A 45,967-nucleotide genomic window follows, 5' to 3' on the forward strand; every position below is an offset into this window, starting at 1 on the left:
GTCCGGCGTTTGAGGACGAGGCCCCTTCAGGGCCGAAGCGGGGGTCTGGGGGCGGCAGCCCCCAGGGACCGGGGTCGAAGGGGCAGCGCCCCTGGGGACGGGACGGGTAGGGGCGGCGGGGGCGAGAAAAGCCCCCCATCCCCCCGGCGGCTCGCCACGCCCGGTCCCGAAGGGCCCCCGCCGCCGCTCACGCCGCGCCGGGGGCATAACGTGAGGAGTCGTACGCCTGAGCCGGGAGGAGATTACGGATGGGCAGCCGCACCGCACTGGTCGAGGATCTGATGGAGCGATTCCCGCACGTACCGCGGGAAGCCGTCTTCAAAGAGGATCTGCTCCGGGGCGGAGTGGCCTTCGACGCCTCCGCCCTCAGTGACAACGAGGGCGGTGAGGTCAAGCCGAAGTCGTACTTCATCTTCTCCTTCGACCACGGCACCCTGCCCGAGCTCGGCGAGGCCGCGCTGCGCCGCCCGCCGGAGGAGATCATCCTCACCGGCGGCCCGTACGACCTGCGTCGCACCGTCGTCTCGGTGCGGGTGAACCCGTCGTCGCCGTACCGCGTGGCCGCCGACGAGGAGGGGCTGCTCGGGCTCTACCTCGACGGGAAGCGGATCGCCGACGTCGGTGTCCCGCCCATGCCCGAGTATTACCGGCACAAGCTCTCCAACGGGAAGTCCGTCATGGAGGTGGCCCCCACCATCCAGTGGGGCTACCTCATCTACCTCACCGTCTTCCGGGTCTGCCAGTACTTCGGCGCCAAGGAGGAGTGCCAGTACTGCGACATCAACCACAACTGGCGCCAGCACAAGGCGGCAGGGCGCCCGTACACGGGTGTGAAGGATGTCGAGGAGGTGCTGGAGGCCCTCGAGATCATCGACCGGTACGACACCGCCAAGGCGTCCACCGCCTACACCCTCACTGGCGGCGCGATCACCAAGACGGTCGCCGGCCGGGACGAGGCCGACTTCTACGGGCACTACGCCAAGGCCATCGAGGAGCGCTTCCCGGGGCGCTGGATCGGCAAGGTGGTGGCGCAGGCGCTGCCGCGCGACGACGTCCAGCGGTTCAAGGACTACGGCGTGCAGATCTACCACCCCAACTACGAGGTGTGGGACGAGTACCTGTTCAAGATGTACTGCCCGGGCAAGGAGCGATACGTCGGCCGCGACGAATGGCACAAGCGGATCCTCGACTCCGCGGAGATCTTCGGCGCGCGCAACGTCATCCCCAACTTCGTGGCGGGCGTGGAGATGGCCGAGCCCTTCGGGTTCAAGACGGTCGACGAGGCGATCGACTCGACCATCGAGGGCCTGCGCTTCTTCATGTCGCACGGCATCACGCCCCGCTTCACCACCTGGTGCCCCGAGCCCACCACCCCGCTCGGCAAGGCCAACCCGCAGGGCGCGCCGCTGGAGTACCACATCCGCCTGCTGCAGGCCTATCGCCAGACGATGGACGACTTCGGGCTGTCCTCGCCCCCCGGCTACGGCCCGCCCGGCCCCGGCCGCGCGGTGTTCTCGGTGAGCTCCTTCATGGACAGCCTTCCGGCGGGGGAGTCAGCGAAGGTGTAGCTGTAGCGGGGGAGTCCGCGACGGTGTATTTGAGACGGACGGGGCCTGCGTCCGTACCAGTGGCTGGAGTTGCGGGGCGCCTCGGTCCGACATGACATCTGAACACGGCGCTTGTCAGTTGTGCAGGAACCGTGAAAAGCTCATGCCCTGCCGCGAGGTTCCCCCCAACTCCATTGCCAATATGGCGAGTTGACCTCGCATGTGGATGCAGGAGACTCATGCCCGACCTGCCGACTCCCCAGGACGCCACCGAGGCCGCGCTGTTCTCCGAGTGCTGGGACGCCGTGCTGTCGTACGCCGATCTGTGCACGGCCGGCTCCACCGCGGCCGGCCAGCTGGCCGCGGAGGCGTTTTCGACCGGCATACGCGAGGCCCGCGAGGCCGAGGCCGGATCCTTCCGAGGCGCGGGCCGCCGCTCGGCCCGGCTGCCGCGGATCCCCCTGCTGCTGACCGCCGTACGCACCACGGCGGCCACCTGGGAGGAGACCGGGCAGGGCCACAAGCTCGACCCCGACCTGCGCCTGTGGCTCAACTCCGACAAGGCCGCCCGCTACACCGGGCCCCCACTGCAGCGCCCGCTCGCGCTGCGTGGACTGCGTGACATGCAGGAACCGGACGCGGCGCTGCTGTGGCTGACCGAGGTGGAGGCGCTGCCGCCGGCCGTCGTGGCCCGTCGGCTCGGCCTCGACCCGGACACCGTCGCCGAGGAACTCGCCCAGGTCCGGGGCCTGTTCAGGGACCGCTGCCAGCGCAACCACCTCGACACGCCGATGGACCCGCAGTGCCGCAGCTACGCACGCCTCCTCGACGCCGTGACCCGCTCGACGGCGGCCGACACCCCGGAAGACCTCTCCCGCCACCTCGCCACCTGCGTGGAGTGCGCCGAGGCCGCCGCCTGTCTGCGGCTGCACGGCGGCGGGCTGCCCGGGGCGCTCGCCGGCGGGGTGATCGGCTGGGGCGGCCTCGCCTACCTGGAGCGCCGCCGCCGGGCCGCCGAGGTGCGCCTCGGCGCCGGACGCCCCGACCGGCCGGACGCGGACGCCCCGCCCAGCACCGGGGCGCACAAGGCACGCGTCGTGCGCAGCGGCCTCCTCGTCGCCGCCGTCCTCGTCTCCGCGCTCGCCCTCGCGGTGTCGATGATGCCCGGCGGCTCCACCGGCGACGGCACCGTGGCGGGCGGCGACCCGTCCGACCGCCAGCCGGTCTCCGGCCCCGACTTCTCCGCACCGGTCACGGGCGCCACCCAGTCGGCGTCGGCCTCGTCGGCCGCGCACTCCCCGGAGCCGTCGGAGACCGGCACCCGGCGCGACTCACCCGCGCCGAAGAACCCCGACCCGGAGCCCCAGGGCACCCAGTCCTCCCCGGCCGGTGAGGACGATCCGAAGCCGTCCGCGAGCGAACCGGCCTCCTGCAGCGTCCAGTACGACCTCGTCAACGAATGGCCCGACGGCTTCCAGGCCACCGTCACCGTCACCACCGAACGGGCCCTCGACGGCTGGCGCGTCGCCTGGTCCTTCCGGGACGGCCAGCAGGTCGGCCAGATGTGGGACGCGAGCGTCGCCCAGAACGGCTCCCGGGTGACGGCCACGGCCGCGGACTACAACAAGACCGTCGCCGAGAACGGCACCCTCTCCTTCGGCTTCATCGCCTCGTGGGAGGGCGAGAACTCACCGGCGTACGACTTCGCGTTGAACGGGCACGACTGTGCCTAAAACCGGTTGACGGGCCTTCATGGGGCCGGGCTAGAGTGACGGCGGTTCGGGGCGGTGGCCGGTGGCTGCCGCCGTCGAAGCAGACGTGTGTGAAGCAGATGTGTGTGAGGAGGTGTCGACCGATGGCTGTCATGGCGATGAGCGCTGCTCGCATCCAGATCCAGTTCATCAAGTCCACCTCCGTGGCCGTCGGCTGATCCCACCTCATCTCCCCGCGTCATGCGTACGCGGCTGCCGGGGCCACCCTTGTGAAGGGTCACCCTTGACTTCCTCCTCTGTTTTCTCCGCGTTGGCTCCCTACGGCTGGGACTCGGCCTGGGCCGACGCGTTCACCCCGTACGACGCCGAGGGGCTGCTGCCCGGGCGCGTGGTGCGGGTCGACCGCGGGCAGTGCGACGTCGTCACCGCCGAGGGCGTCGTACGCGCCGACACGGCCTTCGTCACCCCGCACGATCCGATGCGGGTCGTGTGCACCGGTGACTGGGTCGCCGTCGAACCCGCGGGCACCAATCCCCGATACGTACGCACGTATCTGCCACGCCGTACCGCCTTCGTGCGCTCCACCTCCTCCAAGCGGTCCGAGGGGCAGATCCTCGCCGCCAACGTCGACCACGCGATCGTCGCCGTGTCGCTGGCCGTCGAGCTCGACCTCGGCCGGATCGAGCGGTTCCTCGCGCTGGCCTGGGAGTCGGGCGCGCAGCCGGTGGTCGTCCTCACCAAGGCCGACCTCGTGCCGGACGCGGTGACGCTGGCGCATCTCGTCCAGGACGTGGAACTCACGGCGCCGGGGGTGCCCGTGCTGCCGGTCAGCGCCATGGACGGGGACGGGCTCGACGTGCTCGTCGCGGTCGTCTCCGGAGGCACGTCCGTGCTGCTCGGGCAGTCCGGTGCGGGCAAGTCGACGCTCGCGAACGCGCTGCTCGGCGAGGACGTCATGGAGGTCCAGGCCACCCGTGACATGGACGGCAAGGGCCGCCATACGACCACCACGCGCAACCTTCTCGCCCTGCCCGGCGGCGGGGTCCTGATCGACACCCCGGGGCTGCGGGGCGTCGGGCTCTGGGACGCCGGTACCGGGGTCGGGCAGGTCTTCTCGGAGATCGAGGAGCTGGCCGAGGGGTGCCGTTTCCAGGACTGTGCGCATGATGCCGAGCCGGGGTGCGCGGTGCGCTCCGCCATTGACGCCGGTGAGCTGCCGGTGCGGCGGCTGGAGAGTTACCGGAAACTGATGCGGGAGAACCAGTGGATCGTGGCCAAGACGGACGCGAGGGTCCGTGCGGAGCTGCGGCGGGACTGGAAGCGGAAGGGGGCTGAGGGCCGGGCGGCGATGGAGGCGAAGCGGGGGCGGTGGCGGTAGCGCCTAGTGGGGTGCTTCGTCTGGCGGTCGGCGGCTGCGGACTCGTTGTGGCTGGTCGCGCAGTTCCCCGCGCCCCTGAGGGGCGCGGCCAGCGCCGTGTCCGATTTCCGCCAGCGGCATTCTCGTACCTCGCCCACACTGGACCGTGTGATGGACGAAGACACCAGGTACGAGGCGGTGCGCAGCCGTGACGGTCGGTTCGACGGCGAGTTCTTCTTCGGTGTCGAGACGACCGGCATCTACTGCCGCCCCAGCTGCCCGGCGGTCACGCCGAAGCGGTGCAACGTGCGGTTCTTCGCGACGGCCGCCGCCGCGCAGGGCTCGGGTTTCCGGGCCTGCCGGCGGTGTCGGCCGGACGCCGTGCCGGGGTCCGCGGAGTGGAATGTGCGGGCCGACGTGGTGGGGCGGGCGATGCGGCTGATCGGCGACGGGGTCGTCGACCGGGAAGGTGTCGCCGGGCTCGCCGCGCGGCTCGGCTACAGCGCACGGCAGGTGCAGCGGCAGCTCACCGCCGAGCTCGGCGCCGGGCCCGTGGCGCTCGCCAGGGCCCAGCGGGCGCACACCGCGCGTGTGCTGCTGCAGACCACCGAGCTGCCGATCACCGAGATCGCGTTCGCCGCCGGTTTCGCCAGCGTGCGGCAGTTCAACGACACCGTCCGGGAGGTGTACGCGTCGACGCCGAGCGAGCTGCGGGCGGCCGCCGCACGCAGGGCCTCCCGGCGGGGGGCCACCCCGTCCGCCGGGATCCCGCTGCGGCTCGCCTACCGGGGGCCGTACCAGACACGTGCGGTCTTCGACCGGCTGGAACGCGAGGCCGTGCCCGGTGTCGAGGACGTCGGTGGGCCGTACGGGCGCCGGACGTACCGGCGCACCCTCCGGCTGCCGCACGGCACCGGGATCGTCGCCGTCGACGAGCGTCCCGGCCTGCCGAGGACGCCGTCCGCCACCCACCCCGGCGGCTGGCTCGACGCCCGCCTGCACCTCACCGACCCGCGCGACCTGACGACTGCCGTGCAGCGTCTGAGGCGTCTCTTCGACCTCGACGCCGACCCGTACGCCGTCGACGAGCGGCTCGGAGCCGATCCGCAGCTCGCCGCACTCGTGGCCGCAAGGCCAGGCCTGCGGTCACCCGGTGCCGCGGACGCGGAGGAGATGGCGGTGCGGGCACTGGTCGGGCCGGCGGAGGCCGAGCAGCTGGTGCGGCGGTACGGCAAGGCGCTCGACTCGCCCTGCGGCAGCCTCACCCATCTGTTCCCCGAAGCGGCCGTCCTCGCCGAGGCCGAGTCCGACTCCGGTGGTCCTCTGGGCGCGCTCGCCGCCGCCCTCGCCGACGGTGCCGTACGGCTGGACCCGGGCGCAGACCGGGACGAGGCGCGGCGTGCGCTGCTCGCCCTGCCCGGTCTGGACGCCCGTGCCGTCGCCGTCATCCGCAGCCGTGCCCTCGGCGATCCGGACGTCGCGCCGCCCGGCGTGGCCGTCCCCGACAGCTGGCGCCCCTGGCGCTCCTACGCCTGGCAACACCTGCTCGCAGCAGGGGAGTTGGAGCAAGCATGACCACCCAGACCTCGACCCACTGGACCGAGCTCGACAGCCCGCTCGGCCGTCTCCTCCTCACCGCCGATCCCTCGACCGGCGTCCTGACCTCCCTCTCCGTGCCCGGCCAGAAAGGCGGCCGTGCCGTCCAGGAGGGCTGGCGGCACGACCCCGCGCTCTTCCGCGCGGCCGAGGAACAGCTCGCCGCCTACTTCGCCGGTGAACTCAAGGAGTTCCGGCTGGAGTTGCGCAGTGACGGCAGTGAGTTCCGGGAGCGGGTCTGGGCTGCCCTCGACGCCGTTCCGTACGGGGCGACCACCACGTACGGCGAGATCGCCGCACGGATCGGCGCCTCGCGTGCCGCCGTTCGGGCCGTCGGCGGAGCGATCGGCGCCAACCCGCTGCTGATCCTGCGGCCGTGCCACCGTGTGATCGGCGCCGACGGGTCACTGACCGGGTACGCGGGCGGCCTGGAGCGCAAGGTGCGGCTGCTCACGCTGGAGGGCGCCGTCCAGGCCCCCGCCTGAGATCAGGCCTCCTCCAGCCCCCAGCTGCGGACCCACCGCGGATGGATGCGGATGACCTCCTCGCTGAAGTACGGGCCCAACTCGTGCGGGCCCGTGAGGAGTTCCGCGTCCCCGCGGATCTCGATCCCGCGCACCCGCCACGGCCGTACGCTGACGAGGTCGTCGACGACGAGCGCGGCCTTCGGGTTCTTCTGCAGGTTGCGCCACTTCTTGGTGGTGCCCATCGCGCTGCCGCCGATCAGGATCGTCCCGTCCTCCTGGGGGAAGAAGCCGACGGGGTTCGCCTGCGGCTGCCCCGCCGGGTCCACGGTGGCCAGCCGCCCCAGCCGCTGCGATCTCAGGTACGCGCGTTCCGCCTCGCTCAATTCGGTCATGCGGCCAGCGAAACACGTCCGTACCCGCGGCGCATCGGCCCCTTGACCTAGGTCTGTCGCGGACGTGGCTCGGCCCGCAAGCTCCCGGACCGGGTCGGTGACCGGTTCAGGCCCACACCGCCTTGACCACTGCGTGGCCGGCTGCAGCCGCCCGCCCGTAGAACTCTTGGAGGTCCGTGTGATGGTTGAGGAACTCCTGCCTGGCCTGCTCCTCGTCCCAGCCGTAGCCGGCGAGCTTGGCACTGGCGACGTCCCACAGGTCGTCGAAGGAGACGCTCGCGAGGAAGTCTGCGGCCTGTGACACACATGGCGGCTCCAGAATCATCAGGGGTGGGTTGGAGGGGTCGGCGTCGGCGCTGTGTGCTACGGGGCGGCCGCCGTAGATCGGCAGCGTCCAGGAGTCGTCGGCGTCCGCCTCGAGGACATCGGCTGCTGTGTAGAGGTCATTGACGGAGTTCCAGATCTTGTTCATCGAGTCGGCGATACCCGCCGCGTACTCGGCGGCGTGGTTGTCCCAGGCGTCGGCCATGAACGCCGCAAGCCAGGTGTGGTCGTCCCGGATCTCGGACTCCGCGACGGCGCGAAGGTGCAGGTGGATGCTCACGGCGACGAGTCCTCCAGTTCAGCGGCCCCGTTGTCGGGCCGAACGGACAGAACTTATGCGACGGCACTGACAGCGAGACGTGCCGTCTCGTGGTGCGGAACCCCGGGCTCCGGACGGGCTGGGCATGGCGCCTCCTCGCGGCTTGTGCAGTCGTGCGATCGATGGGCTCGCGAATATGGCATGACGGACCCGAGGTATCAGCCCCAGAGCACGGCCCCCACCCACGCCCCCGCGATCAGCTGGCACGTGAACAGCTCCGCCAGCACACTCGACCCGCCCGACCGCATCGCCGTCCGCAGCGCCGCCATCGCCTCACCGTGGCGACCGAGACGGAACCGTTCCTCGAGGTAGATGCCGGCCATGAAGCCGGGGATCGAGCCGAGCACGGGAAGCAGCAGGAAGCCCAGGAACGACCCCGCTCCCGCGTACACCGCCATGTGACGGTCGGCCCAGCCCGGACGCAGCCGGCGCGGCGGCAGCGCCCAGCGCACCACCTGGGAGAGGAACAGGGCCACGGTGGCCCCCACGAGCACCCACCACGCGACCGGCTGGGGATCCTGCAGGGCCCACCACATGACCGCGGCCCACACCAGCCACGACCCCGGCACCCCGGGCACCAGCACGCCGCACAGGCCGAGCAGGAGGACCAGGCCGACCAGCACGAGGTCCCACACTCCCATCTGACCAGAGTGCCGGAGCTCGCGAGCACGCGCAGATCAGCCGTATCGCCGCAGGTCCGCCGTCACCCCTGCCGCCACAGGGACACGCCGGTCACCCCTGCCGCTCCCGGGCCACCCACCCCCGCTCATACGCGTGCCACCCCAGTTGCAGCCGCGTCGTCACCCCGGTCAGCTCCATCAGCCGCTTCACCCGGCGCTGCACGGTCCTCAGGCCCAGGTCCAGCTGCTTGGCCACGCTCGCGTCGGTCAGGCCGGCCAGCAGCAGGGACAGCACCTCCAGGTCGGTGTCGTCGGGCCCGTCCGGCTGCTGCTCGGTGACGCCGGACGCGCCGAGCCGTACCGGCAGCGCCTCCCGCCACACCGACTCGAACAGCCCGGAGAGCAGCTCCAGGAGCCCGCCTGCGCGGACGACCAGCGCGGCCGGCTCCGAGGCGTGCGAGGTGAGCGGCACCAGGGCGAGCGTCCGGTCGGCGATCACCAGCCTGGTCGGGACCTCGTCCACGACCCGCACCTGCTCCTCGCGGCCGAGGGCGGCGGACAGCTCGGTGACACCGTGCGGCTGGTCGAGGACCGAGCGTTCCAGCACCACCCGGTGGCGGACGCCGCGGCCGGCGACCTGCTCCTCCGCGTGGCTCTCCACGCCGGTGACGGCGGCCGGGGCGCCGGTGACCAGCGCGCACACCTCCTTGCTCGCGCCCAGCCGGAGCTGCAGGAAGCGCTGCGCCACCGCGGCCGCCCCGGTCACCACCTCGACCAGGTCGTGCACGGCGGGCTCGGCGGCCGCCGCCCGGTACTCCTCGGCGAGCATCGCGGCCGCCAGCTCCGCCTTCTCCAGCTCGTGCCGCCGCTGGGTGAGCAGCGCGCCCAGAGCCACCGCGGGCGGCGCGGCGACCCAGCGGCCGGGCCGCGCCGAGGACTGCGCCGCGAGCCCGTGCCGCTCCAGCCGGCGCAGGGCGCGTTCGGTGTCGTACTCGCCGAGCGTCAGCCGTCGCGCGAGATCCGGTACGTCGGCGGCGCCCACGGACACCAGGGTCCGGTACGCCGACTCGTGCGTCTCGTCGAGACCGATCGCTCCCAGCATTCGGGCCGCGCCCCTCCCCAGTCGAACACCGCTGTCCGGTCCGTCCCGGAAGACAGCCAGGGCGTAAAACCGCCTCAGCACATCATCGCCGCAGAGGGCGATCTTGTTTCGCAAGGCTGTTCAACACCTCACTCGACCCGCCGTTTTCCACGCCGCGTACCGGGGCGGATTTTCCGGATGCCCCGTTTTCATCCTGGCCGTGCGGTGGACAATTGGGGGCATGAGCCAGCAGGGGGGAAGGCCCACGGGTCACGAGGACGACTGGTGGGGGCAACTGTACGGCGACACCGCCGAGGACACGGGCCCGACTACGGCACCCGATTCACTGGACGACCGGTTCGCTTCGGCGGCGGGGGCGGTGAACCAGGGGACGGGTGCCACGGTTCCGGCGCCGAGGGCCGACACGGATGCCATAGGGCGGCCGTCGGCGTTTCCGCCCGGTCTGCCGAAGCCGCCCGGATTCACGGTGGAGGAGCCCCAGGAGCGTCCGACGCCGACGAGTGACGACGAGCCCCGCCCCGCAACCCGCCTCGACTACGTGGGCAACGGCCCTCCCACCTACGCCCCCGAACCCACCGCCCTCCCACCCGCGGACCCCGACGACCTCGACGACCTGGTCGCCGACACCGTCCTGGACGGCGCGCACTACGGCGCCTGCACCCTGCGCGCCGTCTCCCTGCGCGGAGACTCCGCCCGCTACCGGGGCGAGCCCCGCCGCGACTCCCTCCTCACCGCCCGCTTCGGCACCGGCGAACTCGCCCTGGTCCTCGTGGCGATGGCGACCGGCGCCCGAGCCACCCCGAACGCGCATCGCGCCGCAGCCGAGGCCTGTCACTGGATCGGCCGGGCCGTCGGCCGCAGCCAGCCGAGGCTCGCGGAGGACATCAGGGCCGCACGGCGCGGCGACCTCAAGTCCGGCCTGCACCGCCTCACCGACCGCAGTCTCGGCAAACTCCGCGCCAGCGCGGCAGAACAGGGCATCGAACCGGAGGAGTACGGCGCGACGCTGCGCTGCCTCCTGCTCCCGGCCGACCCCGAGTGCCGTACACGTGTCTTCTTCGGCGTCGGGGCAGGAGGGCTGTTCCGACTGCGGGACGGCGAATGGCAGGACATCGAGCCCCGCGCCACCGACGCCACCGGCGATCCCGTCGTCGGCTTCGGCTCGCTCCCCGCAGAGACCCCCGAGGGCGACCGCCTCACCATGGACCTCGGCATCACCACACCCCCGAGCCCCTACGACCCCGACCCGGAACCGCCCCGCGAACCCTTCCGCTTCCGTGCCTCGGTGGCCCGCCCGGGCGACACCCTCCTGATGTGCACCGGTGGCCTGGCCGACCCGCTGCGCGGCGAACCCGAACTCGCCGCCTATCTGACCGGACGGTGGTCCGCCCCCGAACCGCCCGGCCTCGCCGCGTTCCTCGCCGACACCCAGGTCCGGGTCAAGGGGTACGCCGACGACCGCACGGCCGCCGCCGTGTGGGAGACCTAGCCCGGCCCGGGTCGTACGGCTCAGGAGTACGGCACCCACTTGCGCGCCGAGGTGTCGTACCCGTAACTCGGCAGCCCCTCGATGCTCGTCGTACGGAACGGGCGGCCGTGGTCGTCGATGCGGACCGTGCCGGTGCGGCCCTGGGAGGACCAGTCCAGTTCGAGGTACCAGCTGCAGTCGCAGCCCTTCGTCTGCGCGTCGACCAGCAGCACCTCCGGATCCTCGGCGGACACGCGGTACGGCAGCCGCATCGCCGGGATCGGGGTGCCCGTGTCGTTGCCGTCGACCGGGCGGGCGATGGGCCGGTCCTTGTCCAGGTCGACGTCGAAGTAGCGGGGCGTCAGCGCTCCGCCGCAGCCGTTGTCCATGGCGTACGAGTTGCCCTCGACGGGCGTCGAGCGGCCGACGACGCGCACCCGGAGCGCCTCCAGGACGACGGCCGTGGACGTCCGCCCCTGCACCGAGATCTCCACCATCGTCTGCCGCCCGTGCACCGCGCTCTGCGTCGCCGCCCAGGTCCGGGCGTCCTGCGGGGCCGGGGGCGGGGGGACCTGCTGCGGGGACTTGGAGATGACGTAGTCGTGGCCGCAGCCGGCCTGCCAGGCATGGGAGTTGGCGCTCCAGGTGAGCGGGACGCCTGTCGAGGGCTGCTTCTGGGCGGCCTCCTTCGACGGGCTGCCGGCGGTGGCCGTGGGCTTCGACGAGGACTTCTTCTCTGCCGAGGTGCCGGGTGAGGGCGACTGCGTGGTGCTGGAGGAGGGCTTCGGCGACGCGGTCGAGGTCGGGCGGGGCGTGCCCGCCGTGGTCGTACGGGTCGGATCGGCGCCCTGCACGGTGTCGCTCGCCCGGGGACGGTCGTCGTCCGGCAGGGCGGAGAGGCTGCCCAGCGTGGCGAGAAGCGCCGTGGCCACGGCTGCGGTGACCAGGAGGCGCCGGCGGCGGTACCAGGGGCGGCGGGGAGGCTCGGTCGGTGCCGGTGGTCCGGGTAACGGTTGCCGGATTTCCTGAGCGTCGGGGCCCGGCTCCTCCGGCTCCGGTTCGGCGGACTCCGGCTCTACGGCCGTCTCCGAAGCGGCCGTCTCCGAGAGGGAACCGCCCTTCGAGGAGGCGGCGCTGTCCTCCGCAGGGGCGCCTGCCGTCCGCGCCCGCTGTCGCGCCGCCACCGCCAGGATCCACAGCCGGTGCAGCTCCAGCCGCTCCTCCGGCGTCGCCCGGCACAGCGCGGCGAAGCGTTCCACGGGCGCGAAGTCGACGGGGACCGCGTCACCGGCGCAGTAGCGGTGCAGCGTGGAGGTGTTCATGTTCAGGCGGCGGGCCAGCTGACCGTAGCTGCGGTCGGTGCGCTCCTTCAGCCGTGTGAGCAGTGCCGCGAACTCCTGGACGTCGTCCTGCACTTCGGACACCGTTCCCCCGCTCCTCCCCGTCCCGGGACAGGCATCCCAGGCACCCCATATACCTGCACGTCACAAGGGCTGGGATGGTTCCACCGTCGCGGATCGGGCGCCGGAGGTTGCGTCCGCCGACTGTGACGGCTGATGCTCTTGGTGTCGCACCGGCCGGGCCGACAGGGCCCAGGGACCGGACGGACCATCCGGCGCCGGTGACGACCCACTACCGATCGTTCACGCACTCATCTCACTCACGGGGGACACCCATGCCCAAGCGCACCCGAGCCGGCGCGCTCGCCGCACTCGCCGTCGCCGGCCTCGCCGCAGGCGCCGCACTCACCGCCGCACCGGCCGGCGCCGCGACGAAGGCGCCCGCGCCGAAGTTCCTGTCGGCGTCCGAACTCCCGCCGCACCCTTCCTCCGCCTGGACCGCCGGCAAGGTCACCGACGGCGTCCCGGAGGAGATGCAGGGCTGCCTGGGCGACGCGCTGCTCGGCTACGACTCCCGCTACCGCACCTTCCGCACCGACCTCGAGACCGGCGCCGAGCAACTCAACGTCGTCGTCGGAGACAACGCCAAGGCCAAGGCCCTCGCCACCCGTCTCAACAAGGAGATCCGGTCCTGCGCCCTGCGCAGCGACGCCGACCCGGAGATCGAGGCCGAGTACCGCAGCTACGGCAGCCTGCCGGTCGAGGAGGGCGCCCGCGTCCACGGCGTCCACACCCGTACCTCCTGGGGCGCCATGGACATCCACCTCCTCTCCGTCGGGCGGGACGGCGGCACCGTCACCGTCGTGCAGTGGGGGCAGATGGGCGACTTCACGGACGCGCCGGTGAAGGCGTTCAAGAAGACGACCACCACCGCGGTGAACAAGCTCTACTGACCGGCCCACCACCGGACCACCACCCAGTGGGGCCGCCCTCCCGGACGGGGGTCGGGCGGGCGGCCCCGCACTCACGGCACGGCCGAATTCCGGCCAGTTTCCGCGACCGCGCGCATCGGCTCGGACAGCGCCTCGATGTCGAGCCCCACCTGCCCCACCTCCGCATCGAGTACGGCGGCGTCGGCAGGCCGTAGTCGACGGATGGGCCGGTCCTCCACCGCCAGGACGTCCCCAGGGCCGTCGGCTCCAAGCCGTGCGGGACCCCCCTGGTCGGCCGCCTCTTCCCGAGGCAGACGAACCGCCCCGCCTCCGCTCGCCGGATACCTGCCCGCGGCCTTGACGCGGGGCCCGTGGCCGGTGACCGACCGGGTCCGGTCGTCGTGTACGGCGACGACGGGGCGGCCGGTGGGTGGCGTTCCCGGTTCCATCCACCCCGCGCCGCCCGCCCCAACCATGGCCGAACACCTGGTCGTTGACGATTCGACATGACTGTCGGGGGTCCGACTGGGAAATGGTTCCCGTGAACGTGTTCGAGCCAGGAGGGGAACCGACATCGGCACGCGGGCGGGGGTCATGAAAAGGCAGGCACGGGGAGGCGGTCCCATCGCATACGGGGCCTCCTCGGTGGAGGCAGTGGAGGACAGGGCCGCGAGCGCCGGGGACCACACGCAGACGCCACAACTCAAGCGCAGACTGGGGCGGGCGGACCTGCGGGCCGTACCAGAGGCCCGCAAGGCCCTGCGCGAACTGCTACGGCACTGGGGGAGGCCGGGACGATCGGACATAGCCGAACTGCTCACCAGCGAACTCGTCACCAACGCGATCGTCCACACCGACCGTGAAGCAGTCCTGACGGCCACCGTCGGACCATGCGGACTCCGCGTGGAGGTGCGGGACTTCGTGGCCCGCCGGCCCAGACTGCGCGTACCGAACGCCGACGACGGTACGAACGGCAGAGGCCTGGTCCTGGTGCAGTCCCTCGCGGACGACTGGGGCGTACGGGCGCACGGGGTGGGGAAGGCGGTGTGGTTCGAACTCGACGCGGATGCCGCCTGACGACGGACGCGGACGCCGTATGGCCATGGCAACGGGAGCCGTATGGCCATGGCAACGGGAAGGGGCGCGACCCGGGTCCCGGATCGCGCCCCTTCCCGTCGATGAGAGGCGTTCTCAGCCGAACTGCTGCTCAAGATCCTTGAGCTTGCGCTCCAGGGAGTCGAGTCGCGGCAGCGCCATTGTGTCGTCCTCCGCGGTGAGGTCGACGGTCACCGGGTCAGAACCGGTGCGTACGGGCTGCAGTGAGGGACGCGAGCGCACGGGCAGTTGCTCCGGCGTGGATATGGCAGGCTCCGCGGTGACCCGGTCGGCCCGCTCCAGGGCCGCCTGCGGTTCGGCGTGCCGTCCGCCGCCACGGCCGACGAAGCCGCGGTGGCCCCGGCTGATGGCCTTCAGCTGGGCACGCTCCATGCGCTGCTGCTCGCGCCGGCGCAGTCGGGCCTCGTCCTTGGCCCGCTTGTCGTCACGGACCTCGTCGACCGCCTCGTCCAGACTGCGCACGCCCTCCAGCAGCATCAGCGACCAGGCCTTGTAGGTCTCGCGGGGCGCCCGCAGCCAGCGGACGATGCGGATCTGCGGGAGGGGTCTCGGCACCAGGCCCTGCTCGCGCAGGGCTGCCCGGCGGGTCTGCTTCAGCGCCCGGTCGAACAGCACCGCCGCGGACAGGGACATGCCCGCGAAGAAGTGCGGGGCGCCGTCGTGGCCCACGCCCCTGGGTGCGTGCACCCAGTTGAACCAGGCCGCGGCGGCCGCGAACGTCCACACGAGTATGCGGGAGCCGAGGGCCGCGTCACCGTGGCTCGCCTCGCGCACCGCGAGCACCGAGCAGAACATCGCGGCGCCGTCCAGGCCGAACGGCACCAGGTACTGCCAGCCGTTGTGCAGGCCGAGGTTCTGCTCACCGAAGCCGACCAGGCCGTGGAAGGAGAGGGCGGCAGCCACGGCCGCGCAGCAGAACAGCAGCACATAGGAGGCGGTGCCGTATATGGCCTCCTTGCGCCTGCGGCGCTCCTCACTGCGCTCCCACGAGTCGTCCGCGCTCGCGTCCTTCCCCGAGGCCTTCCCGCGCCGGAGCACCGCTATCGCCGCCAGCAGGCCCAGGAGCAGGACGGCGCCCGGAAGCAGCCAGTTCAGCGATATGTCGGTCAATCTCATCTGGGGTCCCTTGCATTGGGATAGGGCGTAACGCCCGCCATAGTGGCCCAATCCCACCGGCCCTCAGGGGGTTTCGGGGCAAGAGGCCGCCAAGGAAGTGCAAGGGGATGCCCAGGGCGGCGTTCTGCTCGAACTGCCGCGTGAGGGGCGGGAGTTGAGTTCGAATAAGACTACCCGGACGGGTGGTTCCACGGAAAGTTCCTGTGCTGAGTGAGGAAATTGTGAAACGCCTGTAACCGCAACGGATGTCCCGCTCGCGGGTGATCTTACGGCACCTCGTCCCAGGGCTGGCCTGAGGGGGCATCAACTCGCGGTTGCCAGAAGCCTGGTGACCCGGTCCGCATCGCAGGTGCGGGGGCAGGTGACGCAGGTGTCCTCGGGGCGCAGCGTGTAGAACATGCAGCAGCTCGCCCGGTCCCGGGTGGGCAGGGACTCGCCGTCGGGGCCGGTCAGCTCACGGAAGGCGGCCGAGCCGACGTACGGCTTCGTCGCGCCCGGCAGCAGCAGCTCCAGCTCGCGCCGGGCCCGGTCCTGCTCGCCGTCGCCGAACAGGTGGGCGACGTACCACAGGCCCTCCACGACCTCGTCGGTCGCCATGCCCCACAGTGCGCGTCCGCGTCGCCGCATGCGGGGCCCGAAGCCGGCGAGGACGGGTTCGAGGTGCTCGGCGACGGCGGCCCGTACCTCCTCTCGCAGCGCCTCCTCGTCGGGTACGACCCTGGCGCCGGGCAGTGTCGCCGCCGGGTCGCCGGGGAGGCAGGCGAACGTGGTCGGGCGGGCGGCGAGGCGGCCCATGGAGAGGCCGGGGGCGGTGCGGTCGTACGAGACATGTGTCACGGGGAAACGGGGGACGCGGCGCAGGAGGAACCAGGGCACGGTGATCAGCAGGCAGGCGGGCCAGGCGTAGCGGTGCAGGCCGAAGCTCGCGACGACGTCCGGGCGTGCGGGCTGTCCGTAGTCGCGCAGTATCTGTGCGTCGTCCCAGGCCAGGAATGCGTCGAGGCCGGTACCGCCTGCTGCGAGCGCCGTGGCGGGGATCCAGCCGCCGTGCCGGGGGAGCGGCTCGTCGGTGGCCGGCTGGGTGATGTCGAGCCCCGGGAAGGCCTCGGTGAGACGGGTGTACGCGTCCGCGAGGGCCGAGGGGGGCACAGGCATACTGGACCGCCGATCCGCGAGGCATTGAAGGTAAGGCTTACCTTACCCAAGATCGCTGCGATTTGAACTGTCGCGTTCTGCGCCTAAGGTGCTTGACGGGTGAGTAACAACCCGCCGTAATGACCCCAAGTACCGACACGTCCGGAGGAGGACCCGTGAAGCAGGGCGCGCAGGGCTCCGCGGGGACGGGGATTCCGCGGGTTTCCGGGGGTGCGGAGGCCTCGGACACGTCGGGAGCCTCAGGAGTCTCGAGAGTCTCGAGGGCGAATGGTCCGGGCGTCTCGGGAGTCTCGGATGTCTCGGCGGTCTCAGCGGCATCGGCGGGCTCGGGACCGTCGAGCGTCCGGAATGTCCGCTCGAGTGCGGCGGAGGCTCGGTCGGATGTTCCGGGAGCCGACCGGCCGGACGTGCCGCGGGTGCCTCGGGTGCCGCCCCAGGGCGGAGCTGCGGGCGGGGACCGGGGCCGGGTTCCGGGGGCCTCGGCGGCGCCGACGGCCCGTGGTGAGCACACGCACAGTGAGCTGCCGATCCCGCGGCCGCGGCCGGTCGTCCAGCGGGCCTCGGTGCGGGGGCAGATCCTCGACGCCCTGCGCACTGCGCTGGTCACCGGCGAGCTGACTCCCGGAGTGGTCTACTCGGCCCCCGCGCTCGGCGAACGCTTCGGCGTCTCCGCGACGCCGGTTCGGGAGGCCATGCAGCAGCTCGCGCTGGAGGGGGCCGTTGAGGTCGTCCCCAACCGGGGGTTCCGGGTGGTCGAACGCGGCGCCCGCGAACTGGCCGAACTGGCCGAGGTCCGCGCGCTGATCGAGGTCCCGGTGATGCTGCGGCTCGCCCGTACGGTCCCCGTCGAACGCTGGGCGGAACTGCGGCCGTTGGCCGAGGCGACGGTACGCGCGGCGTCGACCGGCTGCCGGGCGACCTACGCGGAGTCGGACCGCACCTTCCACCGCGCTGTGCTCTCGCTCTGCGGCAACGACCAACTCGTCCAGATCGCCGACGACCTCCACCGCCGCGCCCAGTGGCCGTTGGTGAGCGCCACCCGCCCACCCGCCCGCGGCCACGCCGACCTCATCGCCGATGCCGCGGAGCACACGGCGCTGCTGGATGCGTTGATCGCCGGGGAGTTGGAGGTCGTGCGGTCGCTGGTGGGGGAGCACTTCGCGGGTTCCTCCGGCGGTTGAGCCGGGATGCCTGCGGCTGGGTGGGGGTGCGCGTGGCCGATGCCTGCGGCGCCTGTGCGGCCTCGGTGGGGGTGCGCGTAGCGCCTGCGGGCCGGTGGGTGGGTCGGGGCCGTGCCGGGGGGGGTGTCCGTCCTCGGACCGGCGGCCGGGGCCGGACAGGGAGGTGCCGCTTCTTGACGCCGGCCACTGCGGGCGGACACCCCCCGGCACGTCCCCTGCCCGCCGTAGGCGACTGCGGCCCCAGGGCTCCGTCCGTCTCCCTCCCACTCGGAGGGGACAAGTGGCCGTCACCTCTCCGTGCCGGCCTTCATCTCTCAGCCCGTCCGGCGTTCGAGGGCGAGGGTGCGCCGTCCCTGACCTCCACCCACCCGCGGGGGGCACCTCTCCGTGCCGGCCTTCATCTCTCAGCGCGTCCGGCATTTGAGGACGAGGGCACACCGTCCCTGACCCCCACCCACCCGCGGGGGGGGGGGGCCACCTCTCGTGCCGGTCTTCATCTCTCGGCCGGCGTTCGAGGGCGAGGGTGCGCCGTCCCTGACCCCCACCCACCCGCAGGGGGCGGCCACCCCTCCGCGCCGGCCTTCATCACTCAGCCCGTCCGGCGTGCGAGGACGAGGGCACACCGTCCCTGACCCCCACCCACCCGCAGGGGGCGGCCGCCTCTCCGCGCCGGTCCGCATCTCTCAGCCCGTCCGGCGTTTGAGGACGAGGCCCCTTCAGGGCCGGAGCGGGGGTCTGGGGGCGGCAGCCCCCAGGGGGCGGGGTCGAAGGGGCAGCGCCCCTGGGGGCTGGGACGGGTAGGGGCGGCGGGGGCGAGGGAAAGGGCAGTTGGGTCAGGCCGTGGCTGCCGGTGGGGTGGCGGCCAGTTGGCGGGACAGCCACGTGGGGACGCCGCCCAGGAGGCGGAACAGGCGGCGGGCCTCCTCGCGGAGGCGCGAGGCCTCCGGTTCGGTTTCCGTGTCGGCCAGGGAGGCGAGGGCGGGGGCCGTACCCACCAGATACCCCAGCTCCTCACGGATGCGCAGGGACTCGGCGAACCCGTGCCGCGCCTCCGCCAACTCACCGTCCCGCAGCGCGAGTCCGGCCAGATGGCGCCAGGTGAAGGAGAGGAGGAGGGGATCGGCGTGAGCCGTCGCGCCCGCGTGTGCGCGGCGGTATGCGGCGCGGGCCGCCTGGGGGGAGCGGGCAAGGTTCTCCGCCAGCAGTCCCCGGCGGAAGTCGAGCAACGCCCTCCCCGCCGCCCCCGGAGGGATCAGCGCCGCAGCCCGCCCCAGCGCGGCCCGCGCCTCGTCGGCCCGGTCGCGCACTGAGTGCAGCGTCGCCGCATAAGCAAGTTGCCCGCGTTCACAAGCGGCCGCGCCCCGCTCGTCGTCGCTGTGGGCGAGCGCCTCGGCCGTGCGCAGCGCGTCCTCGGCCTCCTCCCAGCCCTGCTCGGTGTACAGGCACCGCTCCACCAGCAGCGCGGCCCGCTGCAGCGCGGCCTGCGCGGTGACCGGCTGGAGCAGGGCCGCCGCGTCCGCCCAGCAGGCGCGTGAACGCAGCCGCCATACCGCGGTCTGGAGTGGATCGTCACCGGCTGTCGTTCCGTTACCAGACATGGCGGTATCCGCCACCTTGCCCTCCCCGAGCACGCCATCGAGCTGTTGAGTGGTGGCCGCATCTCAGCATGAATCGCCGGGCCCGGCCAAGAGGGTGGGTGAAGGATTTCACAAAGTCGTGGGACGGCGACGGCACTTGGTGCCATCCCGGACCACCGCCCGCGAGGCCCGGCGCACGCTCAACTCATCCGCAATGCCAGGAAGAAATCCAGCTTGTCCTCCAGACGGGACAGGTCCCGGCTCGTCAACTGCTCGATCCTGCCCACTCGGTAGCGCAGCGTGTTGACGTGCAGGTGGAGGCGGGTCGCGCAGCGCGTCCAGGAGCCGTCGCACTCCAGGAAGGCTTCCAGGGTGGGGATCAGCTCGGCGCGGTGGCGGCGGTCGTAGTCCCGGAGCGGGTCGAGCAGCCTCGCCGTGAAGGCTCGGCGTACGTCGTCCGGGACGAAGGGGAGCAGCAGGACGTGCGAGGCCAGTTCCTGGTGGCCCGCCGCGCAGACCCGGCCGGGGCGGGCCGCCGCCACCCGGCGGGCGTGCCGGGACTCCTCCAGGGCGCCGCGCAGGCCCTCCGCCGAGTGCACGGCCGCGCTCACGCCGAGCGTGACCCGGCCGTCGTCGTCCAGGCCCGCCGCCAGCGGGTCCCGGATCGCGTCGAGGAGCGCGTCGGCGTGGATCCCCGCCTCGGAGCCGTCGTGCTCCGAGGCGACGGCGGGCAGCGGGACCAGGGCGATGGCCTCGTCGCCCGTGTGGGCCACGGCGATGCGGTCGGAGGGTTCCGGGCCGGTCGCGAGCGGGTCCACCAGGACCTCCTCCAGCAGGGACTGGGCGACCGGGCCGGCCTCGATGTCCCCGCCCTCCCACTCGACCCGGGCGACGACGACCTGCCAGTGCGGGGCCGCGCCGAGACCGGGGAGGAGGACCGGGGCCGCGACCCGCAGGCGCGCGGCGATCTCGGCGGGTGCCGCGCCCGTCTGGACCAGTTCGAGGACCTCCTGCGCGAGGCGGCGGCGCACCGTGCGGGCCGCGTCCCTGCGGTCCCGCTCCACCGCGATCAGCTGCGTGACGCCCTGGAGGAGGTCCAGCCGCTCCTCGGGCCAGTCGCTCGCGTCCGCCTCCACGGCCAGCAGCCAGTCCGACAGCACCGTCTCGCGCACGTCCCGCGCGGCCCGCGGGGAACGGCCGCTGCTGCGGATCGGGAAGAGCGAGTACGGCGTGCTGCCGAGGGTCACCCTGTGCGGGCCGCGGCGGCCCGTGCGGGCGGCCGACAGATGCTCCGCCGCCAGCCTCGCACACAGGTCGGTGGGCAGCGCCGGGCCACCCACCTTCGAACCGGCGATGAGCCGCCCCGTCGGCGACAGCACCCACGCCCGCAGGTCCAGGTCCGAGCCGAGGAGGTCGAGGACCACGTCCGGGCCGCCGCCCGCCGGGCCCGACGTCATCATCCGGCGGTGCCGGTCGACGACGGCCGCGAGGTCCCCGGCCCGCTCGCCGCTGACCTGCCGTACGACATGCTCGGTGATCGTCGCGAAGGCCACCGACTCGTGCACGGCGAACAGCGGCAGACGGTGGCGGGCGCAGGCCTGGACCAGGTCCTCGGGTACGTCGCCCAGCTCGGCCTCGCCGGCCGCCAGCGCGACCACCCCGGACTGCACCAGGAGGCGCACGAACGGCTCGGAGTCCGCGGGGCCCCGCCGCCAGGCCAGCCCCGTGAGCACCAGCTCTCCGCCCGAGAGATAGCGGCTGGGGTCCCTGAGGTCGGTGGTCATCACACCGCGCACGGTGCGGTCCAGCTCGTCCTCGCCGCCGAGCAGCTTGAGGCCCAGCGCGTCGGTGTCCAGCAGTGCGCGCAGCCGCATTCTCGTCGCCGCCGTTCTTTGTCTAGAAATCTACGATGGATCTAGGAGGTCGTGTGGTGAGCGGCCCGCCCGGCGGGCCGGTGAGTGGTGACCGTCCTCCGCCGGGCTGTGTGCCGGCTGTGTCCCTGGTCACAAGGGCTGTGTCTCACGTTTCCACGGAAAAACGGGGAGGTTACTGGTGACCTCCGTTCATACGAATCTACAAGATGACCTCCGTGGCCAGCCAACTCCTTCATGTTTTCCGTGACTGACCCCGGTGGAGGACGGCGCTGTGTACTGACGTCAATGCGCGTTAACAGCACATGAACGAGCCGGGCCCGCCGCACCAGATCTGGCTCAAACCGTACGACCCACGAGACCAAGAAGAGAGCCGGTCATGGACTTCCTTCGCCCCGCCAGCTGGGAGGAGGCGCTCGCCGCGAAGGCCGAGCACCCCACCGCTGTGCCGATTGCGGGTGGCACCGATGTGATGGTCGAGATCAACTTCGACCACCGCCGGCCCGAGTACCTCCTCGACCTGAACCGCATCGGCGACCTCTACGAGTGGGAGGTCGGCGAGGAGAGCGTGCGGCTCGGGGCTTCGGTGCCGTACAGCAAGATCATGGAGAACCTGCGCGCCGAGCTGCCGGGCCTGGCCCTCGCCTCGCACACGGTCGCCTCCCCGCAGATCCGCAACCGCGGCGGCGTCGGCGGCAACCTCGGCACCGCCTCCCCGGCCGGTGACGCCCACCCCGCCCTGCTGGCGGCCGGCGCCGAGGTCGAGGTCGAGTCGGTGCGCGGCAGCCGCCGTATCCCGATCGACGAGTTCTACACCGGCGTGAAGCGCAACGCGCTGGCCGCGGACGAGCTGATCCGCGCCGTGCACATCAAGAAGGCCGACGGGCCGCAGCAGTACTCGAAGGTCGGCACCCGCAACGCCATGGTCATCGCCGTGTGCGCCTTCGGGCTCGCGCTGCACCCCGAGACGCGGACCGTGCGGACCGGGATCGGCTCGGCCGCCCCCACGCCCGTGCGGGCCAAGGCCGCCGAGGAGTTCCTGAACGCGGCGCTCGAAGAGGGCGGCTTCTGGGACAACGGAAAGATCATCACCCCGTCGGTCGCCAAGCAGTTCGCGGACCTGTGCTCCGCCGCCTGCAACCCGATCGACGACGTCCGGGGCACGGCGAGCTACCGCCGGCACGCGGTCGGCATCATGGCCCGCCGCACGCTGACCTGGACCTGGGAGTCGTACCGCGGCACCGCCGCCACCTCGGAGGGAGTCGCCTGATGCGCGTCAACTTCACTGTCAACGGACGTCCGCAGGAAGCTGACGACGTCTGGGAGGGCGAGAGCCTTCTGTACGTGCTGCGTGAGCGGCTCGGTCTACCGGGCTCCAAGAACGCCTGTGAGCAGGGCGAGTGCGGTTCCTGCACGGTCCGGCTGGACGGTGTGCCGGTGTGTTCGTGCCTGGTCGCCGCCGGGCAGGTCGAGGGCCGCGAGGTCGTCACCGTCGAGGGGCTCGCCGACTACGCCAAGCAGCGTGCCGAGGGCGGCGGTTGCGCCTCCGGCGCCTGTGGCACCTCCCTGCAGGACGCCCAGCAGTGGGCCGCCAAGGGCCAGGACTCCCAGACCGGCGAGGGCACCGAACTCTCCCCGATCCAGCAGGCGTTCATCGACGCCGGCGCCGTCCAGTGCGGCTTCTGCACGCCGGGTCTGCTGGTCGCCGCCGACGAGATGCTGGAGAAGAACCCCAACCCGACCGACGCGGACATCCGCGAGGCCCTGTCGGGCAACCTGTGCCGCTGCACGGGTTACGAGAAGATCATGGACGCGGTCCGCCTGGCGGCCGCCCGGCAGGGAGAGGCGGTCTGAGCATGCCCACCAACGGCGCTCCTACGAAGATCACGCAGGGCTCCCAGACCAAGGGCGGCATCGGCGAGTCCACGCTCCGCCCGGACGGCACCCTCAAGGTCACCGGCGAGTTCGCGTACTCGTCCGACATGTGGCACGAGGACATGCTCTGGGGCCAGATCCTGCGCTCCACGGTCGCCCACGCCGAGATCGTGTCCATCGACACGAGCGAGGCCCTCGCCATGGCGGGCGTGTACGCCGTCATGACGTACGACGACCTGCCGACCGACGTGAAGAACTACGGCCTGGAGATCCAGGACACCCCGGTTCTCGCGCACGGCAAGGTACGCCACCACGGTGAGCCGGTCGCCATCGTCGCCGCCGACCACCCGGAGACGGCCCGCCGCGCAGCCGCCAAGATCAAGGTCGAGTACCGCGAGCTGCCCGTCATCACCGACGAGGCCTCCGCGACCGCCCCGGACGCGATCCTCATCCACGAGAACCGCGACGACCACCACTCCGGCCACGTCCCGCACCCGAACATCGTCCACCGCCAGCCGATCATCCGCGGCGACGCGGCGGAGGCCGCCAAGAAGGCGGACGTGATCGTCAAGGGCGAGTACACCTTCGGCATGCAGGACCAGGCCTTCCTCGGCCCGGAGTCCGGCCTCGCCGTGCCGGACGAGGACGGCGGCGTCCACCTCTACATCGCCACCCAGTGGCTGCACTCCGACCTGCGCCAGATCGCGCCCGTCCTCGGCCTGCCCGAGAAGAAGGTGCGGATGACGCTGTCCGGCGTCGGCGGCGCCTTCGGCGGTCGCGAGGACCTGTCGATGCAGATCCACGCCTGCCTGCTGGCACTGCGCACGGGCAAGCCCGTCAAGATCGTCTACAACCGCTTCGAGTCCTTCTTCGGGCACGTCCACCGTCACCCCGCCAAGCTCTACTACGAGCACGGCGCCACGAAGGACGGCAAGCTCACCCACGTGAAGTGCCGCATCGTGCTGGACGGCGGCGCGTACGCCTCCGCCTCCCCGGCGGTCGTCGGCAACGCCTCCTCGCTGTCGATCGGCCCGTACGTGGTCGACGACGTCGACATCGAGGCCATCGCCCTCTACACCAACAACCCGCCCTGCGGCGCCATGCGCGGCTTCGGCGCGGTCCAGGCGTGCTTCGCCTACGAGGCGCAGATGGACAAGCTGGCGGCGAAGCTGGGCATGGACCCGGTGGAGCTGCGGCAGCGCAACGCCATGGAGCAGGGGACCATCATGCCGACGGGGCAGCCCGTCGACTCCCCGGCCCCGGTCGCCGAACTCCTGCGCCGCGTCAAGGCGATGCCCATGCCGCCGGAGCGCCAGTGGGAGTCCAGCGAGGGCGCGGACGTACGGCAGCTGCCCGGCGGTCTGTCCAACACCACGCACGGTGAAGGCGTCGTACGCGGTGTCGGCTACGCGGTCGGCATCAAGAACGTCGGCTTCTCCGAGGGCTTCGACGACTACTCCACCGCCAAGGTGCGCATGGAGGTCGTCGGCGGCGAGCCGGTGGCCACCGTGCACACGGCCATGGCGGAGGTCGGCCAGGGCGGCGTCACCGTCCACGCGCAGATCGCCCGCACCGAGCTGGGCGTCACGCAGGTGACGATCCACCCGGCGGACACGCAGGTGGGCAGCGCCGGTTCGACGTCGGCCTCGCGCCAGACGTACGTCACCGGCGGCGCCGTGAAGAACTCCTGCGAGCTGGTCCGCGAGAAGGTGCTGGAGATCGGGCGCCGCAAGTTCGGCTCCTACCACCCCGCTTGGGCGACCGCCGAGCTGCTCCTGGAGGGCGGCAAGGTCGTCACCGACGGCGGCGAGGTCCTCGCCGATCTGGTCGACGTACTCGAAGGCGAGAGCGTCGAGGTCGAGGCCGAGTGGCGACACCGCCCGACCGAGGCCTTCGACCTGCGCACCGGCCAGGGCTTCGGCCACGTCCAGTACTCCTTCGCCGCGCACCGCGCCGTCGTCGAGGTCGACACCGAGCTCGGCCTGGTCAAGGTCATCGAGCTGGCCTGCGCCCAGGACGTCGGCAAGGCGCTCAACCCGCTGTCCGTCATCGGCCAGATCCAGGGCGGTACGACCCAGGGTCTCGGCGTGGCGGTCATGGAGGAGATCGTCGTCGACCCCAAGACGGCGAAGGTGAAGAACCCCTCCTTCACGGACTACCTCATCCCCACGATCCTCGACACGCCGACCATCCCCGTCGATGTGCTCGAACTCGCCGACGACCACGCCCCGTACGGGCTGCGTGGCATCGGCGAGGCCCCCACCCTGTCGTCCACCCCTGCCGTCCTCGCGGCGATCCGGAACGCGACCGGGCTGGAGCTCAACCGCACGCCGGTCCGTCCGGAACACCTCACCGGTACGGCGTAAGGAAACCCGCAAGTCCCTCCGGGCGGCGCACGGAACGTCACACACTCCGCGCCGCCCGGAGTACCTCAGATCGTTCGTCTCGGGCCGTCCCCCGGGTCGTGCGGCCGCAGCACCTTCCCAAATCCCGCAGCCGCCGTCGGCGGTGAGCAACCGTCAGGGTGGTTCTTATGCGGGTGTCCCTATGAACCTTGGGAGTAGGCCCACATGACCCAGCAGTCACTGGAGCCCACGACCACTGCCGAAGACGCGGGAGAAGGCACTCGCGTCCCCGCCGGCAAGTCGTGGCTCGACCGGTACTTTCACATATCCAAGCGGGGATCCACGGTCGCGCGTGAGGTGCGCGGCGGCGTCACCACCTTCATGGCGATGGCGTACATCCTCCTCCTCAACCCCCTGATCCTGTCCGGCAAGGACGCGGCAGGGGACACCCTCGCGCAGAAGGCCCTCATCACCGCGACCGCGTTCGCGGCGGCCTTCACCACGCTGCTGATGGGCTTCTTCGGCAAGGTGCCGCTCGCCCTCGCCGCCGGCCTCTCCGTCTCCGGCGTGCTCGCCTCGCAGGTCGCCCCGCAGATGACCTGGCCGCAGGCCATGGGCATGTGTGTGATGTACGGCGTCGTCATCATGCTGCTGGTCGTCACCGGCCTGCGCGAGATGATCATGAATGCGATCCCGCTCGCGCTGAAGCACGCGATCACCATGGGTATCGGCCTGTTCGTCGCCCTGATCGGCTTCTACAAGGCCGGCTTCGTGCACCAGGGTGAGGCCACCCCGGTCACCCTCGGCCCGGCCGGCGAACTGGCCGGCTGGCCCGTCCTGCTCTTCGCGGCCACCCTGCTCGCGATCTTCATGCTCCAGGCGCGCGGCATCCCCGGCGCGATCCTGATCGGCATCGTCGGCGGCACCGTCCTCGCCGTCGCCCTCAACGCGTTCGACGTCATCGACCCCAAGCAGTGGGCCAGCGGCGCTCCCGAACTGCACGGCAGCGCGGTGTCCATGCCCGACTTCTCCATCTTCGGCAACGTCGAGTTCGGCGGCTGGGGCGAGGTCGGCGCGATGACGGTCGGCATGATCGTCTTCACCCTCGTGCTCGCCGGGTTCTTCGACGCGATGGCGACGATCATCGGCGTCGGCACCGAGGCCAAGCTGGCCGACGACAAGGGCCGGATGCCGGGACTGTCCAAGGCGCTGTTCATCGACGGCGCGGGCGGTGCGATCGGCGGTGTGTCCGGCGCGTCCGGCCAGACGGTGTTCGTCGAGTCGGCGACCGGCGTCGGCGAGGGTGCCCGCACCGGGCTCTCCTCGGTGGTCACCGGCCTGTTCTTCGCGGCCTGCCTCTTCTTCACCCCGCTGACGGCGATCGTGCCGGGCGAGGTCGCGGCGGCGGCGCTGGTGGTGATCGGCGCCATGATGATGATGAACGCGCGGCACGTGGACTGGTCCGACCGGGCCACCGCGATTCCGGTGTTCCTCACGGTCGTGATCATGCCGTTCACGTACTCGATCACCGCGGGCGTCGCGGCCGGCGTCATCTCGTACGTCGCCATCAAGGCAGCTCAGGGCAAGGCCCGGGAGATCGGGGCGTTCATGTGGGCGCTGACAGGCATCTTCCTGGTGTACTTCGCCCTCAATCCCATTGAGAGCTGGCTGGGCGTGCACTAGCCGGTGCACGCACCGCCCTTCACACAACCGCTGTTCAAGGAGACCGACAGATGTTGGACATCGCCGAGGAGCTGAACCGGTGGGTCGAGCAGGGACGTGACTTCGCCGTGGCCACCGTGGTGGCGGTCGGCGGCAGCGCACCCCGCCAGCCCGGCGCCGCGCTCGCGGTGGACGCCGACGGCACGGCGATCGGCTCGGTCTCCGGCGGTTGTGTGGAGGGCGCGGTCTACGACCTGTGCCAACAGGCGCTGCAGGACGGCGAGACGGTCCTGGAACGCTTCGGCTACAGCGACGAGGACGCCTTCGCCGTCGGCCTCACCTGCGGCGGCATCATCGACATCCTCGTCACCCCGGTCCGGGCGGGCGACCCGGCCCGCCCGGTGCTGGAATCCGCGCTCGCCGCGGCCTCCCAGGGGGAAGCGGCGGCGGTGGCACGGATCGTGCGGGGGCCCGCGGAGCTGATGGGCCTGGCCCTGCTGATCCGCCCCGACGGCTCCTGCGACGGCGGCTTCGGCGCCCACCCCGAGCTGGACCGCACGGTCGCGGCGGAGGCGGGCGCGTTCCTGGACGCGGGCCGCACCGGCACCCTGGAGATCGGCGAACAGGGCTCACGCTGCGGAGCCCCGCTCACGGTGCTCGTCGAGTCCTCGGTCCCGCCGCCCCGGATGATCGTCTTCGGCGCGATCGACTTCGCGTCGGCGCTCGTGCGGATCGGCAAGTTCCTCAACTACCACGTGACGGTGTGCGACGCCCGCCCGGTCTTCGCGACCGAGGCCCGCTTCCCGGAGGCCGACGAGATCGTCGTGGAGTGGCCGCACAAGTACCTCGAGCGCACGCAGGTGGACGGCAGGACCGTCCTGTGCGTGCTCACCCACGACGCCAAGTTCGACGTACCCCTGCTTCAGCTGGCGTTGCGCCTCCCGGTGGCGTACGTCGGCGCGATGGGCTCCCGCCGTACCCACCTCGACCGCAACGAGCGGCTGCGGGAAGTCGGCGTGACGGACCTGGAGTTGGCCCGGCTCCGGTCACCCATCGGCCTCGACCTCGGCGCCCGTACGCCGGAGGAGACGGCCCTGTCGATCGCGTCGGAGATCGTCGCGAACCGGCGCGGGGGAAGCGGGGTCTCCCTGACGGGCGCGCACACGCCGATCCATCACGACGCCACGTCCACGTCCACGCCGGCGGGGCGGATCGGGTCGGTGGCCTGATCCCGCGCCAGGCTCAGTCGCCCGACTGCCCGAACACCGCGAGGTGGCTCGGCTCGTCGCCGGTGTACAGGACGACGTACAGTCCGGTCCACCGCATCCGGCTTTCGTTGAGGAGCGTCTCGCCGCGCTCGTGCGGCGGGCGGCGCAGCAGGTCCGCGTACGACTCGTCGACCAGTTCCCGGAACCGTTCGGGGGTCGGCCGGTCGCTGCCGAAGTGGTGCAGGATCCGGTCGGGCGCCAGGGCGCGCAGGGTCATGTAGTCGTCGGGGTCGAGCTCCGACGGGGCGGCCGTCGTGAGGACGACCCGCTGGATGTCGAGGATCGAGTGCGTCCCCTCCTCACCCATGAAATCCTCGTCCGCCCACATCTCAGCGATCGACCCGTACTCGTCGTCGCCGCCGTAGAACTCCTCGAAGACCTCCTCCTGCAGCGCTGCCAAGGACGCCTCGACACCACCCCTGTACTCAGTGACGTACGTCCAGCCGCTGGCACCCATCGCGCCACCCTCCCCTGCGAGAACCGTGAGTTCGGCGCAACCCTAGGAGAGGGCACTGACAACGACCGGTCAGGCTGTGCGCAGCAGGCGATTCACCGCCCGCCCGAACACATACCGCGCCGTACGCTCCAGCACACCGTCGAAGACCCCCGGCAGCCACCGCACCCCCAGCTCCTCCCGCCACACCACCCGCGCACGCCCTCCCGGACCGGGCCGCACCTCGATCTCGGCCCAGCCCCTGACCACCCGGCCTCGCTTCTCCAGCCGGCACAGGCCCGGCGAGTCGTCCCCCGGCGGCTGCCACACGGTCACCTCCATCAGGTCGTCGAAGGAGAGCGGGCCGACCCCCGAGCGGGCCACGACGAGGGTGCCCTCGTGGGTGGGCTCGGGGGTGGTGACCGAGACGCGGGTGAAGGGGACGACCTCGCCGTGCCGGGGCCACTCCGTCAGGCGGCGCCATGCCTCGTCCAGGGGGAGCGGAACCGTACGTTCGAGGAGGAAGTCGACCACGAAACGATCTTAGGGAATCACTGGGCGTAGAACGTCGCGTCCGCCCGGTCCGTGGCGGTGCTCGGCGTCTGGACGTACAGCAGGTAGTCGTAGTGCCTGATGTAGCGTCCCGCAAAGTTGTACGACTCGTACGAGACCCCCGCCGAGTCGGACAGCCCGGCCCGCTTGTGGAAGCTCGCGTCGGCCGCGAACTGTGCGGTGCCGTCGTTCTTCTCCAGCCACACCTCGAAGTTCTTGTGCCGCAGGTAGTAGCCCGGGAAGTTGGCCGACTCCAGCGAGACCGTGCCGCTGCCGGTCAGGCCGCTGACGACCCGGAACTGCGAGTCCGCGAGCGGGGAGACGTTCGCCTCGATCCGGGCCCGGTACTCCCAGTGCCGGACGAAGCGGTCCGCGAAGTTGTACGAGGAGAAGCGCTGCGGCGTGACCCCGTCGGCCACCGGGATGCCGAAGTCGGGGGTGCCGTCGGCCTTCCAGTACAGCTTCTGGACGCGGGTGCGGCGGTTGGGGTCGTTGAGCGGGTCGCCGGAGATGTCCTTGTAGCTGCGGTCGTGGTAGACGAGGATGTCGGACTTGCCGTCCTCCGAGATGGTGAAGGAGTTGTGCCCCGGACCGTACTGGCTCGTGCTGGCGTTGCTGGTGAACACCGGCGTGGAACTCTTGCTCCAGTTCGCCGCGTTGAGCAGGTCGGCGCTCGCGGACGCGGTCAGCATGCCGAGGCAGTAGTTGCTGTCCGTGGCGCTGGCGGAGTACGTCATGAACACCTTGCCGCCGTGCTGGATCACCGCCGGCCCCTCGTTGACCTTGTAGCCGACCGTCTCCCAGGAGTAGGTGGGACGGGACAGCATCACCGGAGTGCCGGTGATGGTCCAGGGGTTGGCCATCTTCGCCAGGTAGATGTCCGTGTTGTTGTTCACGGACGGGTCCCGCTGGGCCCACGCCAGATAGCGCACCCCGTTGACGACGAAGGTGGTGGCGTCCAGCGAGAAGCTCTCCCACTGGGTCTTGATCTGGCCCTTCTCCGTCCAGGTGGCGGTCAGCGGATTGGCGCCGGTGCCCTCCAGGACGTACATCCGGATCGCCCAGATGTCGTTGGTGGCCCCGGCGGCGAAGTACACGTACCACTTGCCGTCGATGTAGTGGATTTCCGGCGCCCAGATGTGCGCGCCCATCACGCCGCTGGAGTGCTTGGTCCAGATGGTGACCTCCTGGGCCGTCGACAGGCCCTGGATGGTCGTGGCCCGGCGCAGCACGATGCGGTCGTACTCGGGGACGGTCGCGGTGAAGTAGTAGTAGCCGTCGGTGTGCTTGAAGATGTGCGGGTCGGCCCGCTTCTCGGCGATCGGGTTGGTGTAGGTCACGGCGAGGGAGGCGGGGACGGCCGCCCGGGCGGCGGGCGCGGGGCCGGTGAGGCAGGCCGCGAGGGCGACGAGGACGGCCATGAGCAGCCGTACGGCTATGCGTCTCAAGGGAGTTCTCCGGATCAGAGGGGGCTGGGGGAGGGCTGATCAGGTGGCGGGGACGAGCTTCCACTGCTGGCAGTTGTTGTTCAGCCACGTCCACTGCCGTACGTCGGTGCCGTTCGCGGTGCCGCAGTCGGCGACGTCGGCGACCTTGCCGGTGGACTCGTTGACGATCCGGACGTGGTCGCCGCTCGCGGTGAGGACGAGCCGGTAGCGCTGGCACTTGTTGTTGAGCCAGGACCACTGCCGGATGTCGGCGCCGTCGGCGGCGGAGCACTCGGCGGTGTCCATCACCTTGCCGGTGGCGACGTTCACCAGCCGGTTGGTGTCGTCGCCGAGGTCCTGGACCTTCCACTTCTGGTTGGCCCCGCCGTTGCACGTCCACTGGAGGATGTTCGTGCCGTCGGCGGAGTCGCCGCCGTTCACGTCCAGGCACTTGCCGCTGTTGCGATTGACGAGGGTGTACGACGTCGGCGTCACCGCCGTCTCGCCGGAGGGGCCGGGGAGCGTGGTGCCGAGGGCGACGGGGGTGCCGAAGTTCGGGGTGCCGTCGGCGTTCCAGGTGAACTCCTGGGCGCGGGTGGTGCGGCCGTTGCCGCAGCCGCCGTTCGACGCGGAGTTGGCGTGGTAGACGATCCAGCTCTCGGTGCCGTCGGGCGAGGTGAAGAAGCCGTTGTGGCCGGGGCCGTACACCCCGTTGGCATCACTGCGCTGGAAGACCGGCGTCTGCTTCTTGGTCCAGGACGCCGGGTTCAGCGGGTCGGAGCCGGTCAGTTCCAGTTGGCCGAGCTTGTAGTCGGCGGTCTGGCAGGAGCTCGCGGAGTACGTCAGGAAGGTGCGGCCGTTGTGATAGAGCGGCTCGGGGCCCTCGTTGACGGGGCTGCCGGAGCGCTCCCAGTCCAGGATCGGGCTGGAGATGATCGTGAAGGTGCTGCTCGCGAGGGTGTACGGATTGCTCAGCGGGGCGATGACCAGGCTCTGCGGACTGCCGTTGATGAACCCGCTGCCGACCAGGTACAGCTTGCCCCCGGCCTGGAGCACACTGGCGTCGATCAGCCAGCCGCCCGGCGTCAGGTTCGACCCGGTGAGCGAACCCTTGTAGGTGTACGGCCCCATCGGGTCGGTGCCCGCGCTCTCCAGTACGTGCGTGCGCTGCGAGTCGCAGCAGGCGACGCCGCTCTGGCCGGCCGAGTAGTACACGTACCAGTGGCCGTTGACCAGGTGCATCTCCGGCGCCCAGATGTTCGTGTTGCGCGTGGGCGTCGCGTCCGACCACACCTGCACGTTGGGTGCGGTGGCGAGGCCCGCGAGCGTCGGCGACTTGCGGATGCCGAGGATGCCGGTGAACGTCGTGGTGATCAGGTAGTAGTTGCCGTCGTGGTACTGCAGCCAGGGATCGGCGCCCTTGAACGACTTCAGCGGGTTCGTGTACGGGCGGCCGTCCGCCGCGGACGCCGGCTGTGTGGTCGCCATCAGGGCCAGGAGCGCGGTGAGCACGCAGAGGATCAGTGATCTGCGGCGTTTCCTGAAGAGCGGATGAGACATCCGGGGCATGCGAGACCGTCCCTGTCCGTGGATTCGAAATTTCGAACGTAGTTCGTGATTCCGATCGTGATGTGGGCACGAAGATAAAAGTGGACCATGTCCCCGTCAACGGTTTCGTCGTACGTGCTGCACAAACCCGCGTGCGGACGCGCGCCGGGCGCGAGTGCACGTTGATGCGCTTGCCCGTTCAGGTGATCAACCGACGGTTGCCCCACCGGCTCCTCTCCGGCCCCCGTATCCAAGGCCCATGGACAATCACCGCGCGCCTGTCGGCTCAACTCCCTTCTCCCGACGGCAGTTCACGACCGCATCCGCCAGTACGGCCGCTCTGGTCGCGTTAACCCCCACCGCGGCCACCGCCGCACCCGCTGTCCCCCAACAGGCCCCGCACCGGCCCCGGTCCACCGCCGACTGGGACACCTGCCTGGCCGTCGCCCGCGCCCTACTGGTGGTCGACGACCACGACCGGCCGCTGGTGCCGACGTACCGGAAGATCCTCGACTCCGGGCTCCCGCGCGCGAAGACGAAGACCGCGAAGAGGGTCCTCGTCGTCGGCGCCGGACCCGCCGGCCTGGTCGCCGCCTGGCTGCTGAAGCGGGCCGGGCACCACGTCACGCTCGTCGAGGCCAACGGCAACCGCGTCGGCGGCCGCATCAAGACCTTCCGCACCGGCGGGCACGAGCACGCGGCCCAGGCCTTCACCGATCCCGCCCAGTACGCGGAGGCCGGCGCCATGCGCATTCCCGGCAGCCATCCGCTGGTGATGAGCCTGATCGACCAACTCGGCGTCAAGCGCCGCCGGTTCCACCTCGTCGACGTCGACGGCGAAGGCAAGCCCGTCAACCACGCCTGGCTCCACGTCAACGGCATCCGGGTGCGCCGCTCGGAGTACGCGAAGTCGCCCCGCAGGATCAACCGCTCCTTCGGCGTCCCGCGCGAGTACTGGGACACCCCGTCCTCGACCGTCCTGCGCCGCGCGCTGGACCCCGTGCGCGACGAGTTCAGCACCGTCGGACCGGACGGCAAGCGGGTCGACAAGCCGATGCCCGAGCGGGTCAAGGGCTGGGCACGGGTCGTGCAGAAGTACGGCGACTGGTCGATGTACCGGTTCCTGACGGAGGAGGCGGGCTTCGACGAACGGACCATCGATCTGATCGGCACGCTGGAGAACCTCACCTCGCGGCTGCCGCTCTCCTTCATCCACAGCTTCATCAGCCAGTCGCTGATCAGCCCCGACACCGAGTTCTGGGAGCTGGTCGGCGGCACGGCGACCCTCCCGGACGCGCTGCTCGAGCAGGTCGCCGACGTCCTGCGCCTCGACCGGCGCGCGACCCACGTCGAGTACTGGGACCCCGGCCGGCCCGGCGCCGACGACACCTCCCACGTCCGCGCCGACGGCCCGCACGTCTGGATCGACACCGTCTCCGAGGGACGCGACGGCAAGGTCGTGCGCGAGCAGTTCACGGGTGACCTCGCGATCGTCACCGTGCCGTTCTCGGGGCTCAGGCAGGTGCAGGTCAGCCCGCTGATGTCGTACAAGAAGCGGCGTGCGGTCGCCGAGCTGCACTACGACAGCGCGACCAAGGTGCTGCTCGAATTCGGTCTGCGCTGGTGGGAGTTCACCGAGGCCGACTGGAAACGGGAGCTCGACGCCGTCCGCCCCGGACTCTACGACGACTACCGCAAGGGCAGGGCACCGGCCGACGGCAGCCTCCTGGGCGCCCACCCCTCCGTCCCGCACGGCCACATCAGCGACGCGCAGCGCGCCCACTACGCCGCCAACCGCTGGGCCACCCGTGACCAGCCGGAGGCGGCGCACATCATCGGCGGCGGCTCGGTCTCCGACAACTCCAACCGGTTCATGATCAACCCATCCCACCCGGTCGACGGCAGCAAGGGCGGTGTCGTCCTCGCCTCCTACAGCTGGGCCGACGACGCCTCCCGCTGGGACTCCCTCGACGAGGACGCCCGCTACCCGCACGCGCTGCGGGGGCTGCAACAGGTCTACGGCCAGCGCGTCGAGGTCTTCTACACCGGTGCCGGGCGCACACAGAGCTGGCTGCGCGATCCGTACGCGTACGGTGAGGCGTCCGTGCTCCTCCCGGGGCAGCACACGGAGCTGCTGCAAGCCATCCGGGCCCCCGAGGGTCCGCTCCACTTCGCCGGGGACCACACCTCGGTCAAGCCGTCGTGGATCGAGGGCGCCCTCGAGTCGGGGGTGCGGGCGGCACTGGAGGTGCACGGGGACTGAGTCACCGCAGGGCTCAGCCGCCCAGGGGCTGTTCCGTCCAGATCACCTTGCCGTGGGCCGTGTACCGCGTCCCCCACCGCTCGGCGAACTGCGCCACCAGGAACAGCCCCCGGCCGCCCTCGTCCGTGGTCGCCGCGCTGCGCAGATGCGGGGCGGTGCTGCTGGCGTCGGAGACCTCGCAGATCAGGGCGCGGTCGCGGATCAGGCGGACGCGGATGGGGCCGGTGGCGTGGCGGATCGCGTTCGTGACCAGCTCGCTGAGGATCAGCTCGGTCGTGAACGCCTCCTCGGTCAGCCCCCAGTCGTCCAGGGTCCGGGTGGCCGCCGCCCGGACCCGGGCCACTGCGGAGGGGTCGCCCGGAACGTCCCAGGCCGCAGTGCGGTCGGCGGGGAGCAAGCGCGTCCGGGCGACGACGAGGGCGACGTCGTCGCGCGGCCGCTCGGGCAGCAGGGTCTCCAGGACCGCCTTGCACGTCTCCTCCGGCGTCCGGCCGTGCGTCGGCGGCGCCTCGGCGAGCGCCCCGCGCAGCCGCTCCAGGCCCTCGTCGATGTCCCGCCCCTGGTCCTCGACCAGCCCGTCCGTGTAAAGGACCAGCCCACTGCCCTCGGGCAGCCGCAGCTCCGTCGCCTCGAAGGGCAGGCTGCCGCCCAGGCCCAGCGGCGGCCCGCCGGGGACGGCGGGGAACTCGACGTGGCCGTCGGGGTGGACGAGAGCCGGTTCGAGGTGGCCGGCTCGGGAGAGGCTGCACAGCCCGGAGGACGGGTCGTAGACGGCGTACAGGCAGGTCGCTCCGGTGACCGGCGCGCGCTCACCGTCGTGCAGGACGTCACCCTCGTCCTGGTCGATACGGGCGACCAACTCGTCCAGGTGGCCGAGGAGTTCGTCGGGCGGGAGATCCAGGGTGGAGAAGTTGTGGACCGCGGTGCGCAGCCGTCCCATGGTGGCCGCCGCGTGCAGTCCGTGTCCCACGACGTCCCCCACGACCAGCGCCACCCGCGCCCCCGGCAGCGGGATGACGTCGAACCAGTCCCCGCCGACCCCGCCCTGCGCCGCCTGCGCGGGCAGATAGCGGTAGGCGACGTCCAGGGCGCTCTGGCCGGGCAGGGCCCGGGGCAGCAGGCTGCGCTGGAGCGTGACCGACAGGGTGTGCTCGCGGGTGTAGCGGCGGGCGTTGTCGATGCTGACGGCGGCCCGCGCCACGAGTTCCTCGGCGAGGGAGACGTCGTCCGGCTCGAAGGGCTCGGGCCGGTCGGCGCGCCAGAAGGTGGCCATGCCCATGATGACGCCCCGGGCGCGCAGCGGGACCGTGAGCATCGTGTGGATCCCGAAGTCCACGATCCTGCGGGCGTTCTCGGGATCCTGCTCCTGCCAGCCGGAGAACGCGGGCATGTCCGCCTCCAGCACGGTCTGGCCCGTGCCGAAACCGAAGGCCTGGGGGCTGGCCGCCGCGAAGTGGATCAGCTCGCCGAGGGGATAGAGCGGGCTGCCCTCCCGCACGCCACGGAACGCGACCCGGCGCATGTCCGTGCGGCCCACCTTCGGCTCCTCGCCGCGCAGCACCGGATCCGAGAGATCGACGCTGACGAAGTCCGCGAACCGCGGCACCGCGAAGTCGGCCAGCTCCTGCGAGGTGCGCGTGACGTCGAGGGTCGTGCCGATCTCCAGTCCCGCGTCGTACAGCAGCTTCAGCCGCTCCTGCGCCACGTCCGCACGGCCGGTCAGCGTCCGCAGTTCGGTGGTGTCCCGCAGCGTGGCCACACTGCCGGGCGGGCCGCCGTCCCGGTCGGTCGCCCGCTGGCTGACGGCGAGCAGCCGGCCCCGGGCCAGGTGCACCTCGTCGGTGGCGTCCCGCCCGGAGGCGAACAGCTGGGCGAGTTCGCTCCCGATGCCCAGGTCGCGGCAGCGCCGGCCCTCCGCGTCCGGGTCCAGTCCGAGCAGCCGGCGCGCCTCGTCGTTGGCCAGGGCCAGCCGCCGCTTGCCGTCCAGGATCAGCACGCCCTCGCGTACGGCGTGCAGGACGGCGTCGTGATGCTCGTACATCCGCGTCATCTCGGCGGGCCCCAGCCCATGGGTCTGCCGCAGCAGCCGTCGGCTGACCAGTGCGGTCCCGGCGGTGGCCACGGCGAGCGCGACCGCCGCCGAGCCGAACAGCACCGGAAGATGCTGATCGGCGAACCCGCCCACGCTGTCCAGCGTCACCCCGGCGGCCACCAGCCCGACGATCCGGCCGGCGTCGTCGGAGACAGGGACCACGGCCCGCACGGACGGCCCCAGTGTTCCGGTGTACGTCTCCCGCACCACTCCGCCCGCCGCGGCCGGGGCGATGGTCCCGATGAAGTGCTTGCCGATCTGGTCCGGGTCGGGGTGGGTATAGCGGATCCCGTCCCTGGTCATCACGACGATGAAGTCGACGTTCGTGGCCTCGCGCGCCGCCTCGGCACGCGGCTGGAGCACCCCGGCCGGATCCGGGGCCGCCAGGGCCTCGGCGATGCCCGGCGCGTGTGCGAAGGACTCGGCCACGGCGAGGGACCGGTTGCCGGCCTCTCGTTTGCTGTCGGCGCGGACCTGCAGCACGAGGGCCACCACCGCGGCGACGACGAGGAGCACGACGATCGCCGCCTGCAGCACGAAGACCTGCCGGGCGACGGTACGCGCGCTCAACAGCGAGCGCAGGCGGCCGAGGATTCCGGCCATGCCTCATTTCTAACACGGGGGCGCTCCGCTGGGAGGGTCGCGAAGGGGGGTGCCGTGTCAGGCCGTCGGTTGTCTGCGGGTTCGTTGTGGCTGGTCGCGCAGTTCCCCGCGCCCCTTAAGTACGTCTACGGCGAGCACGATTCGATGCGCTCGGCGTCTGACGTCGCCCCGGTGACCGGCGTTCTTGCGGTGGTCGGTTTGTGGAGGAGGAGCAAGGCCGCGTCGTCGTGGAGGTGGCCGCCCACGTGGGTCAGGAGCTCGTCATGCAGGGCGGTGACGGTGTGGGACGGGTCGTCGCAGGTGTGGCGGGCCAGGCCATCGGCGAGCGGGTAGAACTCGCGGTCGTGGTTGCGGGCCTCGGTGACGCCGTCGGTGTAGAGCAGCAGTTGGTCGCCGTCGGCGAAGGGCAGCACCTGGAGTGCGGGGGCCTCACCGGCGAGGGTGCGCAGGCCGAGGGGCGGGGCCGGGTGGTCCGGCTCGACCGGTACGACGACGGAGTCGCGCACCAGCAGCGGGGGCGCATGGCCACAGTTGACGACCTCCAGCTGCCCCTCCCCGGGATACCCGGCGACCACGGCGGTGACGAAGTCGTCGCTGCCCAGGTTGCGGGCCAGGCTCCGCTCGATCCGCGCGACGACGGCGAGGAGGTCGGGCTCGTCGTGGGCGGCCTCCCGGAAGACGCCGAGCACCAGCGCGGCGGTCCCCACGGCCGGCAGGCCCTTGCCGCGCACATCGCCGACGATCAGCCTGACCCCGTACGGCGTGGACACGAGCGCGTAGAGATCGCCGCCGATCCGGGCCTCCGCCGCGGCGGCGCTGTAACGGACGGCCACACTGAACGGCCCGACCGTCGCGGGTATGGGCTGGAGCAGGGCGTGCTGTGCGGCCTCGGCGACGGAGCGGACCGCTGCCAGCACCCGCTCGCGCCGACCGCGCAGTGCGCTGGTCAGGCCGCACGCCAGGGTGACCACCAGCAGAGCGGACAGGGCGACCGCCAGCTCGCTGCCCGCGGCTCCGCCGCGGATGCCGAGGGTGACGCTCAGGGCGGCGGCGAGCAGGCCCACGCACACGACACCGCGCGGCCCGCAGGTGGTGGCGGCGAGCGCGGGCGCCGTGGCGAGCAGCGGCACCCAGGTCATCCCCGATCCGCCGATGAGATCGACGAGCGCGAAGGCGGAGACGATCAGGATGGGCAGTACGGGCGCAGCCGTGACGAGTCGCCTCGGCCAGTGGTCACGACCGTGGTGGGGGGCCTCGCTCATGTCTTGTCCGCTGTCCTCACCTGTGTGCGGGGGCATGCGCCCGTGAAATGTCCGATTTATATAAGGAAATCGGTTCGATCCGGGCGGGACAAGGACGGCATTTTCAGATAGTGAGCGAGAGGCCCCTGGTGACGCGGCTCGCGGTGGGGAGCAGACGCGCCCTGATCTCCTCCAGCCGGGAGCGCCGGTCGGCCCGCAGCGAGACGCCGAGCGAGCCCAGGGTCGTCCCGCTGTAGACGGGCACCGCGACGCAGACCGTGCCGAGGGAGTACTCCTCCATGTCCGTCACGGCCGGGGCCATCGGCGAGGCGTCGAGCTTCCGGAGCAGGTCACGGGTGTCGGTGATCGTCCTGGGCGTGAGGTCGGCGAGGGTGTGCCGGGACAGGTAGTCCTTGCGTGACTCCTCGTCCAGCTCGCGCAGGACCGACTTGCCCAGCGCCGTGGCGTGCCCCGCGTCCTCGAACCCCACCCACAGGTCGACCCGGGGAGCACGCGGGCCGTCGACGATCTCCGCGACGCGGATCTCCCCGTCCTCGTAGAAGGTGAGGTAGGCGGCGGTGTGCAGTTCGTCCCGCAGCGCAGCGAGCGTGGGCCGGATCCTGCTGAGCAGCGCCTGCGCCCGGCCCGCCGTGTGCAGCGTCTGGAGCCGCTCGCCCAGGATGAACCCGCCGTCGTCGAGCTTGCGCACGTATCCGTCGTGGACCAGCGTCCGCAGCAGGTGATACGTCGTGGCCAGGGGCAGGCCCGTCTCCCGTGCCAGCTGTTTCGCCGGCGCGCCGTTCTCGTGCGCGCTCACCACCTCCAGCAGGCGGAAGGCCCGCTGGACCGAGTTGATGAGCGTGGGGCCGCTCTGCGCACCCATACGAACAGCGTGCGCCGGGCGCACGGCGCGGGCAAGGCGGGCCCGGCCCGGGTCGGGCAGGTCCCGCGCGTGGCCGGGGCCCCGCTACAGGACCCGCGCGACGAGCAGGGCGACGTCGTCGTGGTCGTCGGGGTGGCGCAGGCCGTACAGCAGGAGGTCGCAGGTCTCCTCCAGGGGCCTGCGGGGTTCGTCGAGGAAGCCGAGGAGGACGTTCAGGCGGTCGTCGATGGGGTGGTGCCGGGTCTCGACGAGGCCGTCGGTGTACAGGACCAGCAGATCGCCGGGGCCGAGGTCGACCGAAGTGGTCTCGAACGGGATGCCGCCGACGCCGAGCGGGCCTCCGGCGGGCAGATCGAGCAGTTCGGGCGGCCGGCCCGGGTGGGCCAGCGCGGGTGGCATGTGTCCGGCGTTGGCGATGTGGCACCGCCGCGTACGGGCGTCGTACACCGCGTACAGGCAGGTGACGATGTAGTGCTCCAGATCGCAGGTGATCTTGTCCAGGTGCTGGAGCACGGCGCCCGGATCGAGGTCGAGGTCCGCGTAGGCGACGGTGGCGGTGCGCAGCCGGCCCATGGTGGCGGCGGCGTCGATGCCGTTGCCCATGACGTCGCCGACCACCAGGGCGGTCCTTTCGTCGGTCAGCGGCAGGACGTCGTACCAGTCCCCGCCGACCTCGCTGGTGGCCTGGGCGGGCTGGTAGCGGGAGGCGAGCTCCAGGCCGGGGTGGTGCGGCGTGTGGTCGGGCAGCAGGCTGCGCTGGAGAGTGAGGGCGGTGTTGCGCACGCTCTGGAACCAGCGGGCGTTGTCGATGGCCACGGCGGCACGGCTGGCCAGCTCACTGGCCAGGACGACATCGTCGTCGTCGAACGGCACCGGGTTGCGGGTGCGCTTGAGGTCCAGGGCGCCGAGCACCTCGCCGTGGGCGATCAGCGGCACCGCCAGATACGAGTGGACACCGGCGCGGGCCAGCAGGGAAGTGGCCTCCGGGTCCCGGGCGATGCGCGGCAGATCGTGCGGGCCGACATGGCGCACCAGCACCGGCCGGGCGGTGTGGACGCACAGGGTGACCAGACGGTCGCCCTCGTAGGAGGCGAGGTCACCGGGCGGGTCGGCGGCCCGAAGAGCCACGCTGGGATACGCCGACTTCAGGGCGAGGGCGCGGAACAGCTCGGGGCCGTTGTCCGGTTTGCGCTTGCGGCGGCAGGCCAGGGCCGAGTCCAGGATGTCCACGGCGACCACGTCGGCCAGCTCGGGCGTGGCGACCTCCGCCAGTTCGTGGGCGGTCTGCTCCACCTCCAGCGAAGTGCCCACGCGCGTGGAGGCGTCGGCGATGAGGGCGAGGCGCCGGCGCGCCCGGTCGGCCTCGGCGGCCGCGCGGTGCCGCTCGGTGACGTCGACGAACGAGATGGCCGCGCCCAGGACGCGCCCGCCGGGATCCTCCAGCCGGTAGAACGACAGCGACCACGCGTGCTCGTGCTCGGGGTCGGCCGGCGGTCGGCCGACGTGGTACTGGTCGAGCAGCGGGGTGCCGGTGGTGAGCACCTGGCGCAGCGCCGACTCGATGGTGTCGATGTCGGGCAGCGGCAGGGTCTCCCGCAGCCGGCGGCCTATGTGGTCCTCGGCCGGGGTGGCGTCGATGCGCTCCAGCGCCGGGTTGACCAGCAGATAGTGCAGGTCGGGGTCGAGCAGGGCGAGACCGATCGGGGACTGGTTGATCAGCCGCTCGCACAGCGCCAGGTCGGTCTCGACGCGCTGGAGCAGGGAGTGGTCGGCCGCGATGCCCAGGGCGTAGACGTCCCCGAGATCGTCCAGCAGCCGCATGTTGCGGAACTCCGTCAGCCGCGTGCTGCCGTCCTTGTGCCGGATGGGGAAGGCACCGGCCCAGCTCCGGCCGGTCTCCAGCACCTCGGCGAACAGCTTCGCCACCGCCGGCAGATGCTCGGGGTGGATGAACAGCCGTGCCGCGTGGGTGCCGAGGGCCTCCTCGGAGGTGTAGCCGAAGAGCTCCTCCGCCTGCGGGGTCCAGAACACGATGCGCCCGTCGGCGTCCACGACCACCGCGGCCACGCTCAGCACGTCCAGCAGACCGATCGGACGGGACGCCTCGGGGCCGTACTCGCCACGGTTGGACTCGAAAGATTCGGCTGTCATCCCAGCTCCTCCGCCACCGGCCGGCAGGGCCCGCCGACCTCGGCCATACACCCCCGGGTACCACGGCTGGGACGACCGGCACTTCCATGCTCCCTCCGCTCCCGCGCCGTGCCCACCGCTCCGGGCGGCACGGCGGCCGTCGGCCCGTGCACATCCGGCGGACAAGCAGGAACATGGTCGTGTACGGGATGGGACCCATGGACGCTGCGTGAGGACCCATGGATGCTCCGCGAGAAGAACCGGACGCGCCCACGTCCGCCGGGCGGCGCGCGCTCTTCGACGCGTCCTCCGACGCGGCGGCGGTCGTGTCCGCACACGGCGCGGTGCTCGGCTGGACCCGGGCCGCGGAGGAACTCCTCGGCCACCCGGCGTCGCAGATCGTCGGCGGCCCGGCCGCGCGTCTGCTGGCGATGCCCGGCGATCCGGTACGGGTGGCCGGCATCGCGGAGCGCTGCCGCGCCGGCATGGGGTGGAGCGGGCTCATCCCGCTACGGCACCGCGACGGCCGCCGCATCGACGTCGACCTGCGGGTTTCCGCGTCCTTCCGCATCGGGACGGACGAATGCTTCCTGATCTCGGCACGGGAGCGGCGCCCGCAGTGGACGGTGGGCCAGTCCATCCTCGACGGGTTCCTGACCCGCGCGCCGGTCGGCATGGCCGTGATGGATACCCAGCTGCGCTACGTCTGGCTGAACGACACCCTGGAACGCTTCGGCGGAGTGCCCCGTGAGCAGCGGCTGGGGCGGCGGCTGAGCGAACTGCTGCCGGGCCTCCAGACGGAGACCATCGAGGGCCTGATGCGCAAGGTGCTGGAAACCGGCGTCCCGGTCACCGACTACGAGTACGTGGGCTGGAGCTGGGCCGACCCGCACCGTCAGCACGCCTACTCCACCTCGTTCTTCCCCCTCGTGGACCAGGACGACTCGATCACCGGTGTCTGCTACATGGTCCAGGACGTCACCGAGCGGTGGAACGCCCGGCAGCTGCTGGCGCTGGTCAACGAGGCCGGCACACGGATCGGCACGACGCTGGACGTGCTGCGGACGGCTCAGGAGCTCGCCGACTTCGCCGTCCCCCGCTTCGCGGACTTCGTCGTCGTGGATCTGCTGGAGCCCGTGCTCAGCACGGAAGGACACGGGGCGTGGCTCACGGATGCGGGCCCGGCGCCCGTCAGGCCGGTGATGCGCCGGGCCGGCATGAGCTCGGTGCGCGAGGGCGCCCCGGAGGCCGTGGCGCAGATCGGGGACCGGGTGGACTTCGTGCCCCCGCCGCACGACGCGCGGCTGATCGTCGACGGCGAGCCGATCCTCGTCCCGGTCCTCGATCCGTCGGACGAGCGGTGGGCCACCGAACCCGCGCGCGTGGCCAGCATGCGCGAGTTCGGCCTGCACTCCCTCATCTCCGTGCCGATGCGGGCACGCAACACCGCCCTCGGCCTCACCACCTTCCTGCGGTCGCTCAACCCCGTGTCCTTCCAGCCCGACGACGTCCTGGTCGCCCGGGAACTGGTGGCCCGGGCCGCGCTGTGCGTCGACAACGCCCGCCGCTACACCCGGGAACACACGGCCGCGGTCACCCTGCAGCGCAGTCTGCTGCCCCAGGCCCTGTCGGGCGGTACGGCGCTGGAGGTGGCCTCCTCGTATCTGCCGGCGGACCCGACCGGCGGGGTCGGCGGCGACTGGTTCGACGTGATCCCGCTGTCCGGCGCCCGGGTCGGCCTGGTCGTCGGCGACGTCGTCGGCCACGGCATCACCGCGGCGGCGACCATGGGCCGGCTGCGCACCGCCGTACAGACCCTCGCCGACATGGAGATGCCGCCCGACGAACTCCTGGCCCACCTCGACGACCTGGTGCTCCGGCTCAGCGAGGAGCACCCGTACGGGGAGGGCGCCCAGGTGCCCGAGGGGGCCGACGGGGCCGAGGCGGCCCACCAGAGCACGACCGCCTTCCTCGGAGCGACCTGCCTGTACGCCGTCTACGACCCCGTCACCCGGCGCTGCACGATGGCCCGCGCGGGGCACCCGCCACCGGTCGTCGTCTCGCCCGACGGGCAGGTCTCCTTCCCGGAGCCCCCTGCCGGGCCGCCGCTCGGGCTGGGCGGGATGGCGTTCGAGGCATGCGAGATCGAACTCGCCGAGAACAGCCTGTTCGGCCTCTACACCGACGGGCTCATCGAGGCGGCCGCCGGCGACATGGAACGGGGCATGGCCCGGCTCGGCGACCTGCTGTCCCGGCGCGACCCCGACCTCGGCACCCTGTGTTCGTCCGCGGTGCGGCAGCTCGTGCCCGTGCCGCAGCCCGACGACATCGCCCTCCTCCTGACACGCACCCACGCCCTCGGTGCCGAGCACGTGGTCTCGTGGGACGTGCCCGTGGACCCGGCCGCCGTCGCCGACGTCCGGGCCCGGGCCACCCGCCAGGTGGAGGACTGGGGCTTCGGCGAACTGGCCATGACGACGGAACTGATCGTCAGCGAGCTGGTCACCAACGCGATCCGCTACGCCGAACCGCCCATCCGCCTACGGCTGCTTCGCGACTCCCGCCTGACCTGCGAGGTCGCCGACGGCAGCAGCACCGCTCCGCGGCTTCGGCATGCCCGGAGCACGGACGAGGGGGGTCGGGGGCTGTTTCTGGTGGCTCAGCTGTCCCATCGCTGGGGTGCGCGCTATACGGCCGACGGAAAGATCATCTGGGCGGAGCAGGAAATTCCGTAGCCGGAGGCTGGAAGAGGGTGAGGCTGTCGGTCATGTCGGGGTCCCTCCCGAGCACGGGCGCGCGGCGTCGGGCGGAGGGGTGCGGGGTGCGGGTGCGGTGCGTGGGGGTGCTGTGCGTGGGGGTGCGGCTCGGGTGCTCGGAGTGCGAGCCGGACATTTCCGGCGGATACTCGGTGACGGTGGTGTGAGGGGCCACCCGTCGGTGAGCGGACTGACGGGTGGCCAGGGGGTTGGATGTGCCGCCGGGGTGGCGGGGGGCGGATCCGGCAGTCCGGGGGGCCTATTTGACGGTGATGGGGTCGACGGGGGAGCCGACGGCGCCGGTGATGGGCAGTGGGGCGGCGGTGACCCAGAACTCGTACACGCCGTCGGCCGCGCGGTCGTCGGACTCGTTCGGCGGTAGATGGTGCCCGGCGCGGCGCCGCCCTGGCCTGGTTGCGGAGAAGGCGGTGGACGTGGGGGGGCGATGCTGACGGAGTAGAGCTGAGGTTGCAGACCTGATGTGAGTGCCGCGATGGGCTGTCGTGCGGCTGCGGGTCTGCCGTGGTTGGGCGCGCAGTTCCCCGCGCCCCGGAGGGTGTTGCCCGGGCCGTCAGTCGAATTCCCGCAGTCACCAGAGCCGCAGCCGCCCGAGGGCCCCACCGCACCGGCGAGGCTGCCGACCGCCGACTCCCCGGAGAGCAGCACACCGATGGGGCGCCGCGAGAGCGCGGACGCTCCGGCCCACGGCCGGGGCCTGACACGGGCGTAGCCGGACCCGGATACCCGGGCCCGGCTACGCCGGCCGACCTGTGCCGCTTCCTGGAGGCGGAGGTCAGCCTCTCCTTGCCGTGGTCACCACTCTTGCTGCTTGGAGTGCTTGGGGTCCTCGGACTTCTTGGGGTCCTCGGACTTCTTGGGGTGTTCGGGCTTCTGGGGGTGGTCGGGCTTCTTGGGGTGGTCGGGCTTCTGCGGGTGGTCGGGCTTCTTCGGGACTGTGGGGTGGTCAGGCTTGGACGGGAGTGAGGGCTTGGAGGGGAGTTCCGGCTTGGAGGGCAGCTCCGGCTTGGTGGGCTTGGCCGGGAGCGAGGGCTTGGTGGGGATTTCCGGCTTGGCGGGGATTGCGGGTTTGGTCGGAAGCTCGGGCTTGGCGGGCAGCGCGGGCTTCGCCGGGAGTTCCGGCTTGGCCGGCAGTGCGGGCTTTGCCGGGAGTTCGGGCTTGGTCGGAAGTGTCGGCTTGGTGGGGAGTTCTGGCTTTGCGGGGAGTGCGGGCTTGGCCGGGAGTGCGGGCTTTGCTGGGAGTTCCGGCTTGGTGGGTAGCGAGGGTTTGGTGGGGAGTTCTGGCTTTGTGGGGAGTGCGGGTTTCGTCGGTAGCTCTGGCTTGGTCGGGAGTGCGGGCTTTGCTGGGAGTTCCGGCTTGGTGGGTAGCGAGGGTTTGGTGGGGAGTTCTGGCTTTGTGGGGAGTGCGGGCTTCGTCGGCAGCTCTGGCTTGGCGGGCAGCGCGGGCTTCGCCGGGAGTTCCGGCTTTACCGGGAGCTCGGGCTTTGCGGGGAGAGCCGGCTTGGTGGGGAGTTCCGGCTTGGCCGGCAATGCGGGCTTCGAGGGGAGCTCCGGCTTGGCCGGGTAGGCGGGCTTTGCCGGCAGTTCGGGCTTGGCGGGCTTGGCCGGGTAGTGAGGCTTTACCGGGAGTTCGGGCTTGGCGGGCTTGGCCGGGTAGTGAGGCTTTACCGGGAGTTCGG

General features: G+C 71.7%; 34 protein-coding genes and 2 pseudogenes. 16 read left to right on the forward strand and 20 right to left on the reverse strand.

All coding sequences use genetic code 11. From position 1 onward, the window contains the following. Positions 1 to 248: 248 nt before the first annotated feature. The 5 genes from ACZ7L6_RS00005 (at position 249) to ACZ7L6_RS00025 (ending at position 6,697) form a co-directional block, all read left to right on the forward strand. A complete protein-coding gene (locus ACZ7L6_RS00005; RefSeq protein ID WP_471919638.1) occupies positions 249 to 1,568 on the forward strand; it encodes a radical SAM protein in 1,320 nt (439 codons plus the stop codon). Positions 1,569 to 1,786: 218 nt separating this feature from the next. After that, complete coding sequence (locus tag ACZ7L6_RS00010; protein ID WP_471919639.1) at positions 1,787 to 3,280, forward strand: cellulose binding domain-containing protein; 1,494 nt, start codon at positions 1,787 to 1,789, stop codon at positions 3,278 to 3,280. 262 nt (positions 3,281 to 3,542) lie between these two features. After that, the gene (rsgA, locus tag ACZ7L6_RS00015; protein ID WP_471919640.1) at positions 3,543 to 4,637 is read left to right on the forward strand and encodes a ribosome small subunit-dependent GTPase A; all 1,095 of its coding nucleotides are present in this window, start codon (positions 3,543 to 3,545) and stop codon (positions 4,635 to 4,637) included. 150 nt (positions 4,638 to 4,787) lie between these two features. After that, complete coding sequence (locus ACZ7L6_RS00020) at positions 4,788 to 6,191, forward strand: DNA-3-methyladenine glycosylase 2 family protein (RefSeq protein WP_471920565.1); 1,404 nt, start codon at positions 4,788 to 4,790, stop codon at positions 6,189 to 6,191. Further along, a complete protein-coding gene (locus ACZ7L6_RS00025; protein WP_471919641.1) occupies positions 6,188 to 6,697 on the forward strand; it encodes a methylated-DNA--[protein]-cysteine S-methyltransferase in 510 nt (169 codons plus the stop codon). The genes ACZ7L6_RS00020 and ACZ7L6_RS00025 overlap by 4 nt, the downstream gene beginning before the upstream one ends. Positions 6,698 to 6,699: 2 nt before the next feature. On the opposite strand, the gene ACZ7L6_RS00030 is transcribed toward ACZ7L6_RS00025, so the two are convergent. The 4 genes from ACZ7L6_RS00030 to ACZ7L6_RS00045 all read right to left on the reverse strand — a co-directional run bounded on the left by ACZ7L6_RS00030 (position 6,700) and on the right by ACZ7L6_RS00045 (position 9,436). Then, positions 6,700 to 7,071 (reverse strand): PPOX class F420-dependent oxidoreductase, encoded by a 372-nt coding sequence (locus ACZ7L6_RS00030; RefSeq protein WP_471919642.1) that lies wholly within the window; start codon positions 7,069 to 7,071, stop codon positions 6,700 to 6,702. Positions 7,072 to 7,177: 106 nt separating this feature from the next. Next, positions 7,178 to 7,675 carry a DUF1877 family protein gene (locus ACZ7L6_RS00035; RefSeq protein WP_471919643.1) on the reverse strand — a complete coding sequence of 166 codons (498 nt, stop codon included), beginning with the start codon at positions 7,673 to 7,675 and terminating at the stop codon, positions 7,178 to 7,180. 197 nt (positions 7,676 to 7,872) lie between these two features. After that, positions 7,873 to 8,355, reverse strand: a complete 483-nt coding sequence (locus ACZ7L6_RS00040; protein WP_471919644.1) for a DUF456 domain-containing protein — start codon at positions 8,353 to 8,355, stop codon at positions 7,873 to 7,875. Between the two features lie 91 nt (positions 8,356 to 8,446). Beyond that, positions 8,447 to 9,436: a helix-turn-helix transcriptional regulator gene (locus tag ACZ7L6_RS00045; protein ID WP_471919645.1), complete on the reverse strand. Its 990-nt coding sequence runs from the start codon at positions 9,434 to 9,436 to the stop codon at positions 8,447 to 8,449. Positions 9,437 to 9,656: 220 nt separating this feature from the next. Between ACZ7L6_RS00045 and ACZ7L6_RS00050 the strand changes: the two genes are divergently transcribed. Beyond that, a complete protein-coding gene (locus ACZ7L6_RS00050) occupies positions 9,657 to 10,925 on the forward strand; it encodes a PP2C family serine/threonine-protein phosphatase (RefSeq protein ID WP_471919646.1) in 1,269 nt (422 codons plus the stop codon). Positions 10,926 to 10,945: 20 nt separating this feature from the next. On the opposite strand, the gene ACZ7L6_RS00055 is transcribed toward ACZ7L6_RS00050, so the two are convergent. After that, the gene (locus tag ACZ7L6_RS00055; protein WP_471919647.1) at positions 10,946 to 12,328 is read right to left on the reverse strand and encodes a helix-turn-helix domain-containing protein; all 1,383 of its coding nucleotides are present in this window, start codon (positions 12,326 to 12,328) and stop codon (positions 10,946 to 10,948) included. Between the two features lie 251 nt (positions 12,329 to 12,579). Here ACZ7L6_RS00055 and ACZ7L6_RS00060 point away from each other — a divergent pair, with 251 nt between their 5' ends. Next, positions 12,580 to 13,197 (forward strand): hypothetical protein, encoded by a 618-nt coding sequence (locus ACZ7L6_RS00060; protein WP_471919648.1) that lies wholly within the window; start codon positions 12,580 to 12,582, stop codon positions 13,195 to 13,197. 71 nt (positions 13,198 to 13,268) lie between these two features. On the opposite strand, the gene ACZ7L6_RS00065 is transcribed toward ACZ7L6_RS00060, so the two are convergent. Beyond that, positions 13,269 to 13,652, reverse strand: coding sequence for a hypothetical protein (locus ACZ7L6_RS00065; RefSeq protein ID WP_471919649.1), 384 nt, complete (start codon positions 13,650 to 13,652; stop codon positions 13,269 to 13,271). A gap of 178 nt (positions 13,653 to 13,830) precedes the next feature. On the opposite strand from ACZ7L6_RS00065, the gene ACZ7L6_RS00070 reads away from it, so the two are divergent. Next, positions 13,831 to 14,253 carry an ATP-binding protein gene (locus ACZ7L6_RS00070; protein ID WP_471920566.1) on the forward strand — a complete coding sequence of 141 codons (423 nt, stop codon included), beginning with the start codon at positions 13,831 to 13,833 and terminating at the stop codon, positions 14,251 to 14,253. Positions 14,254 to 14,367: 114 nt separating this feature from the next. Here the strand turns inward: ACZ7L6_RS00070 and ACZ7L6_RS00075 are convergent, their stop codons facing one another. Both ACZ7L6_RS00075 and ACZ7L6_RS00080 read right to left on the reverse strand, forming a co-directional pair. Next, a complete protein-coding gene (locus ACZ7L6_RS00075; protein WP_471919650.1) occupies positions 14,368 to 15,408 on the reverse strand; it encodes a DUF2637 domain-containing protein in 1,041 nt (346 codons plus the stop codon). A gap of 303 nt (positions 15,409 to 15,711) precedes the next feature. Then, a complete protein-coding gene (locus tag ACZ7L6_RS00080; protein ID WP_471919651.1) occupies positions 15,712 to 16,563 on the reverse strand; it encodes a (2Fe-2S)-binding protein in 852 nt (283 codons plus the stop codon). 407 nt (positions 16,564 to 16,970) lie between these two features. On the opposite strand from ACZ7L6_RS00080, the gene ACZ7L6_RS00085 reads away from it, so the two are divergent. Further along, positions 16,971 to 17,744: a GntR family transcriptional regulator gene (locus tag ACZ7L6_RS00085; RefSeq protein WP_471919652.1), complete on the forward strand. Its 774-nt coding sequence runs from the start codon at positions 16,971 to 16,973 to the stop codon at positions 17,742 to 17,744. An 833-nt stretch (positions 17,745 to 18,577) separates the two neighbouring features. Here ACZ7L6_RS00085 and ACZ7L6_RS00090 read toward each other — a convergent pair. Both ACZ7L6_RS00090 and ACZ7L6_RS00095 read right to left on the reverse strand, forming a co-directional pair. Beyond that, complete coding sequence (locus ACZ7L6_RS00090) at positions 18,578 to 19,342, reverse strand: hypothetical protein (protein ID WP_471919653.1); 765 nt, start codon at positions 19,340 to 19,342, stop codon at positions 18,578 to 18,580. 179 nt (positions 19,343 to 19,521) lie between these two features. Beyond that, entirely contained in the window at positions 19,522 to 21,195 is a 1,674-nt protein-coding gene (locus ACZ7L6_RS00095) for a PucR family transcriptional regulator (protein ID WP_471919654.1), read from the reverse strand. 376 nt (positions 21,196 to 21,571) lie between these two features. Between ACZ7L6_RS00095 and ACZ7L6_RS00100 the strand changes: the two genes are divergently transcribed. The 5 genes from ACZ7L6_RS00100 to ACZ7L6_RS00120 all read left to right on the forward strand — a co-directional run bounded on the left by ACZ7L6_RS00100 (position 21,572) and on the right by ACZ7L6_RS00120 (position 28,303). After that, positions 21,572 to 22,462 carry an FAD binding domain-containing protein gene (locus tag ACZ7L6_RS00100; RefSeq protein ID WP_471919655.1) on the forward strand — a complete coding sequence of 297 codons (891 nt, stop codon included), beginning with the start codon at positions 21,572 to 21,574 and terminating at the stop codon, positions 22,460 to 22,462. Next, the gene (locus ACZ7L6_RS00105; protein ID WP_471919656.1) at positions 22,462 to 23,046 is read left to right on the forward strand and encodes a (2Fe-2S)-binding protein; all 585 of its coding nucleotides are present in this window, start codon (positions 22,462 to 22,464) and stop codon (positions 23,044 to 23,046) included. The genes ACZ7L6_RS00100 and ACZ7L6_RS00105 overlap by 1 nt, the downstream gene beginning before the upstream one ends. A gap of 2 nt (positions 23,047 to 23,048) precedes the next feature. Beyond that, positions 23,049 to 25,433 (forward strand): xanthine dehydrogenase family protein molybdopterin-binding subunit, encoded by a 2,385-nt coding sequence (locus ACZ7L6_RS00110; RefSeq protein ID WP_471919657.1) that lies wholly within the window; start codon positions 23,049 to 23,051, stop codon positions 25,431 to 25,433. 204 nt (positions 25,434 to 25,637) lie between these two features. Further along, positions 25,638 to 27,095 carry an NCS2 family permease gene (locus tag ACZ7L6_RS00115; RefSeq protein ID WP_471919658.1) on the forward strand — a complete coding sequence of 486 codons (1,458 nt, stop codon included), beginning with the start codon at positions 25,638 to 25,640 and terminating at the stop codon, positions 27,093 to 27,095. Positions 27,096 to 27,145: 50 nt separating this feature from the next. Next, positions 27,146 to 28,303 (forward strand): XdhC family protein, encoded by a 1,158-nt coding sequence (locus tag ACZ7L6_RS00120; protein WP_471919659.1) that lies wholly within the window; start codon positions 27,146 to 27,148, stop codon positions 28,301 to 28,303. 13 nt (positions 28,304 to 28,316) lie between these two features. Here ACZ7L6_RS00120 and ACZ7L6_RS00125 read toward each other — a convergent pair whose 3' ends face one another. The 4 genes from ACZ7L6_RS00125 to ACZ7L6_RS00140 form a co-directional block, all read right to left on the reverse strand. After that, entirely contained in the window at positions 28,317 to 28,799 is a 483-nt protein-coding gene (locus ACZ7L6_RS00125) for a hypothetical protein (RefSeq protein ID WP_471919660.1), read from the reverse strand. A 69-nt stretch (positions 28,800 to 28,868) separates the two neighbouring features. Beyond that, the gene (locus tag ACZ7L6_RS00130; protein ID WP_471919661.1) at positions 28,869 to 29,309 is read right to left on the reverse strand and encodes an SRPBCC family protein; all 441 of its coding nucleotides are present in this window, start codon (positions 29,307 to 29,309) and stop codon (positions 28,869 to 28,871) included. A gap of 17 nt (positions 29,310 to 29,326) precedes the next feature. After that, positions 29,327 to 30,748: a family 43 glycosylhydrolase gene (locus tag ACZ7L6_RS00135; RefSeq protein WP_471920567.1), complete on the reverse strand. Its 1,422-nt coding sequence runs from the start codon at positions 30,746 to 30,748 to the stop codon at positions 29,327 to 29,329. Between the two features lie 66 nt (positions 30,749 to 30,814). Further along, positions 30,815 to 32,314, reverse strand: a complete 1,500-nt coding sequence (locus tag ACZ7L6_RS00140) for a family 43 glycosylhydrolase (RefSeq protein ID WP_471919662.1) — start codon at positions 32,312 to 32,314, stop codon at positions 30,815 to 30,817. Positions 32,315 to 32,561: 247 nt separating this feature from the next. Here ACZ7L6_RS00140 and ACZ7L6_RS00145 point away from each other — a divergent pair, with 247 nt between their 5' ends. After that, positions 32,562 to 34,565 (forward strand): flavin monoamine oxidase family protein, encoded by a 2,004-nt coding sequence (locus ACZ7L6_RS00145; protein ID WP_471919663.1) that lies wholly within the window; start codon positions 32,562 to 32,564, stop codon positions 34,563 to 34,565. A 13-nt stretch (positions 34,566 to 34,578) separates the two neighbouring features. Here ACZ7L6_RS00145 and ACZ7L6_RS00150 read toward each other — a convergent pair whose 3' ends face one another. The 4 genes from ACZ7L6_RS00150 to ACZ7L6_RS00165 all read right to left on the reverse strand — a co-directional run bounded on the left by ACZ7L6_RS00150 (position 34,579) and on the right by ACZ7L6_RS00165 (position 41,535). Further along, on the reverse strand, positions 34,579 to 37,260 hold the full coding sequence (locus ACZ7L6_RS00150) for a SpoIIE family protein phosphatase (RefSeq protein WP_471919664.1): 2,682 nt from the start codon (positions 37,258 to 37,260) through the stop codon (positions 34,579 to 34,581). Positions 37,261 to 37,385: 125 nt separating this feature from the next. Next, a complete protein-coding gene (locus ACZ7L6_RS00155; RefSeq protein WP_471919665.1) occupies positions 37,386 to 38,522 on the reverse strand; it encodes a PP2C family protein-serine/threonine phosphatase in 1,137 nt (378 codons plus the stop codon). A 103-nt stretch (positions 38,523 to 38,625) separates the two neighbouring features. After that, positions 38,626 to 39,384, reverse strand: a complete 759-nt coding sequence (locus ACZ7L6_RS00160; RefSeq protein WP_471919666.1) for an IclR family transcriptional regulator — start codon at positions 39,382 to 39,384, stop codon at positions 38,626 to 38,628. Between the two features lie 84 nt (positions 39,385 to 39,468). Then, positions 39,469 to 41,535: a SpoIIE family protein phosphatase gene (locus ACZ7L6_RS00165; RefSeq protein ID WP_471919667.1), complete on the reverse strand. Its 2,067-nt coding sequence runs from the start codon at positions 41,533 to 41,535 to the stop codon at positions 39,469 to 39,471. Between the two features lie 218 nt (positions 41,536 to 41,753). On the opposite strand from ACZ7L6_RS00165, the gene ACZ7L6_RS00170 reads away from it, so the two are divergent. Next, on the forward strand, positions 41,754 to 44,249 hold the full coding sequence (locus ACZ7L6_RS00170; RefSeq protein ID WP_471919668.1) for a SpoIIE family protein phosphatase: 2,496 nt from the start codon (positions 41,754 to 41,756) through the stop codon (positions 44,247 to 44,249). Between the two features lie 280 nt (positions 44,250 to 44,529). Here the strand turns inward: ACZ7L6_RS00170 and ACZ7L6_RS00175 are convergent. Further along, a pseudogene (locus ACZ7L6_RS00175) lies at positions 44,530 to 44,634 on the reverse strand (cyclase family protein); the annotation flags it as partial. Positions 44,635 to 45,083: 449 nt separating this feature from the next. After that, positions 45,084 to 45,967 (reverse strand): annotated as a pseudogene (locus ACZ7L6_RS00180) (hypothetical protein); the annotation flags it as partial.

It is taken from the genome of Streptomyces sp. NPDC107522, from assembly GCF_055657525.1.

What these genes read in the sequence shown, in the direction of transcription:
- ACZ7L6_RS00005 (WP_471919638.1), top strand. Translation starts at nt 249, where the DNA reads ATGGGCAGCCGCACCGCACTGGTCGAGGATCTGATGGAGCGATTCCCG.
- ACZ7L6_RS00010 (WP_471919639.1), top strand. Translation starts at nt 1,787, where the DNA reads ATGCCCGACCTGCCGACTCCCCAGGACGCCACCGAGGCCGCGCTGTTC.
- ACZ7L6_RS00020 (WP_471920565.1), top strand. Translation starts at nt 4,788, where the DNA reads ATGGACGAAGACACCAGGTACGAGGCGGTGCGCAGCCGTGACGGTCGG.
- ACZ7L6_RS00025 (WP_471919641.1), top strand. Translation starts at nt 6,188, where the DNA reads ATGACCACCCAGACCTCGACCCACTGGACCGAGCTCGACAGCCCGCTC.
- ACZ7L6_RS00030 (WP_471919642.1), bottom strand. Translation starts at nt 7,071, where the DNA reads ATGACCGAATTGAGCGAGGCGGAACGCGCGTACCTGAGATCGCAGCGG.
- ACZ7L6_RS00040 (WP_471919644.1), bottom strand. Translation starts at nt 8,355, where the DNA reads ATGGGAGTGTGGGACCTCGTGCTGGTCGGCCTGGTCCTCCTGCTCGGC.
- ACZ7L6_RS00045 (WP_471919645.1), bottom strand. Translation starts at nt 9,436, where the DNA reads ATGCTGGGAGCGATCGGTCTCGACGAGACGCACGAGTCGGCGTACCGG.
- ACZ7L6_RS00050 (WP_471919646.1), top strand. Translation starts at nt 9,657, where the DNA reads ATGAGCCAGCAGGGGGGAAGGCCCACGGGTCACGAGGACGACTGGTGG.
- ACZ7L6_RS00060 (WP_471919648.1), top strand. Translation starts at nt 12,580, where the DNA reads ATGCCCAAGCGCACCCGAGCCGGCGCGCTCGCCGCACTCGCCGTCGCC.
- ACZ7L6_RS00065 (WP_471919649.1), bottom strand. Translation starts at nt 13,652, where the DNA reads ATGGTTGGGGCGGGCGGCGCGGGGTGGATGGAACCGGGAACGCCACCC.
- ACZ7L6_RS00075 (WP_471919650.1), bottom strand. Translation starts at nt 15,408, where the DNA reads ATGAGATTGACCGACATATCGCTGAACTGGCTGCTTCCGGGCGCCGTC.
- ACZ7L6_RS00080 (WP_471919651.1), bottom strand. Translation starts at nt 16,563, where the DNA reads ATGCCTGTGCCCCCCTCGGCCCTCGCGGACGCGTACACCCGTCTCACC.
- ACZ7L6_RS00090 (WP_471919653.1), bottom strand. Translation starts at nt 19,342, where the DNA reads ATGTCTGGTAACGGAACGACAGCCGGTGACGATCCACTCCAGACCGCG.
- ACZ7L6_RS00095 (WP_471919654.1), bottom strand. Translation starts at nt 21,195, where the DNA reads ATGCGGCTGCGCGCACTGCTGGACACCGACGCGCTGGGCCTCAAGCTG.
- ACZ7L6_RS00100 (WP_471919655.1), top strand. Translation starts at nt 21,572, where the DNA reads ATGGACTTCCTTCGCCCCGCCAGCTGGGAGGAGGCGCTCGCCGCGAAG.
- ACZ7L6_RS00105 (WP_471919656.1), top strand. Translation starts at nt 22,462, where the DNA reads ATGCGCGTCAACTTCACTGTCAACGGACGTCCGCAGGAAGCTGACGAC.
- ACZ7L6_RS00110 (WP_471919657.1), top strand. Translation starts at nt 23,049, where the DNA reads ATGCCCACCAACGGCGCTCCTACGAAGATCACGCAGGGCTCCCAGACC.
- ACZ7L6_RS00115 (WP_471919658.1), top strand. Translation starts at nt 25,638, where the DNA reads ATGACCCAGCAGTCACTGGAGCCCACGACCACTGCCGAAGACGCGGGA.
- ACZ7L6_RS00120 (WP_471919659.1), top strand. Translation starts at nt 27,146, where the DNA reads ATGTTGGACATCGCCGAGGAGCTGAACCGGTGGGTCGAGCAGGGACGT.
- ACZ7L6_RS00125 (WP_471919660.1), bottom strand. Translation starts at nt 28,799, where the DNA reads ATGGGTGCCAGCGGCTGGACGTACGTCACTGAGTACAGGGGTGGTGTC.
- ACZ7L6_RS00135 (WP_471920567.1), bottom strand. Translation starts at nt 30,748, where the DNA reads ATGGCCGTCCTCGTCGCCCTCGCGGCCTGCCTCACCGGCCCCGCGCCC.
- ACZ7L6_RS00140 (WP_471919662.1), bottom strand. Translation starts at nt 32,314, where the DNA reads ATGTCTCATCCGCTCTTCAGGAAACGCCGCAGATCACTGATCCTCTGC.
- ACZ7L6_RS00145 (WP_471919663.1), top strand. Translation starts at nt 32,562, where the DNA reads ATGGACAATCACCGCGCGCCTGTCGGCTCAACTCCCTTCTCCCGACGG.
- ACZ7L6_RS00150 (WP_471919664.1), bottom strand. Translation starts at nt 37,260, where the DNA reads ATGGCCGGAATCCTCGGCCGCCTGCGCTCGCTGTTGAGCGCGCGTACC.
- ACZ7L6_RS00155 (WP_471919665.1), bottom strand. Translation starts at nt 38,522, where the DNA reads ATGAGCGAGGCCCCCCACCACGGTCGTGACCACTGGCCGAGGCGACTC.
- ACZ7L6_RS00160 (WP_471919666.1), bottom strand. Translation starts at nt 39,384, where the DNA reads ATGGGTGCGCAGAGCGGCCCCACGCTCATCAACTCGGTCCAGCGGGCC.
- ACZ7L6_RS00165 (WP_471919667.1), bottom strand. Translation starts at nt 41,535, where the DNA reads ATGACAGCCGAATCTTTCGAGTCCAACCGTGGCGAGTACGGCCCCGAG.
- ACZ7L6_RS00170 (WP_471919668.1), top strand. Translation starts at nt 41,754, where the DNA reads ATGGATGCTCCGCGAGAAGAACCGGACGCGCCCACGTCCGCCGGGCGG.